Raw genomic sequence first — 57,474 nt, 5'->3', positions numbered from 1 at the left:
TTCCGATGCCGACGAGGAACCCGAGGAGCCGGCAGTGGTCGTGACCAGCCACGAGACGCGCCCCGGCAAGACGGTCTTCACCGAGCGCAACAACAACGACGGCTGGATCGCGACCGACCTCACCGTCGACCTCGAGCGCTGACCGTCGGGACGGGCTCCGACCGCGATCCCACGACCACCGACTCGAGCGCACCGCTCGTCCGTCGCTGACCCGACGGACCGAACCGTCACGCCGACTGACCTCGGCCATGGATCCTCTCTCTTCGGTTTTGACGCCACTAGACGTTGCAGAGTTGCCACCTCTGGGGACCCCCTTGCAAGCGGGCTCGAGAGCGACAGTCGACAGCCCGGCCTTCGGTGGCGCGCGCTGTCGGTCAGCCGAGCAACGCGAGGCTGACCGACGACCATGCGCGAGGGATGAGCGAACGAGCGGTGCGAGGGGTGAACACAGTGAACCCCTCGAAAAGCGAACGGTGACCGCTGGGAACCGTGAGCGACGCGAGTGAACGAATCGGTTGGGGAGGCCGTGGAATTCCTCGCTGCCAGCGGAAGTAGCGGACTACTACGTCGTGTCTTCCGAGCCGTCACTCACCTTCTCGTGACGACCTCGCGCGACTTCGGACCACGGCTCACTGAGCCCACGGGTCGCTTTTCTTCCCGTTCGCAGTACCGAGGCCTCCCGCCGTCGGTCTTACACCGTTCCGCGACACAGCGCGCGCCACCGTCTGCCGGTTTTGCGGTTCGAAATAACACGCGGAAAGATGCGACACTCCGGGTATCGGTATCCACCCTCGAGTGCGAAACGGGCTATTCGCTGGTCTCTCGATGCAGCAGTAAAAACGCGGAATCGATCGGCGACGCGGTTCGGTACCCGGCGTTTCCGTCGTCCGATTACTTCGTCGCTTCTTCGAGGACCAGCGTATCGTCCTCGAGGTAGTGCTCGAAGTGGTGGCCGTCTTCCTCGAGGTGGACGAGGATCTCGCGGAGGATCTCGCCCGTGGCGGGATCGCCGAGGTTCTCGGCGAGTTCGATGCTGCCGCGCATCGACTCGATGATGTCGCCGTACATCTCGAGGTCGTTCTCGAACATGGTGCGGACGTCGTAGACGTCCTCACCCTCGAACTCGACGGTCGCGCGGTCCTCGAGGTTTGTCGGGCCCGAGACGGGAACGCCGCCCAGCGCCTGGGCGCGCTCGGCGATCTCGTCGGCGCCCTCCTCGACGTGCTCGTAGGCCTCTTCGAGGAACTCGTGAAGCGGGAGGAACTCGGCGCCCTCGACGACCCAGTGGTGCTTCTTGAGCTGGTGGTAGAGGACGTACGAGTTCGCGAGCTCCGTGTTCAGCGCGTCGACGATCTGCTCGGCTTTCTCCTGCTCGAGGCGAAGTTCGTTCCCCTCGACGCTGTCAGCCGACTGGCGGACGGTCTCTTGGGTGCTCATTGTATTCGAACAAACGCGCGCGTTCCACTTAAAGATTTCCCATGCGAGAACATTTTTTCTGTAATCGGAAACCACAGTTCTCAATGGACGCTCTAGATTTTGGTCTACCTAACAATCGACCCGTCACCGAACGAGGTCATCAATACTTGCGTTATTTTTTCAAGCGTGAGTAAACTCTTTCAGTGTGGGGCTCTAAGAGACGGGTATGGCAACGAGAGCCGCACAGCGGAGAGAGCGACTGTACGTCGACGGTGAGTGGCTCGAGACCGAGAACGCGATCCCGGTCTCGGATCTCGCCGACGGAGGCACCTTCGCGCAGGTGACCGCTGCGGATCCGGCTGCGGCCCACGCCGCCCTCGAGGCAGCCCACGAGATCAAGCCGCACATGCGCGAGACGACCGTCGTCGAGCGCGCGAAGTGGTGCGAAGCGATCGCCGAGGGGCTGCGCGAGCGCGAGGAGGAACTCGCGGAGGTCATCGTCCGCGAGGCCGGGAAACCGATCTCCTCGGCCCGCGGCGAGGTCGGGCAGGCCGCCGAGCGATTCGACCGCGCGGCCGAGGAGGCTCGCAACGTCGTCAGCCAGGGCGAGTACCGCGAGGGCTCGACCGAGGGCCACGAGGGCTGGCAGGCGATCGTCAAACACGAGCCGATCGGCGCGGTGCTGTGTATCACGCCGTACAACTATCCGTTGGCGACCACGGCATTACAGGTAGCCCCTGCACTCGCCGCCGGTAACAGCGTCCTGCTCAAGCCCGCCAGCAAGACGCCCATCTCGGCGGCGATCCTCGCCGACGTCATCAGCGAGGTCGACGGGATTCCGGACGGCGCCTTCAACTTCGTCCCCGGCGAGGCCAGCGAGATCGGCGACGTGCTCTCCGGCGACGACCGCGTCAACGCCATCGCGATGACCGGCTCCTCGGGCGCCGGCAAACACGTCGCCCGCGAGAGCGGCATGGTCAACCTGCACATGGAACTGGGCGGCAACGCCCCGGCGATCGTCTTCGAGGACGCCGACCTCACCGACGTCGCGGGCAACTGCGCCAAGGGCTCGTTCAAGTACGCCGGCCAGCGCTGCTCGGCCGTCTCGCGCGTGCTCGCCCACGAGTCGGTCCACGACGACCTCGTCGAGCTGATCGACGGCCAGATGGACGCCTGGACCGCCGGCGACCTCTTCGAGGAGGACACCGCCTTCGGCCCGCTCATCAGCGAAGAGCAGGCCGACTGGGTCGCGGAACTGGTCGAGGACGCCGTCGACAAGGGCGCGGAGATCGTCCGCGGCGGGAGTCGCCGCGCCCCCGAGGGCGTGCCGGACGAACTCGCCGACCAGTTCTTCGAACCGACGCTGCTGGCGAACGTTCCCCGCGACGCCCGCATCGTCGACGAAGAGCAGTTCGGCCCCATCGCCGCGGTCACCACCTTCAGCGACGAGGAGGAGGCCATCGAGATCGCCAACAGCTCCGATCTGGCGCTCGACGCGGCCGTCTTCACGAGCGACCACAAGCGCGCGATGAACGTCGCGAACCGCGTCGACGCCGGCGCGGTCCGGATCAACGGCGCGCCGAGCCACGGGCTGGGCGACATCCCCTTCGGCGGCAACAAGGACTCCGGTATCGGCCGCGAGGGGCTCGACGCTTCGATCCACGAGATGATGCGCGAGAAGAGCATCATCCTGTAAGTCGAACACCGATCTCTCTACGCTTTCTCTCGTTTCGACCGGCCGCTCGAGAGCGATAGCGCCGGCACCGCTGCCAGCGTCGCGCCGCCGACGGTCCGCCAGCGCTCGGTATCCATAAACCGCCGGCCGACTGATACGCAGACATGACTCGCGACGTCCTCGTCGCCGGTGAGACGCTGATCGACTTCATCCCTGAGCGCTCCGGGCCGCTCGAGGACGTCCCCGGCTTCGACCGTCGGCCCGGCGGCGCGCCGGCCAACGTCGCCGTCGGCCTCGCACGGCTCGAGGCGCCGCCGCTGTTCTGGACCCGCGTCGGCGCGGACCCGTTCGGGCGGTACCTCGAGACCGTCCTCGACGACGCCGACCTCCCGGACCGATTCGTCGAGCGCGACCCCGACGCGAAGACGACGCTCGCGTTCGTCACCCACGACGAGACCGGCGACCGCGAGTTCACGTTCTACCGCGAGGACACCGCCGATACGCGGCTCGAGCCCGGTCGGATCGGCGACGCGACGCTCGAGGACCTCGAGTGGGTCCACGCGGGCGGAGTCACCCTCGCCAGCGAGCCGGCGCGGACGGCGACGATCGACCTGCTCGAGCGGGCCGCCGACGCGGGCTGTACGACCTCGTTCGATCCGAACTTCCGACCCGAACTGTGGCCCGACCGGGAGGCGTTCGCCCGCGTCGGTCGCGAGGCGTTGGCCCACGTCGACGTCTGCAAGGCGACGGTCGGCGAACTCGAGCGGCTGGGGTACGCGGGCGACGGTGCGGCCGACGCTTCCGATGCCGAATCGAAGCCCGAAGCGATCGCTCGAGCGGTGCTCGAAGACGGCGCTCCCGGTGAGAGCCCGCATACCGTCTTCGTCACGCGGGGCGACGAGGGCGCCGTCGCGGCCGCGTCGGAACGCGCGCCGTGGCCCGCTGAACCCGCGTCGGCCGAGTCGAACGCGCGCGTCGCGAGCCATCCGGGATTCGACGTCGACGTGGTCGATACGACGGGCGCGGGCGACGCGTTCGTCGCCGGCGTCATCGCCGCGCTTCGAGACGGCCGCTCCCTCGAGGCCGCGCTGGGTTTCGCGGGCGCGGTCGCCGCGACGGCGACGACCGACGCGGGGGCGATGGCGGCCCTGCCGACCCGCAGCACGGTCGAGGCGCTGCTCGAGGACGGACCGGAACCGTGACGGAGTCTCCGCGTCCGCCCCCTGCGGGAAACCCACACGGTCGCTGCAAGCCGACGGCATAACGCCGTTGGGAACCCGTATACGTCTATGTCTACGGATCTTCGCGACGGCCTCTCCTTTGGGAAGACGGTCGTCGGAGGTATTCAGGAGAAGAACGTGCCGTTTATGGCCGCGAGCATCGCCTATCAGGCGTTCATCTCGCTGCTGCCGTTGCTCGTCCTCGTCTTCTTCCTCGTCACGATCGCGGGCGGCGACGCGTTCGCCGACCAGGTTTCGGCCGCGACGGAGGGCTTTCTTCCCGATAGCGGCCAGTTGTTAATCGAGAACGCGATCGAGGATTCGCCGGCGTCGGCCGGCTCCACGATCGTCGGCCTCGTCGTGCTCCTGTGGGGGTCACTGAAGATCTTCCGCGGACTCGACACGGCGTTCTCGGAGATCTACGGGACGACCAACGAGAACTCGTTCCTCGACCAGATCCACGACGCGCTGATCGTCTTCGGCGTCATCGGCGGCGCGCTCATCTTCGCGGCCGTCGCGACCGCGATCGTCGCGTTCCTGCCGGAGATCCCCTTCCTCGGCGTCGCGCAGTCGATCCTGCTGTTCGTCATTCTCGCGATCGCGTTCTTCCCGATGTACTACTACTTCCCCGACGTCGGCTCGTCCAAGCGACAGGTGATCCCCGGCGTCGTCGTCGCGGCCCTCGGCTGGACGCTACTCCAGTCGCTGTTCCGGGTGTACGTCTCCTTCGCCTCCAGTTCGGAGTCGGCGGGCCCCCTCGGCGCCATCCTCCTGCTGTTGACCTGGCTCTACTTCGGCGGGATGATTCTGTTAATCGGCGCCGTCGTCAACGCCGTCGGCCTGGGCTACCTCGAGCCCGGAGCCGACGCGGAGGAGACGGACGACGAGACCGTCGATCTCGAGGAAGAGTCGATCGCCGCGACCGACCGCGATCCGTTCGTCGACGACGGCGCTCGAGAACGCGAGGAACTCGCCGCCCGGGTCGAGACCCTCCGGCGCGAACGCGACCAGTTGCGAAACGACCTCGAGGCCCAGCGCGAGCGCCGCTACCGGCTCGAGGACCGCGTCGACGACCTCGAGGCGAACGCGGAGCGACTGGAGACGACGGTCGATGATCTCGAGGCCGAGAACGAACGGCTGCGGCGCGAACTCGAGGAGCGACGGGAGACGGAGCCGGCGTGGCGGCGCGGGGCCCGAACGGTGCTGCGCCACGTCCGGACGCTGAACGTCGGCACGGTCGAACGGCGGAAGTAGCGGCGGACCGCCGTCCCGTCACTCCAGCGTGCGCTCGCTTCGTTCGACGGGAGAGTCGAGACATCTTAGTGATTCCCGCCGCCACTCACATTCGTGTCGCATCCGGTTCGAGACGCGCGCCGTCGGATCCAGACCGAACACGCCCCGGTCATCGAGGCGATCCAGGACTGCGCCGACCGGATCGCCGAACCCTGGGATACGTCGCGGACCACCGATCGGACCACCGTCACCGACGGCCTCCGTTCGGAACTCGAGTCGTCCGGACTGTTCGAGCGACTCCCGCAGGTACTGGCCGACGTCGTCGCGGCGACGGGCCACGAGCTGTCGGCCCGGCCGGTCGCCGGGCCACCGTACGTCGTCGTCACGAGCCGCGGCCCCGTCCTTCGGGCGACGATCGGTCCCGGGCGCCTGGTGATCCGCTTCGACGTGTTCGACGTCGTCCGCGACGCCGAACCGAGCCAGCCGCCGGCGTACCGACGCCACAACGGGGTCAAACTCGGCGTCTCGCTCGAGTGAGCGCGCCGCTTCTCGCGGCTTCAGTCCTCGCCTCTCCTCGCTGCCGAAATTCGCTCGCCGCCCAGTTAGCAACAACTCCCCCTATAACTACCTCGAGTTAATAATGTATCTGGGTTGGATAATAACGCTTTTATCCGGCGGGGCGTATTTTCGGATATGAACCGAACACGGCGGTCGCTGCTGGGGGCAGGTGGGAGCCTCCTCGCTGCGAGCGCGTTTGCCGGCTGTCTCGACGATCTGGACCTCGCCGAACGGGAGTACGACACGGGGTACGCCGCCCTGTTTAGCCTGTGGGACTGGGCCGAGCAGGTCAGCGGCGAGACGATGGCGTTCGAGAACCCGGTGGGAACCGGCGAGTCGGGCCACGGCTGGAGTCCGCCGGGGGACCTCACCCGCGACATCGCCGACGCGGGCGTCTTCGTCTACCTCGACACGCCCGAGTTCGCGTGGGCGCAGGACATCGCGTCGACGCTCGAGGCGGACTACGACGACGTGATCGTCGTCGACGGCTTCGCGGGACTCGACGATCAGTTGCTCGAGTGGGACCACGAGACGGGTTCCGGCGGGCACGATCACGAGAACGACACTGAGACGCACGAAGACGGTGAGCACGAGCACGGAGACGAGAACCACAGCGAGGACGACGGCCACGAGCACGGAGACGACGGTCACGATCACGACCACGATCGCTCCTCGTTCGATCCCCACGCCTGGCTCGATCCCGTCCTCGCACGGGACATCCTCGAGAACATCGTCGACGGCTTAGTCGAGGCCCACCCCGACGAGGAGGAGACGTTCCGGGCCAACGCCGACGAGTACGTCGACGTCCTCGAGGACGTCGACCAGCAGTTCGAGGCGCTCATCGAGGACGCGGACCGCCGCACCGCCGTCTTCGCCGGCCACGATTCCTTCACCTATCTCGAGGACCGGTACGGCTTCGAACTGCACACGCCCGTCGGCGTCTCCCCGAACGAGGAGCCGAGCCAGAGTGAGATTTCGGAGACCATCGATCACATCGACGAGAACGGGATCGATACGATCCTCTACGACGCCTTCGACGCCCCCGAAGGCCAACACCCGCCCCTCGTCGGGACGCTCCTCGACGGCAGCGACGCGACCGACGCGATGCCCCTCGCGACCGCCTCGGGGACCCTCGCCTCGTGGGAGGAACGGGGCTGGGGCTACCGTGAGCAAATGGAAGAGATAAACATCCCCGCGTTCAGAGAAGCACTAGACGCACAGTGACCGTCGTCGATCTCCAGAACGTGACGTTCGCCTACGGCGACCAGCCCGCGGTCCGCGACGTCTCCCTGACCGTCGAGGAAGGCGACTTCCTCGGGCTCATCGGCCCGAACGGCTCCGGGAAGACGACGCTCCTGCACCTCATGCTCGGTCTACACGAGGCCGACAGCGGCCGGGTCGAACTCTTCGGCGAACCGGTCGACGCCTTCGACGAGGGCGAGCGGATCGGCTACGTCTCCCAGCAGGCGACCAGCGGCGGCGGGACGATGCCGGTCACCGTCCGCGAGGCCGTGACCATGGGTCGGTTCGCCCACGTCGGCCACGGCCGGGTTCGGGAGGCAGACCGCGAGATCGTCGCCGACGCCATCGAGACGGTCGGCATCGAGGACCTCGCCGACCGGCAGGTCAACCAGCTCTCGGGCGGCCAGCGACAGCGCGCCTACATCGCGCGGGCGCTGGCCTCCGAGGCGGATCTGCTGGCGCTGGACGAGCCGACCGTCGGGGTCGACGCCGAGTCGCGCGACGCCTTCTACCAACTGCTCGAGTCGCTCAACGACGACGGGATCACGATCATCCTGATCGAGCACGACATCGGCGTCGTCACGGACCGCGCGAACCGAATCGCCTGTATCAACACGGAACTGTACCACCACGGCGACACCGAGTCGTTCGTCGAGAGCGACGCGCTCACCGAGGCCTACGGGGCGACGGGGCAGGTCGTCCACCACCACCACTGAGACGCTGATATCGAGAGACTGAGATACGAGCTATGCACCGCGAGACGAGACTTCGGCTGGAACTGATCGGAATCGGCGCGACGGGACTGCTGGCGGCGGTCATGATCGGCTTTCTCGCCCTCGACTATCTGCAGGACTACGCCGTCGCGGGAGCGATGTACGAACAGTATCGCATCGCCGGCCGGCTGCTGGACTACGTCCTCGGGACGAACGTCTTCAGACACCCGTTCATGTGGCGCTCGATCGCGACGGGGATCCTGATCGGGATCGTCGCGCCGCTGGTCGGCACCTACCTCGTCCACCGCGAGATGGCGCTGATCGGCGAGACGCTCGCCCACACGGCCTTCGCCGGCGTCGCGATCGGGCTGCTGTTCAGCGCCACGACGGATCTGGGCGTCTCGCTGTTGCTCGCGGCGCTGATCGTCGCCATCCTCGGCGCGCTCGGCGTCCAGTGGCTGACCGAGCACACGGACACCTACGGCGACGTGCCGATCGCGATCATGCTGACCGGCAGCTTCGCCGTCGGCACGCTCATCATCAGCTACGGTCGCGGCATGACCGGGATCAACGTCGAGAACTACCTCTTCGGGAGCATCTCCGTCGTCACGCCCGGCGGCGCGCGGCTAATGGCCGCGCTGAGCGTCGCCGTCGTCGCCGTCGTCGTCGCGACCTACAAGCAGCTGCTGTTCATCACGTTCGACGAGCAGGCCGCCCGGGTCGCCCGGCTCAACGTCACCTGGTACAACACCCTGCTGATCGTCATGACGGCCGTGGTCGTCGTCGGCGCGATGCAGATCCTCGGCGTCATCCTCGTGGCCGCGATGCTCGTCATCCCGGTCGCGGCCGCCACGCAGATCGCCCACAGCTTCCGGGAGACGCTGTTCTGCTCGATCCTGTTCGGGCAGGTGTCGATCCTCGGCGGCTTCGCCGTCTCGATCGGCGGCAGTCTGCCGACCGGCGGCTCGATCGTCGTCGTCGCCATCGCCTGCTACCTGGTCGCGATCGTCGCCTCGAGTCGGTCGACGGCGGCGATTTCGACGCACTGATCGACGCCCGCCTCGCGCGTTTCTCCGGCCGACCGACCGGCCGCTCCCACGCGGCGGGACCACGCCACACGTTTAACAGGTCGCTCGGCGAAACCTCGAGCGATGGGACGGTTAGCCGAACTTTTCGATCCCGAGACCGTCGCCGTAGTCGGCGCGACCGACCGCGAGGGCGCCGTCGGCCGCGCGATCACGGCGAACCTGCGAGACCGGTTCGACGGCGAGGTCGTGCCGATCAATCCCGGCCGCGACGAAGTGCTCGGGCTCGAGTGCTATTCGGACGTGTCGAGCGCGCCGCCGATCGATCTGGCGGTGGTCGTCGTACCGCCCGACGCGGTGATCGACGCCTTGCGCGATCTCGGCGAGGCCGGGACGCGAAACGTCGTCGTCATCACCGCCGGCTTCTCGGAGACCGGCGGCGAGGGGGCCGACCGCGAGCGGCGACTGCGCGCGGTCGCCGACGAGTACGACCTCAACGTCGTCGGCCCCAACAGCCTCGGAGTCATGGCCACGCCCAACGGTATGAACGCCACGTTCGGCCCCGAGCACGCCCTCGAGGGGTCGATCTCCTTTATGAGCCAGTCCGGCGCGTTCATCACCGCCGTCTTAGACTGGGCCAACGAGCAGGGGATCGGCTTCCAGGACGTCGTCTCGCTCGGGAACAAGGCCGTGCTCGACGAGACGGACTTCGTCCGCGAGTGGGGCGACGACCCCGACACCGACGTCATCATCGGTTACCTCGAGGACGTCGACGACGGCCAGGGGTTCATCGAGGCCGCCCGCGAGGTGACCGACGACACCCCGATCGTCCTCGTCAAGTCCGGCCGGACCGACGCGGGCGCGCAGGCCGCCTCCTCGCACACGGGCGCGATCGCCGGCAGCGAGCGGGCCTACGAGGCGGGCCTCGAGCAGGCCGGCGTCCTCCGCGCCCGCTCGGTCCAGGAGCTGTTCGACTCCGCGCGGGCCCTCGCGGGACTGCCCGAACCCGAATCCGACGGCGTCGCCGTCGTCACCAACGCGGGCGGTCCCGGGGTCCTGACGACGGACGCCGTCGGCGACTCGACGCTCGAGATGGCCGGCTTCACCGACGGGACGATCGACCGGCTCGCCGAGGCGATGCCCGACGAGGCCAACGTCTACAACCCGATCGACGCCATCGGCGACGCCGACGTCGATCGGTTCGGCGAGGCCTTAGAGATCGCCCTCGAGGATCCCAACGTCGGCAGCGCAGTCGTCGTCGCGGCGCCGACCGCCGTCCTCTCCTACGACGAACTGGCGGAGACGGTCATCGACGAGCTCGAAGCCCACGACACGCCCGTCGTCACCTGCCTGATGGGCGGCGGACGCGCCCGCGAGGCCGAGGAGACGCTGCGCGAGTCGGGGATTCCGAACTACTTCGACCCCTCGCGGGCGGTCTCCGGACTCGACGCCCTCGCCCGGTTTCGGGACATCCGCGAGCGGACCGTCGACGAGCCCGAGCGCTTCGACGTCGACCGCGAGCGGGCCCGCGAGATCCTCGCCCGCGCCGAACGCCGCGACGACAACCGGCTGGGCGTCGAGTCGATGGAACTGCTCGAGGCCTACGGGATTCCGACGCCCGCCGGCGAGATCGTCGACGATCCCGACCGAGCGCGCGAGGTGGCCGAGTCCATCGAGGACGACGTCGTGATGAAGATCGTCAGCCCCGACATTTCCCACAAGTCCGACATCGGCGGCGTCAAGGTCGGCGTCCCCGACGACGAGGTCTACGACGCCTACGAGGACCTCGTCGCTCGCGCGCGCAACTACCAGCCCGACGCGACGATCCTCGGGGTGCAGGTCCAGGAGCAGTTAGACCTCGACGCGGCGACCGAGACCATCGTCGGGATGAACCGCGACCCGCAGTTCGGCCCGCTGTTGCTGTTCGGCCTCGGCGGTATCTTCGTCGAGATCCTAGAGGACACGTCGGTCCGCGTCGCCCCGATCGGCGAGGGCGAAGCCCGGGACATGATCGACGAGATCCAGGCCGCGCCGCTGTTGCGCGGCGCCCGCGGGCGCGAGCCGGCCGACGTCGAGGGCGTCGTCGAGACGATTCAGCGGCTCTCACAGCTGGTGACCGACTTCCCGGCGATCCTCGAACTCGACGTCAACCCGCTCGTGGCGGGCCCCGACGGCGTAGAAGCGATCGATCTCAGACTCACCGTCGATCCGGACGAACTCGCAGACGACACGGAGGAACCATGAGCGACACTGACACTGACACTGATCCCACCGACACCGATACCACTCCCGACGACACCGAAACGACCGACGGTCGGCAGCCCGACGACCGGCAGGACGACCGACAGTCGACAGACGCCGCCGCGAGCGACGCCGACACGATCCTCGTCAGTTCGCTCGCGGAGAGCACCGGCAAGACGGCGATCACGCTGGCGCTGGCCCGGCTCGCGGCCGAGGCGGGCGACAGCGTCGGCTACATGAAACCGAAGGGCACCCGACTCGAGAGCAACGTCGGGAAGACCTTGGACGAGGATCCGCTGCTCGCCCGGGAACTCCTCGACCTCGAGGCCGAGATGCACGATCTAGAGCCCGTCGTCTACTCGCCGACGTTCGTCGAGCAGGCGATCCGCGGCCGCGAGGACGCCGCCGAGATCCGCGAGCGCGTGGTCGAGGCCTTCGAGACGCTCGCCGACGGCCGGGACCGCATGTTCCTCGAGGGCGGCGGCGAGTACGACGTGGGGGGCATCGTCGACCTCACCGACGCCGACGTCGCGGAACTCTTGGACGCCCGCGTCGTCCTCGTCGCTTCCCACGAGGTTCCGGGCGATATCGACGACGTGCTCGCCGCGGCCGACGCCTTCGACGACCGGCTCGCCGGCGTCATCTACAACGACGTCGCGGACGCCGTCTACGATACGCTCGAGACCGACGTCGTCGCCGCGCTCGAGGAGCGGGAGATTCCGGTCTTCGGCGTGCTCCCCAGCGAGCGGACGCTCTCGGGGGTCACCGTCGGCGAACTGGCCGAAGAGCTCGGCGCCTCGACGCTCGTCGAGGACGGACGGGACGCCTACGTCGAGCGGTTCAGCGTCGGCGCGATGGGCGCCGACAGCGCCCTGCGTCACTTCCGCCGGACGAAAGACGCCGCCGTGATCACCGGCGGCGACCGCGCCGAGATTCACACGGCCGCGCTCGAGGCCCCCGGCGTGCGCTGTCTCATCCTGACCGGCGGTCACCGCCCGTCGGGCGCGATCATCGGTCAGGCCGCCGAGAAGGGGATGCCGATCCTCTCGGTACAGACGGACACGTTGACGACAGTCGAGCGCGCCGAGGACGTCGTCCGAAGCGGCCGCACGCGCGACGAGGAAACCGTCGACCGGATGGCGGAACTGCTGACCGACCACGCGGCGGTCGACTCGATCCTCGACGGGGCTCGCTAGGCGCTCGAGTCTCGGTCGGCCGTCGATCATCTTACGCGGGACCGTTCACAGCTGGCGTCGAGTCAGCGAGATTGAACCATCCGAATTAGGTGTGGAGGAGCCGTCTCTGCCGCGGTCTCTTCCTGAACTGATTCGGCGTGAGCCCCGATCGTCCTCGGGACGCGATTCACAGATTCGTACTAACGATTGCGGGTGAAACTCAGTCGAACCAAATCGTATTGGGGAACCGCTTATCGCCCCGTAACGACATTCGTCGAGTACGGAACAACCACCGATATCGCCGACGCAGCGTTTCGGCGTTTCAGTCGTCTGACGCTACGGGAAGCGTTAGCCCGCAACATATCCTACTCCTAGTGTATGTTTTAATTAGATCAATCTATAGTAACATTTTGCACCGGACTCATAAACAGAAGGTTTACATAGAGATAGTTTTCTTCTGAGAACGTACGATATGATGCCCAAAACAGATCGCCGCTCCTCCACGGGCATGCCCTCCGACGACTCCCAGTCCGATGATCCCCCGAGCGACGAGTCCGAAGCGCTCTCGCCGGACGAGATCTTTCACATCCTGCAAACGAACCGCAGACGCGACACGATCGCCTATCTCCTGGATCGGGAGGGACCGATCAAGATGAGCGATATCGCCGAACACGTCGCGGCGAAAGAACACGAGACGACCGTCGAAGAGCTCACGTCGAAACAACGCCAGCGCGTGTATATCCCGCTGTATCAGTCCCACCTCCCGAAGCTCGATACGAAGGGAATCATCGACTACAACAAGCCCCGCGGCATCGTCCGGCCGACCGAACGCATCGAGATCTTCCGACCGTATCTCGAGGCCGTCGAATCGGACGCGTCTCCGACGAAGTCGGACGCCGACGCCAACGCCAATACCGACGCCGGCGACGGTCTCACCAGCCAGTTGGTAGACGGCTCCCGCGCGATGCTCGTCGGGGCGAGCGTCGGCCTGCTCGCGGCCTCCGTGAGCGGATTCCTCGTGATTCCCGAACTGACGCTCGCGGCCATCATCGGGCTCCTGTTCGTCCTGACGACGATCAAGACGAACCTGGCCGACTCCGCCGCGACGAACCGCTCCGACGACAAGCGGCTGTCGCAATGACGAGCGCTCGAGCGAGCCGCGCGAATCGGAGCGCGACCGGGCCTCGACCCCGCACGGGGTCTCGGCCGCGGAGCGTCTGACCAAGAATTAAGAGTCCACCCTGCATGTGCCCAGATATGGACGACACTCCCCAGGAAATCACCTCGCTCGTCGGACGAGAGGTCTACTCGAACAACGGCGTCTTCGTCGGCGAAGTCGAAGACCTGCGGCTGAACGTCGACGGACAGACCATCACCGGCCTCGCGCTCGGCAACCTCAACTCCGAACTGTTCACCGACGCCACCCGCAGCGGGCAGGGCGTCATCGTTCCCTACCGCTGGGTTCGCGCCGTCGGCGACGTGATCCTGATCAACGACGTCGTCGAACGCGTCCGCCAGCCCGACGAGGAAGAGGAAGAACTCATCGCATAACCGGCTCTCGCGCGGGCCAGCTCCGATCTGTTTCGCGCTCGCAGAGCGGTCCGTCTCTCGGTTCGCGCTCGTTTCCTCGGTTCTTCTTATCGAATCGCCGTCCCGCGTCCCACTCGAGTCGAGCAACCGGCGTCGGCGGCTAGTCACGGCGGAACGATATCGTCACAGATCACTGAACGGTGTCGATTCGATCCCACACGGAAACGAAACTCGTCCGCTCGACCTCGAGAGTCGCCCGTCAGTTCCCGTTCGAACCTTCGCTGCTGCCGCCCTCGACGCCCATCGCGTCGAACAGCGTCCGCTTGACCGCTTCCTCGGTCAAGTCGAGCAGCGTGTCGCGGGTGTCGTCGGAGATCTCGATTCCGGTGAAGATGCCCAGCGGGATCTCCGCGCTGGCCTGCGTCGAGTGGCCCGCCGTCTCGCCCATCTCGCCGTAGGCGTCCTCGAGCACCTTGCCGATGTTGATGCGGATGTCCTTCGAGCGGCCGGCGAGGAAGATGGTCTCGTCGGCGATGCCGAAGACGGCGGTGGTGGTGACGCCCTCCAGATTGAGGAGGTGGCTCGCGGCCTGCGTGAGCGCCTCGCGGTCGCGGACGAAGCCGGCGTTGGAGACGAGGTGACTCCCCTGGACGTCGCGGTTAGTGATCGCCTCCGCGAGGACGTCCAGCGTCTCGGGGGACATCGACGGCGACTCCACCTGCTCTAAGGTGTCGTGGTTCGCGAACGGGTAGAGGTAGGCGGCCGCGGTGAGGTCGGCGGGGGTAGTGTCGCGTTTGAAATCCAGGGTCTCCGCGCGGATGCCGTAGAGGAGCGCCGTCGCGACCTCCTCGGAGACGTTCATATCGAACTCCTGGATGTACTTCGTCATGATCGTCGACGTCGAGGACATGTTCGGCCGGATGTCGACGAACTCGGGTTCGAACTCCGCTTCCGGCTCGTGGTGGTCGATGACGACGTCCACGGGCAGATCCATCTCGCCGGAGGTCGCGTGGTCGACCAAGGCGACGGTGTCGTAGACCGCGTGGTCCTCGATCTCGTCCCACTGGACGAGGTCGATCCCCAGCAGGTTGACGAACGCCCTGTTCTCCTGGTGGCCGACGTCACCCAAGTAGATGATGTCCGACTCGATCCCGAGGTGGCTCGCGATCGCTTGCAGGGCCGCCGCCGACGCGATCGAGTCCGGGTCGGGGCTGTCCTGGGTGACGATCGCCAGCCGCGTCGAGGTCTCCTCTAACAGCTGGGCGAGCTTCCCCGCGTTGTACTCGAGTTCGCCCGACTCGAGAGCGCGCAGGGCGGACTCGGCGATCACCGAGGAGGGGTTGATGACGATGTCGGCGCCGAGTTCCTCGAGTTCGTCTCCGGAGACGGGATCGCTCGCACGGGCGACGACGAACTGGGTATCGTCGATCTCGCGGATGTGCTCGACGGCGCGTTTGTTCGATTCGACGTCCGAGGCGAGGATGAGGACGACGTCCCGATCGGCGACGAGGTCGGCGGCTTCCGGCTCGCGAATGTCGGCGGTGCGGGCGTCTAAGTCCTGGTCGCGCAGCGATTCGACGCGGCTCTCGTCGCGGTCGACGATGAGGACGTCCTTCCCCTGCTCGACGAGTTCTTCCGCGACCGCGTAGCCGACGCTCCCACAGCCGAGGATCGCGTAGTCAGAGATCGACGAGATCGTAACCCCCGTACTCATTACATCTGTGGTCGGAGCGACCACACTTAACGCTCCCGAAGATCCTTATTCCACGCGGTCGCGGGATATAGCGGACTCGAGGGCGGTCTCGCGATGTGTGTCCGTCCCTACCACAACGCAATCCAAAGGAAACGTATTTTAACGGCCGACGAAAAGTCGTAGGTACAGGGCCGGTAGCTCAGTCCGGCAGAGCGTCTGACTCTTAATCAGACGGTCGCGTGTTCAAATCGCGCCCGGCCCGCTTTTGCGACGACCAATTTCGCGAGGAGCAAAGCGGCTACAGCGAGTCGGAGCAGCGAAGTCACAGCCCGCGTTGTGTACTCGAGTACTAGCGTAACAGCGAGACACTACCGTATGAGTAGGTCGCCGCCGATTCGTTTCGGACGAGTCGGTTCGTAACGCCGGAGTCCTCGAGACGGAGACATCCCGATTCGACGACGACTGGAAACGAATAGCAGCGGGAGACGCCGGAGGAGAACCGTCTCGGATCCAGCGGGTGACTACACAAAGCATATACACATTAGTAATACGTTTTACATCTGCGACGACGGAAACTGCTGAAAAGTACGCCCGCAGTCGTCGTTCCGTCCCTCGCGGGCTGTATCGGATGGAACGTCAAGCCCTCGGGCTTTCACGGGTACACCGTCGCCGTCGATCCGATGGCCGCTCGTGACCTCGTCCCCTGTGTGGCACGAGACGAGGAGCGATTACTCCCGTCGCCGCTCATCGGTGACTTCATCGCTACCGTACTCGACGGCGAGGAAATCGTGGCTGAAGTGACGAACCTCGAACTCTTCGAGAGCGGGTCGTACGACGGATTGTTCCATTATCGGGATGGCAAAACGTTCTATCGGGTCGAGAAAACGGTCCTCGAGAAGGGGACGGCCGCCGGACGAGAATACGAACTCTCGAGGAGGGGACACAGTGCGGACACCTCGGAAGCGGACGTCGTCCCGCTGTCTTCCCTCCCGTATTACGACCAGTTGCTGCTGCACAATTCGCTTTCTCTCTCGGATACCGGCGGAGTACGTGTGTTTTCGGAGACGTTTGTCGCGGGGTATCTCGATTCGGGCTATCGGGAAGAGTCGCGTCTCGCCGACGGTATCGACTTCGAACGTATCGAGTTCGATGGTCGGTACGTCAGAATCGAGGATCGCGGAGAGAGTTCTGCCCCGCAAGAACGCGTCCGGTATTCCGCCGAAGCCGTTGCGGAGGGCGACGCTGCGTTTCGCGAGTACATCCTCGAGCGATACGCCATCGAGGCGACCGATTTGAGCGAACGGGCGCAGGATTTCCTCGACAGCGTTCTAGAGAACGCCGGTTCGTTGCTGATCTCCACGGACGACGAGAACTTCGAATCGCAAGAACGAGCGCTCGAGGAGATTCGCTCGCTGGCGTCGAAACGGACTCCGCTCGGCGATCTGAATCACCCGCGGTGCAACAGGGCGCTCTATCTCCGGTACGAAGGTGAGGGATACACGTTCGTTTCGAGAGACAGAGTCAGCTGATCGAGGGAGTGAATTGCGTCGGTACGGTCCTCTCAAACTCAGTTACTAAACGCCGCTATTGGTAAGTGTACCTGGGTGTGTGCCCCTCATTTAAGACTCCTCGAGTGAACAGTCCGACACATGTCAGCCATACAAGTGGATGGTCTGACCAAGCGCTTCGGCGACGAGGTCGCCCTCGAGGGACTGGACCTGGTGGTCGAGCGGGGAGAGGTGTTCGGCTTCCTCGGTCCGAACGGCGCGGGGAAGTCGACGACGATCAACGTGCTGCTCGATTTCGTGCGGCCGACCGACGGCAGCGCGTCCGTGTTGGGGATGGACACGCGAGCCGGGAGCGAGGCGATCCGCGCCCGGACCGGCGTCCTCGCGGAGGGAATCGATCTCTACGAGCGGCTGACCGGCCGTCGCCACCTCGAGCTCGCCCTCGGGTGGGCCGACGGCGAGGAGACGCCCGAGGAGCTGCTCGAGCGCGTCGGGCTGGCGGTCGCGGACGCCGACCGGAGCGTCGGCGAGTACTCCACGGGGATGAAACAGCGCCTCGCGCTCGCGATGGCGCTGGCCGGCGATCCGGACCTCCTCGTGCTCGACGAACCCTCGACCGGGCTCGACCCCAACGGTATCCGAACCATGCGCGAACTCGTTCGCTCCGAGGCCGAGCGGGGGACGACCGTCTTCTTCTCGAGTCACGACCTCGACCAGGTCGAGGCCGTCTGCGATCGGGTGGCCATCCTCAACGACGGCGAGCTCATCACGGTCGACACCATCGACGGGCTCCGGGAGGCCATCGGAGCGCGCTCGGAGCTGTACCTCCGGCTCGCCGACGAACCCGACGCGGATCTCTCGACGATCGACGGCGTCGCCGACGCCGAGTACGACGACGACCGGCTCGTGGTGACCTGCGCGGATCCGCGCGCGAAGGCACGCGCTATCGGGCGGCTCCTCGACGCGGACGTCGAGGTGCTCGACGTCGACGCGTCGTCTGTCGCCCTCGAGGACGTGTTCGCGACCTACACCGACGGCGAGGTGGATATCGTCCGCGAGGAAGAGACCGCAACCGACGACCGCCGCGGTCGCCTCTCGGGGGTGTTGGGATGACCGTCACGTGGCGCGACGTCGCGCGCAAGGACTTCGAGGACGTCGTCCGATCGAAGCTGCTGTGGGCGATCACCGGCGGTTTCGTCGGCCTCCTCGCGTTCTTCCTGCTCGTCGGCTACGTCTCGGGGGACGCGGGAGAGGGATCGATGAGCGACCTGCTGGCCGTGATGGGCCAGTTCGTGATCTTCTTCGTCCCCCTGATCGCGCTGATCGCGGGCTACATGGCGATCGTCGGGGAGCGCCGGTCCGGGAGCCTGCGCGTCCTCCTGAGCTACCCGTTCTCGCGGTCGGACGTGGTCACCGGCAAGGTCGTCGGTCGCAGCGTCGTCGTCGCGGCGACGATCCTGGTCGGGTTCCTCGTCGTGACCGTCCTCGGCGTGCCGCTGGTCGGGGAGATCTCGGCCGTGGAACTCGCGCAGGTCACCGGGCTGACGATCGGACTGGGCGTGACGTTCACGGCGCTGGCCGTCGGCATCTCCGCGGCCACGGCCTCGCGGGGGACCGCCCTCGCGTGGGCCGTCGGCATCTTCATCCTGCTGCTAGTGATGTGGGAGGCCCTCGCCGTCGGGATCTACTACCTCGCCGCCGGCGCCCGTCCCGGGGTCGAGGTCGAGGCCTGGTACTTCGCGCTGTACCAGGCGAACCCCCTCGAGGCCTACCGGTTCGCCGTCGATCAGGTGACGAACAGCTACGTCGGCCCGATGGTCCAACTGGGCCTCGAGGACGTGTCGTTCGCCGAGGCCGGCCCGGCGGACCTCCGGATCGAATCGCGCGTCGACGGCGACGTCCCCGTCTACCTCCGGCCGTGGACCGTCGCGCTGGTGTACGTCGGCTGGATCGCGGTCCCGCTGGCGATCGGCTACCGGCGGTTCGACGCGGCCGACCTCGAGTGATCGCCGCCCGCCGCGCGTCCGACTCGATCCCGAACTGTTCGCCGACCGAAACGGCTTAGTTCGGCTCGCCGAACGATCCGTCATGCACGCTGACAGGATGGATCCGCAGGCGGAGGCGGCGATCGAGCGCCAGGGGCGGCTCCCCTTGCCGCACAACCGTTACGGCCTGAAACTCCTCCGGCGTCTCACCGATCCGATAATGGGGCTCCGGAACCGAAACGGTCCGAGCGTCGGGCGGACGATCGACCGAACGATCCCCGGTCCCGCGGGCGATCTCGACGCCCGTCTCTACCTCCCGGCCGCGTCCGGGCCGTACCCGACGATCGTCTTCTTCCACGGGGGCGGGTTCGTCCTCGGAAGTATCGAGACCCACGACTGGCTCTGCCGACACCTGACTCGAGAGAGCGGCTGTGCCGTCCTGTCCGTCGACTACCGGCTCGCCCCCGAACACCCCTTCCCCGCGGCGGTCGAGGACGCCGTCGCCGCCGTCGAGTGGGCGGCCGCGAACCCCGACGCGGTCGCCGGAAACGGTCGGGTCGCGGTCGCGGGCGACTCCGCCGGCGGGACGCTCGCCGCCGTCGCGGCGCTCGTGGCCGTCGAGCGCGACGGTCCGGAAATCGACTATCAGACGCTGCTCTACCCGGCCGTCGGCATCGAAGCCGACCAGCCGTCCGTCAGGGAACACGCCGGCATCGTCCTCGACGAGGACGACATGGAGTGGTTCAACGAGTGCTACTACCGGAGCGACATCCACAGGCGCAACCCCTACGCCGACCCGACGAACGCCTGCGACCTCTCGGGCGTCGCTCCCGCGACGGTCGTCACCGCCGGCTTCGACCCGCTCCGGGACGGCGGGAAGACCTACGCCGAACAGCTCGTCCGCGACGGCGTTCCCACGCGCTACGAGAATTATACGGACATGCCCCACGGCTTCATGACCCTCCGAGACGTCGACCGCGCCCGCGATGCGATCGCGGCCGTCGCCGACGACCTTGCTGATGCACTCGAGGACGACTGACCGCGCGTTACCGGTCGTCGCGCACGCCGTCAGGGAGGTCGTTGTTCGCGAGCGATACGGCTCCGGAGTCGCTCGTGATCCGAAGTGAGTAGGTGTCCTCGATCGAACGGGCGTAACTGTTCTCGATCTGCACTCCGCTCCCGCCGTTGACGACGATCGGCGTGTGCGTCGTCTCGAACTCGCTGTCGGCGACGAGGTAGTCCTCGCCGCGGAGTTCGAGTCCGCGCCGCTTGTCGTCCCCCGGTTGTTCGACCGAGAGGCCGACGAACCGACAGCCGTCGCGCTCGCAGTAGATCGCGTGGCGGTTCCGGGTCCCCGCTGCGTCGCCGGTGATCCGAACGTCCTCGAGATCGGCGCCGCCACCGTCGCCGCCGAGCAGTCGGACCGCGTTGGCGCTACCGTGGATCTTGATATCGGTATTCTCGACGGTCACCGGACCGGCGGCGGGATCGACCCGGATTCCGGCGCTCGGGTGGTACCCGACCTTGATCTCCGAGTCGGAGATTACGGTGTTCTCGACGTCGTTCATAATTCGGATCGCGTCGCCGTTCGGCTGCGGCGTGTCGACGGTGACGCCCTCGAGCTCGAATCGCTCGCCGCCGTCGAGACGAATCGCGTGCTGGCCGTTGGAGTCGTGGGGGTCCTCGGTGACGACGGCGACAGCGTCCTTGATCACGCCGGTCGTTCCGGCGAGGCGGATCGACGCGGTACCGCTGTTCTCGAACCAGCCGCGTTCGATGCCGACCCGTCCGGTTTCGTTGGACGCGTAGAGCCCGTTGTCCGGGAAGCCACCGAGGCTGCAGCTCTCGAAGACGAGCGTGCCGTGGTGGTATTGGTTGACGACGATGCCGGTCGGGCCGCGCCACATGTTCCCCTCGTTGGGCGTCTCGTCGACGTGGAGACCGCCGTCCGACGCGCGGAAGGAGTAGACGTGTCCCTGTCCGTCGGGATCGAGGACGTTGAACAGGGCCGGACCCCACGTCCCGCTGTCGTGGACGCCGTGGATCGTGACTCGCCGCACGGAGAGGCCGTCCTCGACCACGGCATTGATGACTCGAATCCCCGTGTCGTCGGCGGTCTGGTCGACGTCGAAGTTCTCGAACCGGAGGTCGCGACCGGGCCTGTCACTGGTTCCCAACCGGAACAGCCGATACTCCGGCCCGTCGAACTCGTGGTAGTTCGCCGGGACGAGCGTCGCGTCGTAGCCGACGAAACCGACGTTCTCGAAGTCGGTGAGCCGCAGCTGTTCGTCCATGTAGTACCGACCCTCGGGGAACTTCAGGAGCGTGTCGTCGTCGACGAGCTCCTGCAAAACGGGCGTGACGGACTCGTTACCGTCGGTGTCCGCGCCCGCTTCGGCTACGTCGACGACGGTTCCGTAGTGGTTCTCGAGCGGGTGTGCGGACGTGACGCCGGCGATCGAAAGGGCTCCGAGCCCGGCGAGACCGCTCAAATACGACCTGCGACCGATTCCCCGACTGCGTGAATCGTCTGAAGTCACGGCACCCCGTCGGTGCCGAGGGGTCTTACGTATAAGCGGCGTAATCCCACCCGAAACGATCGCGGCGTCCGAACGAGGCTCCGCGATAATTTCACCGACGGAACACCCACCCAGCGACGGGACTGGCGCGCCGATCGGCGAGACTTAGCGGCGGACTAAGCGAGGCGCCGCGGCGTCGGCGACGAGCGCAACAGTTGCACTGACTCGAAGGATACGACTTCGAGACGAATCGCGTCCGAGAGGCGCCGAGAACGCCCCGTCGAGACCGTCCTCTCGAGGCGCGTTCCTCGCCGTCGAACGAGCAAATCGTCTTCGCAACGCCATCGGAGCGGCGACGACGCCGAGCTATAAGAGCGATCTCAACGTAGGCTTCGAAACGACCATGGCAACGACCTACGAGGGGATCACGTTCGAGCGGCTCGGCCACGCGAGCAAGCGTCTCGAAACCGCCGACGGAACGGTTATCTACGTCGATCCGTGGGGCGAGCAACTCGAGGGCGAACCCGGGGACGCGGACGTCGTCTTCGTCACGCACGACGACTTCGACCACTACGATCCCGAGGCGATCGCGGCCGTCGCCGGCGACGACGCGACCGTCGCGATCTACGAGGCCGTCGACACGAGCGACCTGTCGGAGGACGTGATCGACCTGCCCCTCGAGGGCGAGGTGACGGTCGACGGGATCGACGTCGAGACGGTGCCCGCGTACAACGATCCCGCGGGCGGCCACGTCGACGACGACGGCGAGCCGTTCCACGCCGAGGGCGAGGTGATCGGCCTCCTGCTGGACCTCGAGGGGACGACCGTCTTCATCCCGTCGGACACGGACTTCCTCCCGCACCACGAGTCGATCACCGCCGACGTGTTCGTCCCGCCGATCGGCGGCCACTTCACGATGGACCGCCGCGAGGCCGCGGACTTCGCCCGGAGCGTCGAGGCCGACCTCGTGCTGCCCGAACACTACGACACCTTCGACCCGATCGAAACGGACGCCGACGCCTTCGCCGCCGACCTCGAGGCCGACGGGATCCGCGTCGACCTGTTCTGACCGGTCGGGGGCGACATCGGGTTTCGAGGCGGCCTACGGTCGATATCGCCACCTCTTCCCACCCCTTGGGAACTCCCGACGGGTGAAATACCGGCTCGCCGCGTACGATCGGGTATGACCGACGAGACACCGCGGACGGACGAGGAGATCAGGCGAGCGGTCGTCGATCGGGTCCGTGAGGTCGAGATCATGGGCGGCGATCCGATCGGCGAGCAGTTGATCGAGGACGTCGACGTCGCGGACGGAATCGTCACCGTCACCGTCGACTTCGAACCGGTCGGTCGCGTGCTGGCCGACCGGCTGACAGACCAGCTTCGGGGCGCCGGGCTGGCGACCGACGGCGTCGTCCACGTCCGGGTCGAGGCCGCCGGCTCCGACGCGCCCGAGACCGGACTCCCGGTGTCGGGCGTCGACTCGATCATCGCCGTCGGCAGCGCGAAGGGCGGCGTCGGCAAGACGACGATCACCGCCGCGCTCGCGCGGGCGCTCGCCGAGGACGGTCTCGACGTCGGCGTCTTCGACGCGAACGTCTACGCGCCCGACGCGCCGGACCTCCTCGAGGCCGAGGGACCGGTCGCGACGTCGCCGACGGGGAAGCCGATGCCCGTCGAGACCGACGACGGCATTCAGGTCGTCAGCATCGAACTGATCGCCGAGGACGGACCGGTCGCGTGGCGCGGGGCGATGGTCCACGACGTCGTCAAGGACCTGCTGGGCAACGCCGCCTGGGACGACCGGGACGTGCTGCTCGTCGACCTGCCGCCGGGGATCGGCGACGCCGTCTACACGATCGTCCAGCAGGCGCCGCTGGACGGCGGCCTGCTGGTCTCCACGCCGACCGACGAGTGCGTGCGGGCGACCCGGCGGACCGCGGCGCTGTACTCGGCCAACGACGTGCCGTCGATCGGCGTCGTCCCCAACATGGTCGGCGCGGCCGAGGGCGAGTCGACCCCCTTCGACGGCGACGCGCTCGCCGAGGACGTCGCCGAGGCGGCCTACGCCGAGATCGACCCCGTCCCGTTCGATTCGGCGCTGCGGGAGCCGACGGCCCGCTCCTTCGGTGACCCCTCGAGCGCCGGCGAACGCGCGATCGATTCGCTCCGCGAGACCGTCCTCGAGTTCCTCGAGACGGAGGGCGGGCCGGCGGTCCCCGAGGACGCGGTCGACCTGCGCGGGCTGCCGCCCGAGAGCTGCCAGCGGCAGGTGGTCACCGAGTTCGGCGTGGTCGACGAGGAGCCGGTGTCGGTGGTGTTACGTGGCGATCCCGACGACCTCGTCGACGTCGTCGACGAGAGCCTCGCCCGCGACGGGCGCTCGCTCGAGCGGACCGACGTCGACGATCTGGGCTACGACGGCTGGCTGGTCGAACTCGAGGCGGCGGGCGGATCGACGCTCGAGCCGGCGACCTGAGAGCGGCCGGCGGTTGTCGCTCGACGCGGGATCGCCTCACGGCTACGGGAGGAGCCAGAGGAGATCGATGAGACGGTCGAGCCACGATCGGTCGTCGTCCGATCCGTCGTCTCCGTCAGCGGTTGTGGTGGCCATAGTTTAACTTTTGACACGTACGCTAATAGGTTTTTCCCGATCGAAGCGATCGGTAACTGAGGATAGTCCGCGAGGCGACGACGGCGACCGCTCGCGATCGAACTGTATCGCTTCGAAACGTCCCTTTGCGACGAGGGTCCCAGCGCGTTCGGGGCGAGAACGACGCCGTCGCTTTCCCCCTTCGTTCCCGTCGGTTCGAACGGTGATTCGGCCTCTTTCGACCCCGTTTTAAAGACCCACTATTCGGAGGATTTCGGCCGTAGCGTCCCCAACGCGTGGGAACGGGCGGGTCTGGTTAATGAGTGGGTGCACGAGTATCGACCGTGATGGCACACGGACGACCCACGGACGATCCGCGCTATCCGAACCGCTCACTGAGGGGTTCAGTCGGCGACGACCCTCGCACCCGACGTGCGGGGTGGTACGATGAGTGACGAGGCGTCCGACGGGCTCGAGTTGACCCGTCGGGAACTCGGCGCCGCGGCGGCGGGTATCGCCGGCGCGTCCGGCCTCGGCTTCCTCGGCTACCGGCGGCTGACCGGCGAGGAAACCGCCGACGAGGACGGCGAGGGGCCGATGAACCCCCTCGAGGAGTACCCCAACGAGGAGTGGGACCAGAAGTACCGGGACGTCTGGGAGCCCGACGACTCCTACATGCTCACGTGTACGCCCAACGACACCCACAACTGCTACCTCGAGGCCACGATCAAGAACGGCCAGATCACGCGCCTCGGTCCCTCGATGAACTACGGCGAGGCGACCGACCTCGACGGCAACCAGGCCTCCCAGCGGTGGGACCCCCGCGTCTGTAACAAGGGGTTGGCGATGGTCGAGCGCTTCTACAACGAGCGCCGCGTCAAGGCCCCGATGATCCGTCAGGGCTTCAAACAGTGGGTCGACGACGGCTTCCCGCGCGATTCCCACGGCTCGATGCCCGAAGAATATGCCCGGCGCGGGGAGGACGACTTCGTCGAGGTCTCTCACGAGGAAGCCCACGAGTACGCCGCCCGCACCTTCCTCGAGCTCGCCGACCACTACAGCGGCGAGAGCGGGATGCAGTCGCTGCTCGAGCAGGGGTACGACGAGCGCGTCGTCGAGGAAACGCAGGGCGCCGGCGTCCGGACGATGAAGTTCCGCGGCGGGATGCCGCTACTGGGCGTCATCAAGCTGTTCGGCCAGTACCGCAACGCCAACTCGATGGCGCTTTTGGACAACTACGTCCGGGACGTCAGCGAGGACGAAGCCCTGGGTGCGATGGGGCTGGACAACTACTCGTTCCACACGGACCTGCCGCCGGGCCACACGATGGTTACCGGCCAGCAGACGGTCGACTTCGACCTCGCGAGCATCGAGTACGCGGACCACATCGTGCTCGACGGCATCAACTACCTGACCTCGAAGATGGCCGACTGTCACTGGCTGACCGAGGCCAAACTGAAGGGGTCGAAGGTCACCGGGATCTTCACCGACTACAACGCGACGGCCTCGAAGTGTGACGAACTCATCACGGTCCGGCCGGCGTCGGACACGGCGCTGTTCCTCGGCGCCGCGCGCGTACTCATCGAGGAAGAGCTCTACGACGAGGAGTACGTCCGACAGTTCACGGACCTCCCGCTGCTGGTCCGCATGGACGACAACGAACTGCTCCGCGCCAGCGATCTCTCCGCGGACTACGAGCCCGCGGACTTAGAGAAGACCGACGCCGTCGCCGACGACGCGGACCGCCCCGGCGTCGACGTGACGAACATCGACGACCAGGTCATCACGGAGGAGCTCCGCCGCGAGTGGGGCGACTTCGTCGTCCACGACGCCGAGAGCGGCGAGTTCGAGCCGGTCACGCGCGACGACATCGGCGACGACTTCGACGTCCCCGCGACGATCGAGGGCGAGTTCGAGATCGAGCTCGCCGACGGCGAGACCGTCGAAGTACGGACGGTGTTCGACCTGATCAAAGAGCACCTCGTCGGCACCTGGGACCTCGAGTCGACCGCCGAAGTCACGGGGACCGATCCGCAGGCGATCGAGAACCTGGCTCGGGACTTCGCGGACAACCAGCAGAGCACGATGCTGCTGACCGGGATGGGGCCGAACCACTACGCGAACGCCGACCAGCACGGCCGCGCGGTGTTCCTGCTGGCGTCGCTGACGCGAAACGTCGGCTACCAGACGGGGAACGTGGGCTCCTACTCCGGGAACTACCGGATGGCGTACTTCAACGGCGTCGGCCAGTACGCCAACGAGGACCCGTTCGACGTCGAACTCGATCCCGAGGAGCCGGCCAGGACCGAGAAGCGCTGGGACGCCCACTCGGCGCACTTCTACACGAACTTAGACAAGCCGCTGAAGGTCGACGGCGAGTACTTCCAGGGCGACTCGCACATGCACACGCCCACGAAGTCGATCTGGGTGTCGGGGTCGAACTCCATCCTCGGCAACGCGAAGGGGACCTACAAGATCATCGAGAAGGCCCTTCGCACCGGGAAGATCGAGGCGTTCTTCACCAACGAGTGGTGGTGGTCGATGACCTGCGAGTACTCCGACATCGTCTTCCCGGCGGACTCGTGGGCCGAACACCACGTCCACGACATCACCGCCTCCGTCACGAATCCGTTCATCACCACGATGCCGGAGACGGAGATCGACCGCATCTACAACACCCTAAACGACACCCAACACTACAAGGGCGTCGCCGAGAAGCTCGCCGAACTCACCGGCGACGACCGCTTCGAGGACTACTGGGCCTTCATCGACGAAGAGGAATACCAGGCCAAACCCTACATCCAGCGCATCTTCGACCACTCGAACGCCGTCAAGGGCTACGACGTCGAGGACCTGCTCGAGGACGCCCGCGAGGGGACGCCGGCGATCATCATGACCCGGACCTACCCCAAGCACGTCGGCAACGAGCAGACCCGGGACTCCCAGCCCTGGTACACGAAGACCGGGCGCCTCGAGTTCTTCCGCGAAGAGGAGGAGTTCGCCGAGGCCGGCGAACACATCCCCCTCCACCGGGAGCCGATGGACGCGACGCCCTACGAGCCGAACGTCATCGTCGACGACAGCGACAGTCCCGTGGTCGCGCCGGAGACGCCCGAGGACCGCGACTGGGACAGCCAGGAGAAGGCCCGCGACACCAACGACCGACAGGTCCGCAACGTCGTGAAGTCGCCGTCGGAACTGACCGACTCCAGCCACCCGCTGACCGACCTCGACGAGGGCTACGACTACGTCTACATGACGCCGAAGTACCGCCACGGGACCCACACCTTCGGCGCCGACCTCGAGGAGATGGCGGTCTGGTGGAGCAACTACGGCGACCAGGGCCGCAAGACCGAGCGCGATAGCTTCGACACGCGCAAGCCGTACATCGGCGAGGGGTACGTCGAGATGAATCCCAAGGACGCTCGCGAGGAGGGGCTCCAGGACGGCGACTACGTATGGGTCGACGCCGACCCCTCCGACCGGCCGTTCCCGGGCTACGACCCCGACGACGAGGAGACCGAGTACACGCGGGCGCTGATGCGGATCCGCTACCAGCCGAGCATTCCGCGGGGGGTCACCCGCAGCTGGATGAACGTGACCCAGACCTCCCACAAGTCCTACGAGGCCCAGCAAGAGCGCGAGGACGGGAAGGCCCAGTCCGAGGACACCAACTACGTCTCCATGTACCGCAGCGGCGGCCACCAGTCGATGACCTCGACGTGGCTCCGCCGGACCTGGCTGACCGACACGCTGCCCCGGAAGGGCATGTTCGGACAGAACGTCGACGTCGGCTTCGAGCCCGACGTCCACGCCGCCAACGGCGCGCCCAAGGAGTCGTTCGTCAAGATCGAGAAGGCCGAAGACGGCGGCGTGAACGAGGACGGCGAGCCCGAGGGCGACTGGCGACCAGTCGACGAGGGCGTCCGGCCGACCCAGGAGGACGACCGGATGAAACAGTACCTAGAGGGCGGTTTCACGAGCGAATCAGACTGAGGTGACTCACAATGGCAGAAGTTTACAATTGGCAGATCGGCCGCGAGATGGACTACCCCTACACGGAAGCGCGTCCGGAGAAACAGTGGGGGGCAGTGTTCGACCTGAACAAGTGTATCGCGTGCCAGACGTGCTCGCTGTCGTGTAAGACGACCTGGACCAACAACGAGGGCCAGGAGCACATGTTCTGGAACAACGTCGAGACCAAGCCCTACGGCTCCTACCCGCTGCAGTGGGACGTCGAGATCCTCGACCGACTCGGCGTCCACGAGTGGGGCTCGGACGGCGTCTACGAGGGCAAGACGATCTTCGAGGCCCGCGACTTCGACTGGGAGTCGATGGCGATCGACGACGATCCGGAGACCATGCACAGCGAGGGGATCGAGGGCTTCCGTCCCGACGACGAGGACTGGGCCCAGCCGAACCTCGGCGAGGACGAGCCGACCGGCCAGGAGGTCGAATCGGACACCCACATCGACGAGGACCACCACCCGACGTGGTTCTTCTACCTCCCGCGGGTCTGCAACCACTGCACGTTCGCGGCCTGCGCCGGCGGCTGTCCCGTCCAGGCCATCTACAAGCGCCAGGAGGACGGCATCGTCCTGCTCGACGAGGACAGCTGTCAGGCCTTCCAGGAGTGCGTCCGGGCCTGTCCCTACGGGAAGTCGATCTACAACTCGGTCGCGAACAACTCCCAGAAGTGCGTCGGCTGCTACCCGAAGGTCGAGCAGGGACTCGTCCCGCAGTGTTTCGAAAACTGTCTCGGCAAGATCCGAATGCACGGCTGGGTCAACACCCCCGAGAACGCCGACACCGCCGCGCCCGTCGACTACATGGTCCACGACGCCGAGGTCGCGCTCCCGCTGTACCCGCAGCTGGGACTCGAGCCCAACGTCTACTACATCCCGCCGATCAACGTCCCGACGGACTACTTGGAACAGATGTTCGGCCCGCGCGTCGAGCAGGCCCAGGAGACCTACCGGAAGGCCCGCCGCGGCGACGAGGAGTACCGCAAGCTCCGCGGCGCCTTGCACCTGATGGGGTCGACCGAGTGGCGCATCGAGGAGTTCGAAGTGACCGACGAGGAAGCGATCGGCTACGATCAGGACGGCCACACCGTCGCTCGCGTCCCGATGGAGGAACCGAGATACGAGCGCGACCGCTTCGACGGCCAGCACGACGCCTACCGGCTCGACATCGCGTAACGACCACGACCGACCACAGCCACACCAATGTCACGACCAGACCACCACGTTCACCGCGCGCGACTGTACAAGCTCGCGTCGATGGCGTTCGACCGACCGACCGACGACCTCCGCGAGGCGATCCGCTCCGCCGAGTTCGACGACCAGCTCGTCGAGTCCGCCGCGGCGCTGGGAGACGAGGACCTTCGCGAGCGCGCCGAGACGGTCGCCGACCTGAGTCCGGACGGCGCCGACGAGATCGAGGACTGCTACTCGACGTACGCCGCGCTGTTCGGCTTCGAGCAGGGCGGCGAGATCCAGCAGTACGAGGTCGAGTACGGCTCGGGCTCGCTCGTGACGAACACGGACACGCTCGCCGACATCGCCGGCTTCTACGGCGCGTTCGACCTCGACCTCGAGGACGGCAACCGCGAGCGGGTCGACCACCTCTGCATCGAGCTCGAGTTCGTCTCCCACCTGGCCTTACAGACGGCCTACCTCGAGCAGACCGGCGACGAGAAGGGCGTCGAGATCGTCTCGAACGCCCAGGCGGACTTCCTCGAGGACCACCTCGGGCGCTGGGTCCCGCGGTTCCGCGAGACGGTCCACGACGACGCCGACGACCCGTTCTATCGGGCGCTCGCGGATCTCGTGGTGGCGCTGGTCGAGGCCGACGCCGACCGGTTCGAGATCGAACCGGACGTCTTCCCCGAGGTACCGCCGTCCCCGACCGAGGGGCTCACCGGCGGCGGCGACGGGGACTTCCGGTGTGGGACCTGCGGCTCGAACGGATCCCAGACGTCGACCCCTTCGCCCGGCAGCGCCGAGATGCCGATGGGCGACCGCGACGGCCCGTACTGACGGTGACAGCGGCCTCGCGGCGAGCGTTCGTCGAGAAGGGGCGTCAGCCGGCTCGGTCTCGAGTGGCAGCGCCGTCGCGCCGTGACCGTCACCCGTCTCGTGCCACAGTTCGGGTGATCGCTACCGCCACTGCCATCGCCACCGCAGATCGGGACGACAGTACCCGCGGCGGGCGTCCGCGGTCGAACGAGTCTTCCGTTCGTCCCTCGAAGCGGCCGTACCAGCGATGAGTCAGGAGCCACCGTTTCGCGTCGTCTGTCTCGCCGGTCCGAGCGATTCGGGGAAGACCACGCTCGTCGAACGGCTCGTACCGCGACTGGCCGATCACGGCCGCGTCGCGACGGTCAAGTCGATCCACCACGACATCGAGATCGACACACCGGGCGCCGATACCCATCGCCACCGGACCGCGGGCGCCGAGACTGTCGTCGGCGTCACCCCCGAACTCACGTTCGACGTCACTACTCGCGGCAAGCGCGATCCGCCGGACGGGTCCGACGGTGACGCCGTGCTCGAGGCCGACGATCCGGAACTGCGAGCGCTCGCGGACGCGCTCGAGCGCCTCGAGGCGCGGGGCTACGCGTTCGTCGTCGTCGAGGGCTTCTCGGCGGCCTCGCTGCCGACGATCCTCGTCGGCGACCGCGACCCGAGCGCCGTCGGCGGCCCCGTCGTCGGACGCGGCGCGGACGACCTCGAGGCGCTCGTCGAGACGATCCGCGGACTCGATCCGCTCGTCGACCGCGAGTGACCGAGTTTCCGCCCGCCGGCGGCGACGAACGAACTCGAGTCGGCAACCGAACTCGGGCCGACGATCGATCGACCGCTACTGCGGGCCGTAACGCACTGCGGGCCGTAACGCGACCGCGTTACGCGAGGCCGCGGACCGACGACACGTCACCCGCCGGAATAACCTCTTTCGGTTATATTCCCGCAAAATAGGAACGGAAACCAGTTATATTGAGCGGCGGACTCGAGTGAGACGTATGGTGACTCGCGACGACGACGCCCGAACGAAACGCGGCGCCGGACCCTCCGGCGGCGGTCGCCGGGCGTTTCTCGCGGCCGCGAGCGCGACGGCGGCCGGCGTCGTCGGGACGGCCGGCTGTCTCGGCGCGGCCGATCGCGTGCGGGTCCTCTCGGCCGGGAGCCTCGCCGTCGCGCTCGAGGAGACGGTCGGTCCGGCCTTCGAGTCCGAGACGGGGCGCAGCTATCAGGGGGAGTACCACGGGTCGACCGTCGTGATGCGGATGATCGAGGAGAGGACCAAACACCCGGACGTGATCGTCAGCGCCGACGCCGAGCTGTTGCGGGATCGGCTCTACCCCGACCGGACGGACTGGGACGTCGAGTTCGCCGCCAACGAGGTCGGCATCGCCTACGATCCCGACACGGCCCTCGGCGGCCGACTCGCCGCCGGCGAGCCGTGGTACGAGGTCGTCGCCGACGCCGGCGCGGACGACCTCGCGATCAGCGATCCCGATCTGGACCCGCTGGGCTACCGGGCCGTCCAGCTGTTCGAACTCGCCGAGCGCCGACACGATCTCGAGGGGTTTCGCGAGACGATGCTCGACACCGCCTCTCGAGAGCCCGACGAGTCGAAGCTGTTGACCGGCGTCGAGGCCGGGAGCCGCGCCTGTGCGGTCGTCTACCGGAACATGGCCGTCGATCACGAACTGCCGTTCCGCGAGCTGCCCGACGCGTACAACTTCGGGGATCCGGCACACGCCGAGACGTACGCGACGGCGACGTACACGACCGACGAGGGGTACGCGGCCCGCGGTCGGCCGGCGGTCTACAACGCGACGGTCCGGGACGACGCCGACAACCCCGACGCCGGCCGGGAGTTCGTTTCCTTCCTGCTCGAGGAACCCGCGCTCCTGACGGACTGCGGGCTCCGCGTCGGCGATGCGCTCCCGCGCGCCAACGGAAACGTGCCGGAGGCGATCGGCCCGTGACCGATACCGATGCGCGGCGGGACGACGCGAACTCGCGGTTCGGGAGCGGTCTCGAGCGCCTGACCGGCGGGATGGCCGTCCCGGCGCTGCTGGGCGCGGTGTTGCTCGCGTACTTCGTCGTCCCGTTCGCCGCGTTCTTCGCGCAGGTGGGTTCGGTCGACGTGATCGGCGGCCTCGCCGATCCCGCCACGCGGGATGCGATCAGGACGTCGCTGGTGACGGCGCCGATCTCGACGGCCGTCGCGACCGTCTTCGGCGTCCCGCTCGCCTACGTCCTCTCGCGGGCCAGCTTTCGCGGCAAGCGCCTCCTCGAGGCCGCCGTCTTGCTCCCGCTGGTCCTGCCGCCGATCGTCGGCGGCGTGATGCTGCTGACCGTCGTCGGCCGGTACACGCCGATCGGTTCGACCGCAGCGGCCCTCGGCGTGCCGCTGACCGACAGCTACGCCGGCGTGATCCTCGCCCAGACGTTCGTCGCCGCGCCGTTTCTCGTCGTCACCGTCCGCGCCGGCTTCGACGACGTCGATCCGCGCGTCGAGGAGGCCGCCCGGACGCTGGGGTACGGGCGCCTCGAGACGGTCCGCCTGGTCTCGTTGCCGCTGGCGCGAAACGCCATCGCCGCGGGGATCGTCCTGACGTTCGTGCGGGCGCTCGGCGAGTTCGGCGCCACGATGATGGTCGCGTACAACCCGCGGACGATGCCGACGCGCATCGACGTCTTGCGGATCGCCCGCGGTCTCGAGGCGATCGTCCCGATCGCGCTGGCGCTACTGATCAGTACGGTCGTCGTGGTCGCGCTGGTTCAGGCGCTCGTCGGGTCAGTGCGGCGGTATTGACGACGAGCCGATAATAGGGGATGAAAGAGCTGCTTGCAGCACACATCAGATATTCTGTAATTCGGCTTCATCACTGCTAATCTCTTTGGAAATGGGGTTATTGGGATCCCCGTAGTACTCAACGTTGAACTCATGACATCGATCGCAGACATCGAGATTCCGGCCGACGGAACCGGAACCGGCGAGCTGTTCGAGGCGGTCCCCTCACTGACCTGTGAAATGGAGCGCGTGATCGCCTCGAGCGGCCACGGCCTCTGGCTGTCGGGCCCGTCTCAGGAGGACATCGAGACGGCGCTGGACGACGCTTCGGCGATCGGTTCCTACACGCTGATCAACAGCGAGGACGACCGGTGGCTCTACGACATCGAATTCGAACCGGACACCATCGACATCTTCGAGCTGATCCTCGAGGAGAACGGCACGGTGCTGAGCGCCTCAGCCTCGAGCGGCACGTGGCTGCTGAGCATTCGGTTCGCCGACCGCGAGAGCGTGAGTTCGCTCTACGACCGGTTCGACGAGGCCGGCGTCACGCCGACGATCGTTCGCCTGTTCGATCTCGCCGAAGAGACGAAGAGCCAGTGCGGCCTCACCGCCCGGCAGTACGAGACCCTCGTCGCGGCCATCGATCACGGTTACTTCGAGATCCCCCGCGAGGTCTCGATGCAGGAACTGTCGGAAGAGCTCGGCATCTCCCACCAGGCGCTCTCCGAGCGGCTGCGCCGAGCGTATCGCGCGCTCGTCACCTCCGAACTGAACGTCTCCGAGGACGAGACCGTGGCCCCGCCGGTGCCCTCGAACTGAGCAGGTCCGACACCGCTCGACCGACTCGCGGTTCCGCCGGCCGCACCCGGTGGCACTCGATGTTTTCGCATCGGCAGTACACGGTTTTCGCCGTTTGACCGGCAGGACGTCACCGCTCACACGTGACGGAGTACCAACTACTGTTATAGCACCGGCGGCCGATTCTCGAGTATGCACGTCGACAGCGACGACGATATCCTCCGGATCGCGTTCGACCGACCGGCGGCGCTCAACGCCGTGACGAAAGAGATCGCCGCGACGCTGGCCGACACGATCGAGGACGCCTCGCCCGACGAGTACGACGCGATCGTCCTCACCGGCGAGGGCGACGCCTTCAGCGCCGGCGGCGACCTCGAGGCGCTGGCCGAACAGCCGGCGTCGGCCCGCGAGGCCTACACGGAGGTCGAGGAGAGCTTCGGCCGCGTCGTCGAGGCGATGCTCGAGTGTCCTGTGCCGATCGTCGCGAAGGTCAACGGCGACGCCGTCGGCGCCGGACTGTCGATCGTCGCCCTGGCGGATATCGCCTACGCCGCCGCCGACGCGACCTTCTCCTGTGCGTTCGTTCGGATCGGCCTCGTCCCCGACACCGGCGGGACGTTCATGCTCCCCCACATCGTCGGCCTCAGAGCCGCCAAGAAACTCGCGTTCACCGGCGAGTTCTTCGACGCCGAGCGGGCGGCCGACCTCGACCTGATCAACGAGGCGGTTCCATCCGAGGACCTCGACGACCGAGTCGACGAGACCCTCGAGCAACTCCGCGAGCGCCCGACGGAGATCATCGGCCTGATGAAAGGAGCCATGCACGAGAACATGGCTCGCCACTGGTCGGAGGCGTTAGACCACGAGAACCTGCTGCAGGTCCAGGCGCGTACCTCCGACGCCCACGCCGAGGGTGTCGCCGCCTTCCTCGAGGATCGAGAGCCGGAGTTCGACGCCTGAGGGCGGTCGCTCGTCCGTTACCGAAGACCGTCACGACTCGAACCGCAAGCCAGCGCAAGCACCACTGTCATCCTTTTCTTTGGTGTCTAGTTTATTGCAATGTCCCCACAGTTTACCGACGACGACATCGGCAAGACCGTCGTCAACGCGAACGGCGAGGAGGTCGGTCTGATCGCGGACGTCGAACACGGTACCGCACACGTCGAACCGGATCCGGGAATTACGGACACGATCAAGGCCAAACTCGGCTGGGGCGGGTCCGACGAGGACACCTACCCGCTCCAGGAGGGCTCGGTCGCTCGCGTCACCGGCGACTCGGTCCGCCTCGAGAGCGACCTCTCCGGCAGCGCCGGCGGCGGTGCGACCAGCGCCGGCGGAACGACGGATATGGACACGGACCGAACCACGACGAGCGACACGGCGGCCGGCGCGTCCGAGCGGGAGACCGAAACCGGGGCGACCGACACGAGTATGGGCGCCTCCGAAACGGATTCCGGCGCCGGAACGCCCGGCACAGACACGGGCACCGATCGCGGCGACGACGACCTGATCGGTGACGACGATGACGGCCTCATCGGCGACGATAACGATCGGACGTCCGACGATGACGGCCTCATCGGCGACGACGACGATGACGACTCGTTGATCGGTGACGATAACGACCGCAGATCCGACGACGACGGCCTCATCGGTGACGATAACGACGACGATTCGTTGATCGGCGACGACAACGATCGCCGCACCGACGACACTGATCGTCGTACCGACGACGACTCGCTGATCGGTGACGACGACTCGCTGATCGGTGACGACGACGATGACGATCTCATCGGCGACGATAACGACGATGACTCGCTGATCGGCGACGACAACGACCGAGACTCCGACACCGACACTCGCTAGCCGCCCTCGCCCGACCCATCCTCGCTGAGCCCTCGCAGTCGATTCTCCAGTCGTGCCGTTTTTTCGGCCCCTCTCGCCACTGGGGACCCGCTCCGTCGATCGCCCGCCGCGGTGGCATCACCGCGCCGGTGCTCGAGCGAACCGGGACTCGCGACCGCTATCGCTATTCCTCCGCCTCCTCGAGCGATTCGCTCTCGGCGTCCTCGGTGGCCTCGTCGTCGCTTCGCTCAGCCGAGAGTTCCATGTCGTCCTGTGGCATCTCGTCGGAATCGGAACCGCGTTCCGCGTCGGCGGCGGACGATTCGAACTCGTCGGATCCCCGTGTTCCGAACTCCCCGGTCTGTGACCCGCTCTGGTGGCCCTGATCCTGTGCGATCGACTCGCGCCGTCGGCCGCGGTCGCCGCCGCGCCGGTCGGTGTCGATTCGCTGCGAGTACCGCTCTCGAGACCGGCCCTGCCGGGACTGCGGCTGGTCCGACCGTCCGAACTCGCGGCCCCGCTGTCGCTGCTCGTGTCGACCCTGACTCGGCTGGCGAGCGTCCCGTTGGGACGGCTGGGCCTGCGTCCGCTGGTCGGTTCGCTGCGGCGGCTGGTGTCGTCCCTGCTCCTGTCGGGACGGCTGGCTGCCGCGCTCTTGCCGGCCGTACTGGCCCTGCGTCTCGGACGGACTCTGGGTAGGCGTCGCGGATCGCCGACCCTGTTCGGTCTCCGTTTCGACGCGTCCCCCCTGTGAGCGCTGGCTCGGTTGCTCGCCCCCGATCGCCCGCTGGGGCTGATGCTGTCCCATCGTCCCGGTGGCCTCGCCGCCGTAGGTCCGCTCCTGGGAAACCCACTCGCCGGTCTCCGGATACTGCTGCTGCGTCGATCGCTGGCCGCGGTCGCCCGTCTGCTGGCCGCCCATCCGTTGCCCTTCCATCTGCCGACCGCCGGTCTGTCGGCCACCCGTTTGCTGGCCACCCATCTGCCGGCCACCCGTTTGCTGACTACTCATCTGTCGGCCACCCGTTTGCTGGCCGCCCATCTGCCACCCGCTCGTCTGCTGGCCCGACATCCGACCGCCGGTTTCCTGCGCGTTCCACTGGCCGCCCGTCCGACCGCCGGACTGCTGGCCGCCCATCTGCTGCCCACTCATCTGCTGCCCACTCATCTGCTGACCGCCCATTTCCGACGACTGCATGCCGCCGCTCATCCCTTGTTGGCCCACGCCCTGACTCGCGTGCTCCATCTGCTGTCCGGCCCGTTCCATCTGCTGGCCCATCTCCCTCCCCGGCTGGGCGGCGGCCTGCATCCCCTTCTCCATCGCGCGCTCCATCTCCGGCATGACGGCCTCGAGACTCTGCAGATAGCTCTGCATTATCGACTGGGTGAACTGCTGGCCCGGAAACCCCTGCATCATCGACTTCGTCATCTCGAGCCCCTGCTGCTGGGCCGTATCCTGCCACTGCATCGCGCTCAGGGCCATCCGGGCCATGTTCCGCTGGAGATCGATCGCCTGCTCGATGGCCTCCTGGCCCTGATTCATCGTCGTCTGCTGTAGCCGTTCCGTCGACTCCTGGGTGGACTGCTGGTGATCTGTCATCGTGTACTCGAGGAGTTACTCCTCGCCGGCACGGGCGAGGGAAACCGCAATAAAGGGCCTCGTCAGTTCCGCGCAGTAGGCCACGACCAACTCCTGAAACAGCGTCGTACGGTCGATCGAGGCCGAGAAACGAAGCGCAACGAGCGCGGCATATCGCCGGACGCGTCGTTCAATAGTGTTCTTTCAACGTCACTACCGGAGCAGGCGATAATCGGTCACAGTAGTGACCGCCGGCGCGGTAATGCGCGCTTGGACGGCCCGCTCGAGGCCGAGCGAGCGGACTACGATTCGGAACTCGGTTCGCCGTGGGTGACCCCCTCGCGCTCGTCGGCCCGCCGCCGTCGCAGCGCCGCCCGCGCGTTGCTGGCCTCGTAGCCGAAGAAAACGCCGTTTCCGTACGCCTCGGCGACCTCGAGGGCGTGGATCAGGTTGTCGACGTCGACGTTTACCGCGTACAATTCGATATTGAACGGCGTGTCGAGCGCGCTCTCGAACCCCTTCGCGATCGTCTCGAGCCAGTAGGTCGTTTCGTAGGCGGTATCGTACAGCGGGACGACGAACTCGTCGACGTACTCCTCGAGGGCCTCGAGGTCGATGCCGGCCCGCTCGTAGAGGTGGCCGGGGTAGGGATCGGGGTAGAGAGTCATGTAGACGTCGCCGGGGATGCGGTCGACGGCCTCGGCGACGAACTCCGTGATGACGCTCGCGCGCCACTGGCCCCGGTCGTCGTACTCGCTGTCCGCGAAGCGCTGCTCGCAGACGCCGCAGCGACAGTACTCGGCCCGCGGGAAGCCGATGTCGTCGAGTCGGACGTCCGGATTCGCCTCGACGCAATCGTCGATGATCTCGAACAGCCCCTCGCGGTAGTCCTCCCGGCAGGGGCAGATGTAGGCCCAGTCGAAGTACTCCCGCTCGCGGTCGGCCGGTCGACCCATGTCGTCGACGGGGACCAGCGACGGGTCGGCGTCCGCGGCGGCGTTGTCGCCGAAACAGGAGACCATGTTGACGCCGTCCTCGATGGGCTCGGCGGACCGGCCGGTCACGTCTTTGACCTCGTAGAAACCGCGGTCGAACTCCGGCCAGCGGACCTCTTCAGCGTTACGCGTGACGACGCCGTACATAGCTCAGCGTACGGCGCCGTTCCCGTAAGCCGTTCGGATTCGAACGGGAACCGAGCCGACGAATCATCGGCTCGGGGAGGAACCATCGGCGGTCGCCGAGCGACGGTCGCCGACTCGCCCTCGAGCGGTAAACGGGTGTTATTCGGCCGGTTCGTACTCGATTTCCTCGATATCGACGTCAGAAGAGCCGCTGCTGACGACTTTCCAGAGGACGACGATAGCGAACAGGGCAACCAGGAGCTTCACTGTACGGGACATGTACAGTATACCGGTCGCCCGGCTACCACTTAGATATTCTGGATGACTCTCTATAAACGAAGAAACGATTGCCGGTTCTAGCGAATCGTCACCGTTCGCGGAGTCGCCGGAAGCGGGCTCAAGTGTCGATCAGCGCGGCGATCTCGTCCCGGACGATCGTCCCGCAGTAGTCACACCGAACGCCGTCCTCGAGCACCTCGAACCGGGAGTCGACCGGCTCGCCGCTCGTCGTGATACAGCCGGCGTTCGGACAGGACAGCACGCCCGCGACGATCTCCGGCGGCTCGACGCGGTGTTTCTCGATCACCTCGTACTCGCGGACGATGTTGATCGTCGCGTCGGGCGCGATCAGCGAGAGGACGTCGACCTCGTCCTGACTCAACTCGCGACCTTCGACCTTCACGATGTCCTTGCGCGCGAGTCGGTCCGACGGGACGTTCATGCCGACGGAAACCTCCTCGCCCTCGCTGCCGTCGATGCCGAGGATCGCCAGCACGTTCAGCGCCTGCCCCCCGCGGACGTGGTCGATCACGGTTCCGTTCCGGATCTTGCTGACCCGCAGTTCGTGCTCGTCGCCGTCGTGGTGGTCGTGATCGTCACTCATCGGCCTCACCTCCTCGTCGGTCGGCCGCCCCGTCGTCGCTCAAGAGCAGATCCAGCAGCGCCATCCGGACCGGCACGCCGTTGTGGGCCTGCTCGAAGTAGGCCGCGTGGTCGGTCTCGTCGATCTCCGGCGCGATCTCGTCGACGCGGGGCAGCGGGTGCATGATCGTCAGCTCGTCGCCGGCCGCCTCGAGCGTCTCGGTTCCGATCTGGTACTCGCCGGCGACCTTCTGGTACTCCTGCTCGTCTGGGAACCGCTCGCGCTGGATCCGGGTGACGTAGAGGACGTCAAGCGACGGCAGGATCTCCTCGAGCGTCTCGTGTTCGCGGATGCCGGCGCCGCCGTCTTCCTGGTGGAGGTCGTAGACGACCTCGCGGGGAAGTCGGAGGCTCTCCGGGCTGATGAAGTGCTGCTGGGCGTCGAAGTTCGTCAGCGCGTGGGCCAGCGAGTGGACGGTTCGGCCGTACTTCAGATCGCCCATGATCCCGATCGTGAGGTCGTCCAACCCGGCGTTCTCCCGGATCGTATAGAGGTCGAGCAGCGTCTGGCTGGGGTGGTGGCCCGCTCCGTCGCCCGCGTTGACCAGCGGGACGTCGACGAACTCGCTGGCCATCGTCGCCGATCCCTGCTTGGGATGGCGCAAGACGAGCGCGTCGGTGTACCCCTCGATGACCCGGACGGTGTCGGCGAGCGTCTCTCCCTTCTTGACGCTCGAGGACTCGACCGACCCCATGTCGACGACGTCGCCGCCGAGCCGTTTCATCGCGGTCTCGAAGCTCATCTTCGTTCGCGTGCTCGGTTCGAAAAAGAGGAGGCCGAGCAACGTGTTCGTGTGCCGGTCGGCGACGGCCGACGGGTCGGCGTCGATCTCGGCCGCGCGGTCGAGGATGGTCTCGATATCCTCCCGCGTGAGTTGTTTGCTCGTGATGAGGTGATCGTGGCGCATTCGTTCGTGTTGGGACCTGCCTCCACCTTGAATCTCTCCCTTCGGCGACGACGCCGCGAACCGAACCGATCGTGCGACAGTCTCTCGATCGCGAACTAAACGGAAGCCAAAGAGTTATGCGGGCGCTGCGGTAATTGGTCTCAATTGTATGGTCGGTCGGCTGGACACCGGGATCGACGTGCTGGATCGAAAGCTCGACGGCGGGCTCCCACCGGGGTGTATCGTCGCGTACACCGCCGATCCGGCCAGCCAGTCGGAGCTGCTCCTCTACGAGCTCACCGCTGCCCGGGGCACCCTCTATCTGACGACCGAACGCTCCGACGACGCCGTCCGCCACGCGATCGAGAGCTCCCCCTCGGAGGTCGGCAGCCCGACCGTCCGCCACGTCACTGGCGACGCCCCCCTCGAGGAGGCGACTCGGCTCATCGGCGCGCTCCCGGACGGCGCGAACCTCATCATCGACACGATGGATCTCCTCGAGCGGACCGACACCGACGACTACATCGCGTTTTGCAACGACCTCAAATCCCAGATGCTCGAGACCGGCTCGATCGCCGTCCTCCACTGTCTGAAGGGCGACGAGCCGGCGAACCGATCGCGGACGTACCACGCCGCCGACGCCGTCTTCGACCTCCGGACCGAAATCGCCGGCACGGACCTCGAGAACCACCTCACGGTCCCCAAGTTCCGCGGCGGCAGCCAGCCGACCGAGGCGATCAAGCTCGAGTTGACCGAGGAAGTGGCGATCGACACGAGCCGCGACATCGCCTGAGCGTCTACGCGACGGACCGCTAGCCGCCCACTCCGGGTTAGACCTCCTGCTCGGGCGTCGTAAACGGCGTGATCGCCGCCGTCCGTTCGGTCACCGTCGCCGTCCGCAGAATGTACGCGAACAGCAGTGCGAGCGGAAACACGCCGATCGTGACGGCCAGCGGGAAGAAGACCGCCTGCACTCGCGCCGCGAAGGGCGGATCCGACACCGTCGTCAGCACGAACAGGGTGGCGACGGCGACGCCGACGGCCGGAATCCCCGTGTAAAAGAGGTACCGAGAGAGCCTGGAGAGTTCGACCTGTAGGTACAGCGATTTGAAGTACTGGCGGGCGATGTCGATCTCGCGGAGCCGATCGAGGAGGTCCTCGGTCTCGTCGTGGATCTGCGGAGAGAGATCGTCCGCGTATTCGCCCCGCCACTCCTCGAGGCGTTGAATCTCGTGGGCGAAGTTCGTCTCGAGCGTCGTCGAGAGCGTGTTGAAGATCCCCTCGTCGGACTCCTCGACCAGTCCGTCGATGTGATCGAACTCGTCGGTGAGATCCGTCACGATTTCGTCGAGTTCGCCGCGGCCGCCGTCGGGTACCGCGTCGACGGTCGCGCCGCCGAGTCGCTGGGCGTCTCGGCGCGCGCTCTCGACGACGAGACGGAGAAATCCCGACGGCTCGGCCGGTGCGGTCCGGTTCGTGACCGATTCGATCTCCTCGCGGTAGTTGGCGGTCTGCTCGATCTCGTCCTCGAGTTGCCCGGGCGACTCCAGTTCCTGCGAGAGCAGGAGCTGATTGATCGAAACGACGACGGTGATCAGCGTGAAGTTGCCCGTTAGCAACGCGCTGAACGCGTAGATGAGCGGCGTGGAGTCCGCGAGTGGCGCGAGACCGCTGGCCGCGAGCGCCAGGTACGTCAGTCCGAACGCGACGGCGAGGATCACGGCGATCGCAAACCGGTTGCCGTCGAGCAGGAACCACTGCTCGATATCGCTGAACTCCGCGTTCGAAACCGGTTTCGCCTCGTCCTCGCTCGTCGAAGCGACCATCGTAGCCGCTCGAGGCTACGGTCTGTCGACCGAAAAAGTCGATCCGCGCGTGTTCGTGGTCCGTGTTCGGGAAGCGGGACGGGGCGACGAGAACGGGTCGTTACTCCTCGGCGCCTTCGAGCTCTTCGACGATCTCGTCGGCGTCGACGTCGGCGTCCTCGAGGGCCTCCTCGATGTCGCCGCCGCCCATGCCGCCCATACCGCCCATCATGCCGCCCATTCCGCCCATGCCCATGCCGTCGATGACTTCCTGGACGATGACGCGGTCGACGCCGATCTGGTCGATGATCTGCTGACCGATCTGCTGTTTGCCCATCATCCACTGCTGGTTCATCGTCATCTGGGGCGTGGCCTCGAGATAGAGCGTCTCCTTCTCGACGGTTTCGGTCTCGAACTCGGGTTCGGCGTCCTCGTCGTCCTCGTCGGGCTCGACGGGGACCTCTTCCTCGACCTCGTCCGTCTCGATCCAGAGCTCGGGCTCCATCCCGAGGAACATCTCGAACAGGCCGGCGGCCTGCTTCTCGCGGTCGTCGACCTCGCCGAGAATCTCGTAGTCGTACTCGACGTCCTCACCAGCGAGCGGGTGGTTGAAGTCGACGCGGGCGCGGCCGCCGATGATCGTGCTGATGTAGCCCTGCTGGCCGTCGATCTGCACGTTGGCACCGGGGTAGCGGTCGTCCTCGTCGATCTTCTCGGCGCTGACGGTCTGGACGTCGTCGGGGTCGTACTCGCCGAAGGCCTCCTCGGCGGGCACAGTTACGGTCCCCTCGTCACCGGGCTCGGAGCCGATGATGTCGTCTTCGACGGCCCCGAAGATGTGGCCCTCGCCGAGGACGATCGTCCGCGGCTTGAACTCCTGGCCCTGGTCGTCGACACCCTCTTCCTCGGCGACCTCGGGATCGGTCGTGTCGACCAACTGGTCGCCGTCGGCGGTGTACGCGGTATACTCTAGCTCGACGAAGTCGCCCTCCTGAAGCCCCTCGGCCTCGTCGGCGCCTTCGTCTGTTGCTTCTGCTTCGACGTCATCGGCCTGCTCCTCGAGCTCGGCCTCCTGTTCCTCGGTCATACGTTGTACGTCCCGCCGTCTACATTTAAGGACGACGCTTTTGCGCGAGGAGGAGAACGACCGATACTTACGGCCGGTCCGCGTGCGCTCACCCATGTACGAGGTCGAAGTGAAGGTCCCCGCGGATCTCGAGGCCGTCCGGGACCGCCTCGAGGCGCTCGGCGCGACCCGAAAGCGGACCGTCGTGCAGGCGGATACGTACTACGACGCGCCCCACCGGTCGTTCCCCGAGACCGACGAGGCGCTGCGCATCCGGCGGGAGTCGTCCGACGGCGGCGACGAGAGCCGGATCACCTACAAGGGGCCGCTGCTGGACGACGAGTCCAAGAGCCGCGAGGAGTTCGAGACCGGCGTCGACGACGGCGAGACGATGGACGCCGTCCTGACGGGCCTCGGCTTCGAGGCGGCCGCGACGGTCCGCAAGGAACGCGAGCGCTACGGGCTCGAGGGGTACACCGTCACCCTCGACGCGGTCGACGACGTCGGCGAGTACGTCGAGGTCGAGACCGAGGTCTCGGCGGCGGACGAGGTCGAGTCGGCCCGCGAGGGCGCGTACGATGTCCTCGAGCGGCTCGACCTCGATCCGGACGACCAGCTCAGGACCTCGTATCTGGGACTGCTACTCGAGTCCTGAGTCGACCGTTTGTGACGGCAGGACGCACGATAACTCCTGACAGTTATGAGCGGACTGGAGAATCATATCCGCAAGTTATAGAACGGCGCTCCGCCAATCCCCGGTAATGAGCGAGCGGAACATTCGAATCGAATCTATCGATCGTCAGGCAGTGGAAGATCAGGAAGTGGAAGTCGTCGAGCGAAAGGGGATCGGCCACCCCGACTCGATCTGCGACGGGGTCGCCGAGGCCGTCGCCGGCGCGCTGGCACGCGAGTACATCGACCGCGTTGGCGAAGTGCTGCACTTCAACACCGACGAGACGCAACTGGTCGCCGGCGAGGCCGCTCCCGCGTTCGGCGGCGGCGAGGTCGTCGACCCCATCTATCTCCTGATCGTCGGCCGCGCGACCAAACACTACGACGGCGAGACCATCCCCGCCGAGACGGTGGCCCTGCGGGCCGCGCGCGACTACCTCTCGGAGACGATCCCGCAACTCGAGCTCGGCGAGGACATCGTCGTCGACGTCAAACTCGGCGAGGGCAGCGGCGACCTCCAGGAGGTCTTCGGGGAGGACGAGGTCTCCGTGCCGATGGCAAACGACACGAGCTACGGCGTCGGCCACGCGCCGCTGACCGAAACGGAGGAGATCGTCCTCGAGGCCGAGCGACGACTCAACGGGGAGTTCGCCGACGAAAATCCGTACCTGGGGCCCGACGTGAAGATCATGGGCAAACGCGAGGGCGACCGGATCGACGTCACCGTCGCGGCGGCGATGGTCGACGAGTACGTCCCGGACATGGACGCCTACAGCGACGCCGTCGACGAGGTTCAGGCGTACGTCGAGGAGATCGCCGGGGAGTACACCGACCGCGAGGTCGCCGTCCACGTCAACAACGCCGACGACTACGACGAGGGTTCGATCTACCTCACCGTGACGGGCACCTCCGCCGAACAGGGCGACGACGGCTCCGTCGGTCGGGGGAACCGCGCCAACGGCCTGATCACGCCCAACCGCTCGATGTCGATGGAGGCGACCAGCGGCAAGAACCCCGTCAACCACATCGGGAAGATCTACAACCTGCTCTCGACGGAGATCGCCGAGTCGGTCGTCGACGACGTCGACGAGATCCGCGACCTGCGCGTGCGCCTGCTCTCCCAGATCGGCCGCCCGATCGACCGGCCCCACGTCGCCGACGTCGAACTGGTCACCGAGGAGGGCGTCGCGGTCGGCGACGTCGAAGACGACGTCGAGGCGATCGTCGACGAGGAACTCGCCGACGTCACCGAGATCACGCGCCGCGTGATCGACGGCGAACTCTCGACGTTCTGAGCGGTCGAGTACCCGTACCCCTTCTCGAACCGAGCGACGAGCCCGTGAGTCGGACCCCGTCGCCGGTTCCGACAGACCCTTCAGACCCAACGCTGTGCGGTTTACGTAGCGTCTTCCGAACGGACAACTCGAGAGCGATCGCCAGTGAAACTGCCCTCCATCGCCGGTTCGAACCGCGTCGTCTTCGCCGTCGTCGCCAGCACCTTCTTCGTCGGCTTCGGCGGCGGCGTGGTCTTTCCCATCCTGCCGAACCTGGGCGCGGTGCTGGGCATCTCGCCGTTTCTGGTCGGCCTGATCCTGAGCGCCAACCGGATCACGCGGCTCGTGGCCAACGCGCCGGCGGGCGTGCTCATCGACCGCGTCGGCACCCGGACGCCGTTCGTCGCGGGACTGGCGATCGAGGGGCTGGCGACGTTCGGCTACGTCGTCGCCATCGTCTCGTCGTTCCCGGAGGGCTGGTTCATGCTCGCCCGCGTCTGCTGGGGGATCGGCAGCGCGCTCGTCTTCGCGACCGCCTACACGATCACGGCGGACGTCAGCGAGGCCGACTCGAGGGGGACCAGCATGGGGATCGTCCGCGCGGGCATCACCTTCGGGTTCCCCGCGGGGCTGGTCATGGGCGGCGTCGTCAGCGACGTCTGGGGCAACGTCACGGCGTTCGTCCTCGCGGCCGCCTTCGCCGGCCTCGCGAGCGTCATCGCCTACCTGATCGTCCCAGAGACCCACGTCGAGGGCGAGCAGCGCGCGGTCAAACCCTGGGACGTCGAGCGGAGCCTCCCGGCGCTGACGATCGGCCTCGTCAACTTCGGGCTCTACTTCGCGTACATCGGCGTCCTCTTCTCGACGCTGGTGCTCCTGATCGACGCGCGCGCCATCTCCATCTTCGGGCTCGACGCGCAGGGCTCCTCGGGGATGCTGATGGCCGTCACCGTGCTGTCGGGGTCGGTATTCACCCTCGGCGGCGGCGCGCTCTCCGACTCGGTCGGCGCGCGCGTCCCCGTCATGCTCGGCTTCCTCGTCACCTCCTGTGTCGGCTTCGCCGTCCTCGCGTTCGGCTCGAGCTTCGAGGTGCTGGTGCTGGCCTGCGTCCTGATCGGCGCCGGGCAGGGCGGGGTCGGCGGCCCGCTGACGGCGCTGCTGGCCGACCTCACGCCCGAGGAGCGTGTCGGCCGCGCGATGGGGACGAACAACGTCTTCGGCGACGTCGGCGGCGCGCTCGGGCCGCTCGTCTCGCTGCCGCTGATACAGGACCTCGGGTTCGGATTCGACGGCCTCTACGCCGCCAGCGCCGTCATCCCGATGCTCGCGGGGGTCATCCTCGTCGCCGGCATCTACGTCCACACCGGCCGCGTGAGTCCGACCGTCAGCGAGTCGGCGAGTTGAACCGGGCTCGTCTCCCGCGTCCGCCCTCGAGTCCGCGCCTCGTAACCCCCTTATAGGCGCGACCCGCTATCCACGTTCATGTACCCCCCGGGAGCCGATACTGTCCTCGTTCGTCACGGGGACCTCAACACCAAGAGTAACACCGTCAAGCGGTACATGGTGGACGTCCTCTGCGAGAACCTCGAGGCCCTCCTCGAGGACCGCTCGATCCCAGGCGACGTCGAGCGCAAGTGGAACCGACCGCTGATCCACACGACCGAGGACGCCGTCGAAGAAGCCACTGACGCGGCGACCGACGCCTTCGGCGTCGTCTCGGCCAGCCCCGCCCTGACCGTCAGCACCGAGAAGGAACGCATCCTCGAGGCGCTGACCGAGGCCGCCCGCGAGTGTTACGACGGCGGCGCGTTCGCGGTCGACGCCCGCCGGGCGAACAAGGACGTCCCCTACAGCAGCGAGGACCTGGCCCGCGAGGGCGGCGACGCCGTCTGGGCCGCCGTCGAGGACGAGTTCGAGCCCGAAGTCGACCTCGACGATCCCGACGTCACCTTCGGCGTCGAAGTCCGCGATAAGTGCACCTACGTCTACCTCGAGAAGCGCTCCGGGCCGGGAGGGCTGCCGCTCGGCTCCCAGGAGCCCGCGGTCGCGCTGGTCAGCGGCGGGATCGACTCGCCGGTCGCGGCCTACGAGATCATGAAGCGGGGGAGCCCGATCGTGCCGGCCTACGTCGACCTCGGCGACTACGGCGGGATCGACCACGAGGCGCGTGCGATGGAGACCGTCCGGCTCCTCTCCGAGTACGCGCCCAATTTCGACATGGACGTCTACCGGATCCCCGGGGGCGAGACGGTCGACCTGCTGGTCCGAGAGATGGACAAGGGGCGGATGCTCTCCCTGCGCCGGTTCTTCTACCGAGCCGCCGAGACGCTGGCCGAGCGCGTCGACGCCCACGGGATCGTCACCGGGGAGGCCGTCGGCCAGAAGTCGAGCCAGACCCTCCAGAACCTCGGCGTCACCAGCCGCGCCGCCGACCTCCCGATCCACCGCCCGCTGCTGACCCGCGACAAGCAGGACATCGTCGCCCAGGCCCGCGAGATCGGCACGTTCACCGACTCGACGATCGACGCCGGCTGCAACCGCGTCACCCCCGACCGCGTCGAGACCAACGCCCGCCTCGAGCCGCTGCTCGAACACGAGCCAGACGACCTCCTCGAGCGCGCCGAGGAGGCGGCGAAGAACGCGGACCTGGTCGAACCGTAACTCGTCGGCCGCCCGGCGACGACCGCTTCTCGGGGGACCGATCGAGCGCCGAGGGGAACGGCTTTCTCGATGGCCCCGGTTCGACCCGTATGAGCGTCATCCTGGAGTTCTCGATCGAGCCCGACGCGTTCGTCCTCGGGCGCGCGCTCTCGGGCGGGCCAGACGTCGAACTCGAACTCGAGCGGATCGTCCCGACGGAGAGCGCCGTGATGCCGTTCGTCTGGGCGACGGGGGACGATCTGCAGTCGTACGAGGAGACGGTCCGCGAGAGCCCCTCCGTCAGGGAGTTGATCGCTCTCGACAGGGTCGGCTCGAGCGGCCTCTACCGCGTCGAGTGGGGCGAGTACGACGAGGACCTCATGACCGGGATCGCGGAGACCGAGGCGACGGTCCTCGAGGGACGGGCCGACGGGAACTGGGTGTTCAGGCTCCGGTTCAACAACCACGACAAGCTCACCCACCTCTACAACTACCTGACGGACCACGACATCGAGGTCCACGTCGAGCGGACGTACACGCTGACCGAGGAGTCCGAGCGCGGCCGCCGGTTCGGTCTCACGGCCGAACAGCGCGAGGCGCTGGTGCTGGCGCTCCAGCGGGGCTACTTCGCGACGCCGAGCGAGGCGGACCTCGACGAGTTGGCGGCCGAACTCGACATCTCGCGCCAGGCGGTCTCGGACCGGATTCGACGGGGCAACGAGAAGGTCCTCCGGCGGGTGTTGCTCTCGTCGGTCACCGACCTCAACTGACCGCCGGTGACGACAAAAACGGATTGACCAGTCAACGGACGCATTCTCCCCCGTCGACAGTGGAAATACGACGGCAAAGCAATGTGCGGAGATGTCGACTATCAGTTTCAGGAGTGGCTGTCGTGTCCATCGTGTGACGGATCGGGCGAGGTCAGTATCCTCGCCCACGACGCGGACGTCGTCCTCGAGTGTTACGACTGCGGTGCCGTTTCCGAGTACGAGATCGGACAGGACGTCCCGGTCAGCGACGTCGATTCGACCGAGTTCGATTGGACCACGCCGGAGAACTGACGGCCGGACGGCGGGCGACGCGGACGGACCGTCAGTTCGCCCGGGCGGGCGGAGACGAAACCCACATTACGCAGACGCACCGACCACAGACTAGTGACTCGCGTCTGTCTCATCGGGGATTCCGACTGCAACCTCCAGTACGAACTCCTCTCCCGGGAGACCTCCCGCGAGGCCCTCGCGACGTACGATCTGCGCCGCCCGTTCGAGAACTCGATCTCCCTGCGGACGGTCAGCGTCGGCGCGGCCGTCTCCCTGCTGAACGACCTGAACTGGTATCTCACCCGGTTCGTCGACGAGGCGCTCGTCCAGGAGCCGAGCATCAGCGAGGACGAGTGGCTCTCGCGAGCGCTCGCCACGGAGCTTCGCAACGGCGACGTCGAACCCGCCGACACCGCCGAATTCTGCAAGATCTACGGCCTCGAGCGAGTCGGCACGGATCCCGACGCCGAAGCTGAATCTGCGGACGAGAGCGAGGGTGACGCCACCGAATCGACCGCGAACGACGCCGAGTCGGACGCATCGGCGGACGCGGGCGAGACGCGACCCGAGACGACGAGCTGGCGGCTCGTCGAACCGCTGTACGTGCGCCGGACCGGCGGCGAACTCCCGGCCTACGACCTCCGGGACGTCGACGAGACGCTCGTCGTTCGCCTCACGGAAGCGGAACACTCGCCGTAGCGACGCTGCAGCCGAGAGCTGAACGCATCGGGAGCGTGCGCTACGCGTCGTCGGCGTCGGTCGCTTCGGTCGATTCGCTCGCGCTATCGACGGCGAGCGTTTTCTGAATGGACTCGCCGTCGCTGTCGACGATCGTCACGGACGCGTCCGTCGCGGGCTCGCCGTCGAACGTCGCGCGGACGAGCTGTCCGACGCCGATCAGCTGCTGGCCGCTCAAACGGCCCGATTCTTCGTCCGACTCCCCGCGAACCGCCGCTTCGACGACGAGCGTCGGGTCGCCGTCGTCCTCGACGGTCACCGTCTCGAGTACCAGCTCGTAATCGAGGGACCGCCCCGTCGCCTCGAGGCCGAGCAGGACCGAGTCGTCGAACGTCGTCTCGTCGACGAACGCGGTGTATCGCTCTCCGTCGAGTCCGCGGTCCGCGAGCCAATCGCGGGCTCGATCGGCGTCGGTAAGCAACGTCGCGTCCGCTTCTCGGGGCCGGTTGCGGTCGAACGAGACGGCGTCGGACGCCTCGAGGCCGTCGTCTTCGCCGGGCGCGTCGCTCGCGGCCGCTTCGGGGTCGCTCTCGTCGGGATCGGCGTCGTCGGTGCCGTCGGTTCCGTTGGGGGTACCCGAGACGTCCATCTCGTCGAGACAGCCGGCAGTGAGGGCGAACAGTCCAGCGGCCCCGTAGAGGATCGTTCGTCGCGACCGATCGATCATTACTCGAGGAGAGACGGGGCTCGGTAAAAGGAATTCGCCAAGGTGAAAGAACGATTTTCGCGTCTCGAGAGGGTGGTCGCCCTACGGCGATTCGAGCGGACAGCAAACGGCCGTTAGTCGAACAGGCCCGTCGAGAGGTAGCGCTCGCCGCTGTCCCAGAAGACCGTGACCACGAGCGGGCAGTCGTCGACTTGCTGGCCGCCGTCGGGCTCGGGCGTTGCGGCGGAGTCGTCGAACGCGCCCGACACGGTCGGACAGTCGAGGTCGGGCTCGGCGATCTCGCGGGCGATCCGCTGGGAGACCAGGCTCGTCGCGCCGCTGGACTGGCCGACGAGGACGCCCTCGTCGCGAGCGAGGCGCCGACACTCGTCCTCGGCGTCCTCGAGTTTCACCGTCTCGACGCGGTCGATCAGGTCGAGATCGAGGTTGTCGCTGACGAAGCCGGGGCCCATTCCCTGAAAGTCGTCGCTGCCGGACTCGCCGGTCGAGAGGACGGCGTTGCGCGCCGGTTCGACGGCGATGATGTCCATGTCGGGGAACTCCTCGCGGAGCCGCCGGCCGGTGCCGGAGATCGTGCCGCCGGTGCCGACGCCCGCGACGAAGGCGTCGATCTCGCGGTCGCCGACCTGTTCGACGATCTCCTCGCCGGTCGTCTTGTAGTGGGCCTCGGGGTTGGCGGGGTTCTCGAACTGGCCGAGCTGGATCGCGCCCTCGGCCTCGAGTTCGTTCGCTCGAGCGCGGGCGTCCTCCATGTCGCCCTCGACCAACTCGAGTTCGGCGCCGTAGGCGGCCATGATCCGGCGCCGCTCTTCGGACTTGTCCGCCGGCATGACGATCGTCAGATCGTAGTCGCGGGCGGCCGCGACCAGCGCGAGCCCGATGCCGGTGTTGCCGCTGGTCGGTTCGACGAGCCAGTCGCCGGGTTCGATCCGCCCCTCGCGTTCGGCCGCCCGGATCATCTCGCGGGCCGGCCGGTCCTTCGCCGAGCCGCCGGGGTTGAACGATTCGATCTTGGTGGCGATCGTCGCTCCCTCCGGCGAGTCGACCTGGACGAGCGGCGAGCCGATGGTGTCCAGGATACTGCCTTTCATTGGCAACCCCTAGGAAGTCGATACGTAAACCGGTGCTGGACTCAGGCAGGACGTGCCGGCTGTTCGTTCCCGTGACGGAAACACCGTCGTTAAGCCCCCGGACGCGCTATCGGGAAGTATGAGTCTCGAGACCATGGAGCCCAACCCCGCGTGGGACGAGGCCTCCTACGAGGACGCGATCGACACGCTCGAAGCGCACAACGACGAACTGGTGTACAAGGTCTGGGGCGGCGACTGGTGTAAGGACTGCCGGAAACTCCTGCCGGATTTCGGCGCCGCGCTCGACGCCGCGGGCGTCCCCGAGGACCGCATCGACGAGATCGCCGTCGACGAGGACAAGCAGGGCCCCGGCGTCGAGGAGTACGGCATCGAGTACATCCCGACGGTCGTCGTCGAGCGCGCGCCCGCTGGCGCGGACGGAGACGACGGCGAGGAAGTGACCCGATTCGTCGAGGAGGAGGATCGGCCGCCGGCGATCTGGCTGGCCGACCGCCTCGAGGACGAACTGGCGTAGTCGCTCCTGACCGGCACGGTTCCGGCCGTTTCGACCCCGTTTCGTCGCGTTCGGACTCGCCCCGCCAGCGGCGCGTCTCGTCTCTAAGGGGACCAACACTATCCCTTCCGGCGTCGGACGTGAAACGCCATGGCAGCCGACGCCGACGATCCGGTCTACTACGTGATCAGCGATCTCCACATCGGCGGCGACGAACAGCTGGGCGAGGTCGACTTCCTCGAGGAGTTGCTCGACTTTCTCGAGCGACTCGCGACGACCGACGAGGACGCGGAACTCGTCATCAACGGCGACGCGTTCGGGCTGTGGGAGTTCACCGAAGTCGATGGATTGGCGAAGTTCGACGTCCTGACCGAGCGGTACCCCGAACTGTTCGAACAGCTGCGCGAAACCGGCGAATCGATCCCAATTACGCTGTTGCCGGGCAACCACGACAACGAGCTCGCGGCCTACGACGAGTACGTCGAGCGGTTGAGCGAGTACAACGTCGACCTCGTCCGGGCCGAGTCGATCACCAGACCGGTCGGCGAGCGGACGATCTACTTCGAACACGGCCATCAGCGCGATCCCAACAATCGATTCGAGGACTTCGGCAATCCCTACGAGACGCCGCTCGGCTACTACTACAACACCAACGTCACGAGCAGGGCCGGCCGGCTGTCCGAGCGGGGGCGGTTCAACTGGTTGAAGGACGTGCAGGCGGTGACGCCGACCGAACGAGTCCCCCGTTGGCTCCTCTCGAAGTACTTCTACCGCGAGATGAACCCCCTCCTGCGGTACGCCGCGATTCCGATCCTCCTGTTGCTCAATCTCAGCGTCCTGCTCGCGGTGCTCGCCGGACTGGACGTGGCCGGCGTCTGGACGATGCCCGTCGAGACGGCGGACGCGGTGCTCGCCCGGCTGGGTCTCGTCGGGGAGGCGGTCCACTTCCTCCTCGTCGTCAACGCGGCGATCGCGGGCGTGTTGGTGCTCGCGGGCGTTCCGCTCTACTTCGTCCTCCGCGACGTCGGGAAGACGGTCGATCGGTTCGGCGTGTTCGAGACGGATCTCACCGTCGATCCCGACGAGCCGTACGCGGTGGCCGCCCGCGAGCTGTTCGCCGAGCGCCCCGAGACGGCGGTCTTCTGCTACGGACACACCCATCGCCCGCTGCTGAAGGAGGTCGGCGACGGAGTGCTCGTCAACACCGGGACGTGGCTGAAGCGCCTCCACCGTCGGAACGTCGTCGCCGGAGTGCTTCCGCCGGTGTTCTACCCGTCCTATCAGCTGTGCGCCGTTCGGATCGCCGCCGAATCCGACGGCGTGGCGGTCGAGTTCGAAGAGATCGAGAAGGCCGATCCGAGCGCGGACGAGATCACCCGCACCGAGCGCCTGCTCACGCTCGGGCGAGCGCCGGCGCCGACCCTGCCCGACCGAACGATCGTCGGCGACGCGAATCTCGAGTCTCCCTCTGAGTCGGACAAATAAGGGGCGGGCGAGTTCGCCTCCCGATCGCACCGTCAGAACGGACTCTCGTCTCCCTCGAGCGATTCCGCTCCCGAGGTCTCGACCGCCGCGTCGTCACCTAACCACTCGAGGGCGTCCTCGACGTCGTGGGTCGGCGGCGAGCACGTCCGATCGCGGCAGACGTACAGCGTCGGCTCGCCGTCGCGGGCCTCGCGGCCGGCCCAGATCGGCGGCGCCTCGTCGAGCCCTAACTGGTCGAGCCAGTCCTCGAGTCCCTCCTCTGTCGGCGGTCGGAGCGCGAACAGCCGATCGGGGTGGTACTCGTCGGCGAACCGATCGCGCCACTCGTCGGGCAGTTCGTCGGCCGCGACGGTGACCTCGAGCGCCCCCGCTTCGAGGCGATCGGCGGCCAGACACAGCGAGGCGTGCTCGAGGGAGTTGGCTTCGATCTTGTTCGCGTGGGTCTCGAGGACCGTCGCGGCGATGCGCTCGAAATCGTCTTCCGCAAACTCGTCGAGCGCGAGCAGCGTCTCGACCGCGACCCCGGCCGCCGACGGCGTCGACTGGTCGGTGAGTTCCTGCGGGCGCGTCACGAGCGACTCGCCGCTCTCGGGAGTGAAGTAGATGGTCCCCTGCTCTTCGTCCCAGAACTCGGCTTCGATGGTTCGGGCGAGCTCCAGCGCGAACGCGAGGTGGTCGACGTCGCCGGTGGCCTGATAGCAGCCGAGGGCCCCGCGAGCGAGGAAGGCGTAGTCCTCGAGGTAGCCGTCGACCTTGACGTCGCCATCCTTAAATCGTCGAGAGAGCCGCTGTTCCTCCGCGTCCCAGAGCCGGTCCCGAACGAACTCGAGGGCGTCGACGGCCTGTTCTGCGTAGCGGTCCTCGCCGAGGACGAGCGCGGCCTCCGCGCACGCGTTGATCATGAGGCCGTTCCAGCCGGCCAGCACCTTCTCGTCGCGGTTCGGGCGCGGGCGTTCCTCGCGGGCCTCGAACAACTTCTCGCGGGCGTCCTCGAGTCGGTCTGCGATCTCCTCGACTTCGAGGTCGTACTCTTCAGCCAGCGACTCGAGCGAGCGCACGCGGTTGGGCTGGTTTCGCCCCTCGAAGTTGCCCGACTCGGTGATGTCGTAGCGGGCACAGAAGAGGTCGACTGTCGTTTCGTCCTCGAGGACCTCGCTGACCTCGTCGGGCGTCCAGACGTAGAACGCCCCCTCCTCGCGTTCGCCGGTTTCGGGGTCCTCGCTCTGGGCGTCCAAGGTGCTGAAGAAGCCGCCCTCGTCGTGGGTGAGCTCGCGCTCGAGGAATTCGAGCGTTTCCGCGACGACCTCGGCGTAGCGCTCGTCGCCGGTCAGCTGGTAGCCGGCGAGGAACGCCCGCGGGATCTCGGCGTTGTCGTACAGCATCTTCTCGAAGTGAGGGACCGTCCAGTCCTCGTCGACGCAGTACCGGTGGAAGCCGCCGCCGACGTGGTCGTAGAGCCCGCCCGTGGCCATCGCGTCGAGGGTTTCCTCGATCACCTCGAGGTACTCCTCGCGGCCGGTCCGATCGTACGCGCGGGCGAGGACGTGGAGCCGCGAGGGCTGGGGGAACTTCGGGCCGCCGGAGCCGAAGCCGCCGTACTGGCGGTCGGCGCTCCGGAGTACGGCGTTCGCCGCCGTCTCGAGAACCTCGCTCGACGGCGGTTCGGCGGCGCCGCCCGCGGCGCCCGCGCCGTCGGGGGTCTCCTCGAGGCGGTCCTTGGCGGCCTCGGTCCACTGGTCGGCGCGGTGTTCCATCTCCTCGCGGTCCTCGCTCTCCCAGGAGTCGCTGATCCGCTGGCAGAGGTCGAGGAAGCCGGGCTGGTTGCGCTGGCTCTCCTTCGGGAAGTAGGTCCCGACGAAGAACGGTTTCCCCTCCGGCGTGAGCCACGCCGACAGCGGCCAGCCGCCCCGGCCGGAGACGAGCTGGGCGACGGTCATGTAGATGCTGTCGATGTCCGGGCGCTCCTCGCGGTCGACCTTGATCGGGACGAAGTTCTCGTTGAGCACTGCCGCGACCTCCTCGTCCTCGAAGCTCTCGTCTTCCATGACGTGACACCAGTGGCACGCCGAGTAGCCGATCGAGAGGAAGATCGGCACGTCGCGTTCCTCGGCGGCCTCGAGGGCCCGCTCGTCCCAGGGCTGCCAGTTGACGGGGTTGTCCGCGTGCTGGCGCAGGTACGGGCTCTCCTCCTCGTCGAGCCGATTGCGCGCGGTCGGATCGGTCATGGGTCTCACTACGGCCGGACGTTGTAAAAGGCCGGCGTGCGACGGTCGGAGTCGTCCGTCGACGGTGGAACGAACCCGTCCGGGGCCGTCAGCCGTACGCGCCGGTATCGGACTCCGCTCCGGAATCACCGGTCGGCTCGCCGGTTTCGGAATCGTCGAAGGGAGCGCCGCGGTGCATTCCGTCCGACGGATCGAACGGGACGAGTTGGCCGGAAATTTCGCCGCTGGGGTACGCCTCCGTGTGGACGTTCACGTACGCCTCGCCGGCCTCCATCTTCCCGAGCAGGTCGTCGACGGTCTCCGATTCGGCCTCCTGTACGCGTCCCTCCGCGACGACCTCGTCGGTGATCGTTCCGACGTCCAAGAGTCCGGAGAACCGCCCGTCCTCGAGTCGTTCGTCCTGCGTCCCGAAGTCGTACAGCCAGACGGCGATCGGTCCGAGGGCCTCGTCCTCGTGAACGTGCGCCATGAACGCGTTCTCGAGGTTCGCGACTTCGACGACGAACTTCAGTCCGTCCCGGCGCGCCTGGACGACCGCCATTCCGCGCGCGCTCGTTTCGACGCCCTCCTGGGGCCCCAGATGGGCGACGAAGAGGCTCGAGGTAGCTGGCTGCCCGCCACCTTCTGGGGCGTCAGCGCGGTGTTCGTCGGCCGCCGCGGCGCCGATACCGGTCGTCCCGACGCCGAGCAGGGCGAGTCCTTTGAGCGCCGTCCGCCGAGTGTGATCGAGATCTTGCATTCTTGCACCTCGCGCTCAGAAACGAGGGACGCCCCCATAGTTCTCTCACGCCTAGCGGGGGCGATAATACGGCGTTCATCGCGATGAATTCGAGGGTTCCCGTCGCCGGCCCTTCGTAACCCGATTTTTCTTCGGTCGGTTCGCTCGCGACCCCACTCGTCTGCCGGCTGCCGCGCGTCCACTGCGGGACGCGTCGAGACGCGATTGAACGAGGACCCGAAGACCGAAAATCGATCTAGCGTCCGTTACTCGGCTTGCTCCTGCAGCAGCCGCCGGAGCACGAGGTGGAGGACGCCGCCGTTCTCGACGTACTCGACCGCCATCGGGGTATCGACCTGCGCGGTCACGTCGAACTCGGTCGTGTTGCCCTCCTCGTCCTCCGCGGTAACGGTCAGTTCGGCTTTGGGCTCGAGGCCGTCCTCTAAGCCCTCGATCTCGAAGTACTCGTCGCCCTCGAGGCCGAGTTCTTCCCAGCCCTCGCCCTCGGCGAACTGGAGGGGCAGGACGCCCATGCCGATGAGGTTGTCGCGGTAGATGCGCTCGTAGCTCTTCCCGATGGTCGCGCGGATGCCCAGCAGGTCGGTCCCCTTGGCGGCCCAGTCGCGACTCGAGCCGGTGCCCAGTTCCTCGCCGGCCATGACGATCAGCGGCGTGTCCTCGGCGCGGTAGCGCTCGGAGGCCTCGAACACCGTGGTCTCTTCACCGGTGGGGTGGTGGATCGTGTAGCCGCCCTCCCTGCCGTCGAGCAGCTCGTTCTTGATGCGGACGTTGGCGAACGTGCCGCGCATCATGACCTCGTGGTTGCCGCGTCGCGAGCCGTAGGTGTTGAACTCGTGGGGTTCGACGCCGCGTTCTTTGAGCCACTGGCCGGCGGGCAAGTCCTCGCCGAAGAGGCCGGCGGGACTGATGTGGTCGGTCGTAACCGTGTCACCGAGGGCGAGCAGCGCGCGGGCACCCTCGACGTTCTCGACGCCGGGGGCCTCGAGCGGGAAGTCCGTGAAGAACGGCGGCTCGCGGATGTACGTCGACGCGGGATCCCAGTCGTAGACGTCGCCGGTGGGCGCGTCCAACGCCTCCCAGCGCTCGTCGCCCTCGTAGACGCTGGCGTACTTCTCCGCGAACATCTCGGGGGAGACGCTCTCGTGGATCGTCTCGCGGATCTCCTCGTTGTCGGGCCAGACGTCCTCGAGGTAGACCGCCTCGCCGTCGTCGTCGGTGCCGATCGGCTCCTCCTCGAGGTCGATGTCCATCCGG

At 67.0% G+C, this 57,474-nt stretch carries 51 protein-coding genes and 1 tRNA gene (2 of these 52 cut by a window edge); 38 read left to right on the top strand and 14 right to left on the bottom strand.

Going from position 1 to position 57,474, the window contains the following annotated elements; genetic code table 11:
* Window positions 1-142, top strand: partial view of a hypothetical protein gene (locus tag HTZ84_RS08120; RefSeq protein ID WP_174680214.1) — the 3' portion only. It extends 26 nt beyond the left edge of the window; 142 of the gene's 168 nt are visible here — the last part of the coding sequence; its start codon lies beyond the left edge, outside the window; its stop codon occupies window positions 140-142.
* A gap of 749 nt (window positions 143-891) precedes the next feature.
* On the opposite strand, the gene dpsA is transcribed toward HTZ84_RS08120, so the two are convergent.
* A complete protein-coding gene (gene dpsA, locus HTZ84_RS08115; protein ID WP_174680213.1) occupies window positions 892-1,437 on the bottom strand; it encodes a DNA starvation/stationary phase protection protein DpsA in 546 nt (181 codons plus the stop codon).
* A gap of 205 nt (window positions 1,438-1,642) precedes the next feature.
* Between dpsA and HTZ84_RS08110 the strand changes: the two genes are divergently transcribed.
* The 11 genes from HTZ84_RS08110 to HTZ84_RS08060 all read left to right on the top strand — a co-directional run bounded on the left by HTZ84_RS08110 (window position 1,643) and on the right by HTZ84_RS08060 (window position 14,049).
* Window positions 1,643-3,112, top strand: a complete 1,470-nt coding sequence (locus HTZ84_RS08110) for an aldehyde dehydrogenase family protein (RefSeq protein ID WP_174680212.1) — start codon at window positions 1,643-1,645, stop codon at window positions 3,110-3,112.
* Window positions 3,113-3,255: 143 nt separating this feature from the next.
* Complete coding sequence (locus HTZ84_RS08105) at window positions 3,256-4,293, top strand: carbohydrate kinase family protein (protein ID WP_174680211.1); 1,038 nt, start codon at window positions 3,256-3,258, stop codon at window positions 4,291-4,293.
* A gap of 87 nt (window positions 4,294-4,380) precedes the next feature.
* On the top strand, window positions 4,381-5,565 hold the full coding sequence (locus HTZ84_RS08100; RefSeq protein ID WP_174680210.1) for a YihY/virulence factor BrkB family protein: 1,185 nt from the start codon (window positions 4,381-4,383) through the stop codon (window positions 5,563-5,565).
* A 93-nt stretch (window positions 5,566-5,658) separates the two neighbouring features.
* On the top strand, window positions 5,659-6,081 hold the full coding sequence (locus HTZ84_RS08095) for a hypothetical protein (protein ID WP_174680209.1): 423 nt from the start codon (window positions 5,659-5,661) through the stop codon (window positions 6,079-6,081).
* A 156-nt stretch (window positions 6,082-6,237) separates the two neighbouring features.
* Window positions 6,238-7,326, top strand: a complete 1,089-nt coding sequence (locus HTZ84_RS08090) for a metal ABC transporter substrate-binding protein (protein ID WP_174680208.1) — start codon at window positions 6,238-6,240, stop codon at window positions 7,324-7,326.
* A complete protein-coding gene (locus HTZ84_RS08085; RefSeq protein ID WP_174680207.1) occupies window positions 7,323-8,060 on the top strand; it encodes a metal ABC transporter ATP-binding protein in 738 nt (245 codons plus the stop codon). Before HTZ84_RS08090 ends, HTZ84_RS08085 begins: the two co-directional genes overlap by 4 nt.
* A gap of 32 nt (window positions 8,061-8,092) precedes the next feature.
* Complete coding sequence (locus tag HTZ84_RS08080) at window positions 8,093-9,106, top strand: metal ABC transporter permease (protein WP_174680206.1); 1,014 nt, start codon at window positions 8,093-8,095, stop codon at window positions 9,104-9,106.
* Between the two features lie 102 nt (window positions 9,107-9,208).
* On the top strand, window positions 9,209-11,326 hold the full coding sequence (locus tag HTZ84_RS08075; RefSeq protein ID WP_174680205.1) for an acetate--CoA ligase family protein: 2,118 nt from the start codon (window positions 9,209-9,211) through the stop codon (window positions 11,324-11,326).
* A complete protein-coding gene (locus tag HTZ84_RS08070) occupies window positions 11,323-12,519 on the top strand; it encodes a phosphotransacetylase family protein (protein ID WP_174680204.1) in 1,197 nt (398 codons plus the stop codon). The genes HTZ84_RS08075 and HTZ84_RS08070 overlap by 4 nt, the downstream gene beginning before the upstream one ends.
* Before the next feature lie 454 nt (window positions 12,520-12,973).
* Complete coding sequence (locus HTZ84_RS08065; protein ID WP_254611820.1) at window positions 12,974-13,639, top strand: DUF7344 domain-containing protein; 666 nt, start codon at window positions 12,974-12,976, stop codon at window positions 13,637-13,639.
* A gap of 116 nt (window positions 13,640-13,755) precedes the next feature.
* The gene (locus tag HTZ84_RS08060; RefSeq protein WP_008896901.1) at window positions 13,756-14,049 is read left to right on the top strand and encodes a PRC-barrel domain-containing protein; all 294 of its coding nucleotides are present in this window, start codon (window positions 13,756-13,758) and stop codon (window positions 14,047-14,049) included.
* A gap of 238 nt (window positions 14,050-14,287) precedes the next feature.
* Here the strand turns inward: HTZ84_RS08060 and HTZ84_RS08055 are convergent, their stop codons facing one another.
* On the bottom strand, window positions 14,288-15,742 hold the full coding sequence (locus HTZ84_RS08055; RefSeq protein ID WP_174680203.1) for a DHH family phosphoesterase: 1,455 nt from the start codon (window positions 15,740-15,742) through the stop codon (window positions 14,288-14,290).
* Window positions 15,743-15,909: 167 nt separating this feature from the next.
* On the opposite strand from HTZ84_RS08055, the gene HTZ84_RS08050 reads away from it, so the two are divergent.
* The 5 genes from HTZ84_RS08050 to HTZ84_RS08030 all read left to right on the top strand — a co-directional run bounded on the left by HTZ84_RS08050 (window position 15,910) and on the right by HTZ84_RS08030 (window position 20,253).
* Window positions 15,910-15,983 (top strand) — tRNA-Lys (locus HTZ84_RS08050).
* Window positions 15,984-16,428: 445 nt separating this feature from the next.
* Complete coding sequence (locus HTZ84_RS08045; RefSeq protein ID WP_174680202.1) at window positions 16,429-17,250, top strand: hypothetical protein; 822 nt, start codon at window positions 16,429-16,431, stop codon at window positions 17,248-17,250.
* A gap of 120 nt (window positions 17,251-17,370) precedes the next feature.
* A complete protein-coding gene (locus HTZ84_RS08040; protein WP_174680201.1) occupies window positions 17,371-18,342 on the top strand; it encodes an ABC transporter ATP-binding protein in 972 nt (323 codons plus the stop codon).
* The gene (locus HTZ84_RS08035; RefSeq protein WP_174680200.1) at window positions 18,339-19,235 is read left to right on the top strand and encodes an ABC transporter permease subunit; all 897 of its coding nucleotides are present in this window, start codon (window positions 18,339-18,341) and stop codon (window positions 19,233-19,235) included. The genes HTZ84_RS08040 and HTZ84_RS08035 overlap by 4 nt, the downstream gene beginning before the upstream one ends.
* A gap of 82 nt (window positions 19,236-19,317) precedes the next feature.
* A complete protein-coding gene (locus HTZ84_RS08030; RefSeq protein ID WP_174680199.1) occupies window positions 19,318-20,253 on the top strand; it encodes an alpha/beta hydrolase in 936 nt (311 codons plus the stop codon).
* A 7-nt stretch (window positions 20,254-20,260) separates the two neighbouring features.
* Here the strand turns inward: HTZ84_RS08030 and HTZ84_RS08025 are convergent, their stop codons facing one another.
* Entirely contained in the window at window positions 20,261-21,706 is a 1,446-nt protein-coding gene (locus HTZ84_RS08025; RefSeq protein ID WP_174680198.1) for a hypothetical protein, read from the bottom strand.
* A gap of 430 nt (window positions 21,707-22,136) precedes the next feature.
* On the opposite strand from HTZ84_RS08025, the gene HTZ84_RS08020 reads away from it, so the two are divergent.
* The 11 genes from HTZ84_RS08020 (at window position 22,137) to HTZ84_RS07970 (ending at window position 35,798) form a co-directional block, all read left to right on the top strand.
* Window positions 22,137-22,802, top strand: a complete 666-nt coding sequence (locus HTZ84_RS08020) for an MBL fold metallo-hydrolase (RefSeq protein WP_174680197.1) — start codon at window positions 22,137-22,139, stop codon at window positions 22,800-22,802.
* A 114-nt stretch (window positions 22,803-22,916) separates the two neighbouring features.
* Complete coding sequence (locus HTZ84_RS08015; protein WP_174680196.1) at window positions 22,917-24,212, top strand: P-loop NTPase; 1,296 nt, start codon at window positions 22,917-22,919, stop codon at window positions 24,210-24,212.
* 561 nt (window positions 24,213-24,773) lie between these two features.
* Window positions 24,774-28,322: a molybdopterin-dependent oxidoreductase gene (locus HTZ84_RS08010; protein WP_174680195.1), complete on the top strand. Its 3,549-nt coding sequence runs from the start codon at window positions 24,774-24,776 to the stop codon at window positions 28,320-28,322.
* Between the two features lie 11 nt (window positions 28,323-28,333).
* Window positions 28,334-29,527: a 4Fe-4S dicluster domain-containing protein gene (locus HTZ84_RS08005; protein ID WP_174680194.1), complete on the top strand. Its 1,194-nt coding sequence runs from the start codon at window positions 28,334-28,336 to the stop codon at window positions 29,525-29,527.
* A 27-nt stretch (window positions 29,528-29,554) separates the two neighbouring features.
* Window positions 29,555-30,367 (top strand): TorD/DmsD family molecular chaperone, encoded by an 813-nt coding sequence (locus HTZ84_RS08000; RefSeq protein WP_174680193.1) that lies wholly within the window; start codon window positions 29,555-29,557, stop codon window positions 30,365-30,367.
* A gap of 226 nt (window positions 30,368-30,593) precedes the next feature.
* Window positions 30,594-31,115 carry a molybdopterin-guanine dinucleotide biosynthesis protein B gene (gene mobB / locus HTZ84_RS07995; protein WP_174680192.1) on the top strand — a complete coding sequence of 174 codons (522 nt, stop codon included), beginning with the start codon at window positions 30,594-30,596 and terminating at the stop codon, window positions 31,113-31,115.
* A 235-nt stretch (window positions 31,116-31,350) separates the two neighbouring features.
* A complete protein-coding gene (locus tag HTZ84_RS07990) occupies window positions 31,351-32,322 on the top strand; it encodes an extracellular solute-binding protein (protein ID WP_174680191.1) in 972 nt (323 codons plus the stop codon).
* Window positions 32,319-33,155 carry an ABC transporter permease gene (locus tag HTZ84_RS07985; RefSeq protein ID WP_174680190.1) on the top strand — a complete coding sequence of 279 codons (837 nt, stop codon included), beginning with the start codon at window positions 32,319-32,321 and terminating at the stop codon, window positions 33,153-33,155. The genes HTZ84_RS07990 and HTZ84_RS07985 overlap by 4 nt, the downstream gene beginning before the upstream one ends.
* Before the next feature lie 132 nt (window positions 33,156-33,287).
* On the top strand, window positions 33,288-33,956 hold the full coding sequence (locus HTZ84_RS07980; protein WP_174680189.1) for a helix-turn-helix domain-containing protein: 669 nt from the start codon (window positions 33,288-33,290) through the stop codon (window positions 33,954-33,956).
* A 171-nt stretch (window positions 33,957-34,127) separates the two neighbouring features.
* Window positions 34,128-34,895, top strand: coding sequence for an enoyl-CoA hydratase/isomerase family protein (locus HTZ84_RS07975; RefSeq protein WP_174680188.1), 768 nt, complete (start codon window positions 34,128-34,130; stop codon window positions 34,893-34,895).
* Between the two features lie 99 nt (window positions 34,896-34,994).
* Window positions 34,995-35,798 carry a hypothetical protein gene (locus HTZ84_RS07970; RefSeq protein WP_174680187.1) on the top strand — a complete coding sequence of 268 codons (804 nt, stop codon included), beginning with the start codon at window positions 34,995-34,997 and terminating at the stop codon, window positions 35,796-35,798.
* A 163-nt stretch (window positions 35,799-35,961) separates the two neighbouring features.
* Here HTZ84_RS07970 and HTZ84_RS07965 read toward each other — a convergent pair whose 3' ends face one another.
* From HTZ84_RS07965 to pyrB, 4 genes are all read right to left on the bottom strand, one after another.
* On the bottom strand, window positions 35,962-37,377 hold the full coding sequence (locus tag HTZ84_RS07965) for a hypothetical protein (RefSeq protein ID WP_174680186.1): 1,416 nt from the start codon (window positions 37,375-37,377) through the stop codon (window positions 35,962-35,964).
* Between the two features lie 281 nt (window positions 37,378-37,658).
* Entirely contained in the window at window positions 37,659-38,498 is an 840-nt protein-coding gene (locus HTZ84_RS07960; protein ID WP_174680185.1) for a hypothetical protein, read from the bottom strand.
* Window positions 38,499-38,874: 376 nt separating this feature from the next.
* Entirely contained in the window at window positions 38,875-39,360 is a 486-nt protein-coding gene (gene pyrI, locus HTZ84_RS07955) for an aspartate carbamoyltransferase regulatory subunit (RefSeq protein ID WP_174680184.1), read from the bottom strand.
* A complete protein-coding gene (gene pyrB, locus HTZ84_RS07950) occupies window positions 39,353-40,306 on the bottom strand; it encodes an aspartate carbamoyltransferase (RefSeq protein WP_174680183.1) in 954 nt (317 codons plus the stop codon). The genes pyrI and pyrB overlap by 8 nt, the downstream gene beginning before the upstream one ends.
* Before the next feature lie 148 nt (window positions 40,307-40,454).
* On the opposite strand from pyrB, the gene HTZ84_RS07945 reads away from it, so the two are divergent.
* Entirely contained in the window at window positions 40,455-41,078 is a 624-nt protein-coding gene (locus HTZ84_RS07945; RefSeq protein ID WP_174680182.1) for an RAD55 family ATPase, read from the top strand.
* A gap of 37 nt (window positions 41,079-41,115) precedes the next feature.
* Here HTZ84_RS07945 and HTZ84_RS07940 read toward each other — a convergent pair whose 3' ends face one another.
* Both HTZ84_RS07940 and HTZ84_RS07935 read right to left on the bottom strand, forming a co-directional pair.
* Window positions 41,116-42,111, bottom strand: a complete 996-nt coding sequence (locus tag HTZ84_RS07940; RefSeq protein WP_174680181.1) for a hypothetical protein — start codon at window positions 42,109-42,111, stop codon at window positions 41,116-41,118.
* A gap of 100 nt (window positions 42,112-42,211) precedes the next feature.
* Entirely contained in the window at window positions 42,212-43,177 is a 966-nt protein-coding gene (locus HTZ84_RS07935; protein WP_174680180.1) for an FKBP-type peptidyl-prolyl cis-trans isomerase, read from the bottom strand.
* Window positions 43,178-43,271: 94 nt separating this feature from the next.
* On the opposite strand from HTZ84_RS07935, the gene cyaB reads away from it, so the two are divergent.
* From cyaB to HTZ84_RS07900, 7 genes are all read left to right on the top strand, one after another.
* Complete coding sequence (cyaB, locus tag HTZ84_RS07930) at window positions 43,272-43,811, top strand: class IV adenylate cyclase (protein WP_174680179.1); 540 nt, start codon at window positions 43,272-43,274, stop codon at window positions 43,809-43,811.
* 106 nt (window positions 43,812-43,917) lie between these two features.
* A complete protein-coding gene (locus tag HTZ84_RS07925; RefSeq protein ID WP_174680178.1) occupies window positions 43,918-45,123 on the top strand; it encodes a methionine adenosyltransferase in 1,206 nt (401 codons plus the stop codon).
* Between the two features lie 144 nt (window positions 45,124-45,267).
* Window positions 45,268-46,506: an MFS transporter gene (locus HTZ84_RS07920; protein WP_174680177.1), complete on the top strand. Its 1,239-nt coding sequence runs from the start codon at window positions 45,268-45,270 to the stop codon at window positions 46,504-46,506.
* A gap of 78 nt (window positions 46,507-46,584) precedes the next feature.
* The gene (locus HTZ84_RS07915; RefSeq protein ID WP_174680176.1) at window positions 46,585-47,763 is read left to right on the top strand and encodes a tRNA sulfurtransferase; all 1,179 of its coding nucleotides are present in this window, start codon (window positions 46,585-46,587) and stop codon (window positions 47,761-47,763) included.
* 89 nt (window positions 47,764-47,852) lie between these two features.
* On the top strand, window positions 47,853-48,512 hold the full coding sequence (locus HTZ84_RS07910; RefSeq protein WP_174680175.1) for a helix-turn-helix domain-containing protein: 660 nt from the start codon (window positions 47,853-47,855) through the stop codon (window positions 48,510-48,512).
* 81 nt (window positions 48,513-48,593) lie between these two features.
* The gene (locus HTZ84_RS07905; RefSeq protein WP_174678789.1) at window positions 48,594-48,803 is read left to right on the top strand and encodes a hypothetical protein; all 210 of its coding nucleotides are present in this window, start codon (window positions 48,594-48,596) and stop codon (window positions 48,801-48,803) included.
* 93 nt (window positions 48,804-48,896) lie between these two features.
* On the top strand, window positions 48,897-49,481 hold the full coding sequence (locus HTZ84_RS07900; protein ID WP_174680174.1) for a DUF5804 family protein: 585 nt from the start codon (window positions 48,897-48,899) through the stop codon (window positions 49,479-49,481).
* 40 nt (window positions 49,482-49,521) lie between these two features.
* On the opposite strand, the gene HTZ84_RS07895 is transcribed toward HTZ84_RS07900, so the two are convergent.
* Window positions 49,522-50,187 carry a hypothetical protein gene (locus HTZ84_RS07895; protein ID WP_174680173.1) on the bottom strand — a complete coding sequence of 222 codons (666 nt, stop codon included), beginning with the start codon at window positions 50,185-50,187 and terminating at the stop codon, window positions 49,522-49,524.
* Window positions 50,188-50,300: 113 nt separating this feature from the next.
* Window positions 50,301-51,278, bottom strand: a complete 978-nt coding sequence (locus HTZ84_RS07890; RefSeq protein ID WP_174680172.1) for a PLP-dependent cysteine synthase family protein — start codon at window positions 51,276-51,278, stop codon at window positions 50,301-50,303.
* A gap of 118 nt (window positions 51,279-51,396) precedes the next feature.
* Here HTZ84_RS07890 and HTZ84_RS07885 point away from each other — a divergent pair, with 118 nt between their 5' ends.
* Both HTZ84_RS07885 and HTZ84_RS07880 read left to right on the top strand, forming a co-directional pair.
* The gene (locus tag HTZ84_RS07885) at window positions 51,397-51,792 is read left to right on the top strand and encodes a thioredoxin domain-containing protein (RefSeq protein ID WP_174680171.1); all 396 of its coding nucleotides are present in this window, start codon (window positions 51,397-51,399) and stop codon (window positions 51,790-51,792) included.
* A 129-nt stretch (window positions 51,793-51,921) separates the two neighbouring features.
* Window positions 51,922-53,256, top strand: coding sequence for a metallophosphoesterase (locus HTZ84_RS07880; protein ID WP_174680170.1), 1,335 nt, complete (start codon window positions 51,922-51,924; stop codon window positions 53,254-53,256).
* A gap of 32 nt (window positions 53,257-53,288) precedes the next feature.
* On the opposite strand, the gene HTZ84_RS07875 is transcribed toward HTZ84_RS07880, so the two are convergent.
* From HTZ84_RS07875 to acnA, 3 genes are all read right to left on the bottom strand, one after another.
* Window positions 53,289-55,481, bottom strand: a complete 2,193-nt coding sequence (locus tag HTZ84_RS07875; RefSeq protein ID WP_174680169.1) for a thioredoxin domain-containing protein — start codon at window positions 55,479-55,481, stop codon at window positions 53,289-53,291.
* 88 nt (window positions 55,482-55,569) lie between these two features.
* Window positions 55,570-56,220: a CHRD domain-containing protein gene (locus HTZ84_RS07870; RefSeq protein WP_174680168.1), complete on the bottom strand. Its 651-nt coding sequence runs from the start codon at window positions 56,218-56,220 to the stop codon at window positions 55,570-55,572.
* Between the two features lie 245 nt (window positions 56,221-56,465).
* Window positions 56,466-57,474: the end of an aconitate hydratase AcnA gene (gene acnA / locus HTZ84_RS07865; RefSeq protein ID WP_174680167.1), read on the bottom strand. It continues 1,760 nt past the right edge of the window; 1,009 of the gene's 2,769 nt are visible here — the last part of the coding sequence; its start codon lies off the right edge, out of view; its stop codon occupies window positions 56,466-56,468.

Source organism: Haloterrigena gelatinilytica, assembly GCF_013342145.1.
GTDB classification, from domain to species: Archaea; Halobacteriota; Halobacteria; order Halobacteriales; family Natrialbaceae; genus Haloterrigena; species Haloterrigena gelatinilytica.
The sequence above is the reverse complement of the archived record's forward strand: the minus strand, read 5'-3'. Positions and strand labels throughout refer to the sequence as shown.

What these genes read in the sequence shown, in the direction of transcription:
- HTZ84_RS08065 (WP_254611820.1), top strand. Translation starts at nt 12,974, where the DNA reads ATGCCCAAAACAGATCGCCGCTCCTCCACGGGCATGCCCTCCGACGAC.
- HTZ84_RS07890 (WP_174680172.1), bottom strand. Translation starts at nt 51,278, where the DNA reads ATGAAAGGCAGTATCCTGGACACCATCGGCTCGCCGCTCGTCCAGGTC.
- HTZ84_RS08070 (WP_174680204.1), top strand. Translation starts at nt 11,323, where the DNA reads ATGAGCGACACTGACACTGACACTGATCCCACCGACACCGATACCACT.
- HTZ84_RS07980 (WP_174680189.1), top strand. Translation starts at nt 33,288, where the DNA reads ATGACATCGATCGCAGACATCGAGATTCCGGCCGACGGAACCGGAACC.
- pyrI (WP_174680184.1), bottom strand. Translation starts at nt 39,360, where the DNA reads ATGAGTGACGATCACGACCACCACGACGGCGACGAGCACGAACTGCGG.
- HTZ84_RS08040 (WP_174680201.1), top strand. Translation starts at nt 17,371, where the DNA reads ATGTCAGCCATACAAGTGGATGGTCTGACCAAGCGCTTCGGCGACGAG.
- pyrB (WP_174680183.1), bottom strand. Translation starts at nt 40,306, where the DNA reads ATGCGCCACGATCACCTCATCACGAGCAAACAACTCACGCGGGAGGAT.
- HTZ84_RS08055 (WP_174680203.1), bottom strand. Translation starts at nt 15,742, where the DNA reads ATGAGTACGGGGGTTACGATCTCGTCGATCTCTGACTACGCGATCCTC.
- HTZ84_RS07875 (WP_174680169.1), bottom strand. Translation starts at nt 55,481, where the DNA reads ATGACCGATCCGACCGCGCGCAATCGGCTCGACGAGGAGGAGAGCCCG.
- HTZ84_RS07870 (WP_174680168.1), bottom strand. Translation starts at nt 56,220, where the DNA reads ATGCAAGATCTCGATCACACTCGGCGGACGGCGCTCAAAGGACTCGCC.
- HTZ84_RS08020 (WP_174680197.1), top strand. Translation starts at nt 22,137, where the DNA reads ATGGCAACGACCTACGAGGGGATCACGTTCGAGCGGCTCGGCCACGCG.
- HTZ84_RS08010 (WP_174680195.1), top strand. Translation starts at nt 24,774, where the DNA reads ATGAGTGACGAGGCGTCCGACGGGCTCGAGTTGACCCGTCGGGAACTC.
- HTZ84_RS07945 (WP_174680182.1), top strand. Translation starts at nt 40,455, where the DNA reads ATGGTCGGTCGGCTGGACACCGGGATCGACGTGCTGGATCGAAAGCTC.
- HTZ84_RS08100 (WP_174680210.1), top strand. Translation starts at nt 4,381, where the DNA reads ATGTCTACGGATCTTCGCGACGGCCTCTCCTTTGGGAAGACGGTCGTC.
- HTZ84_RS08090 (WP_174680208.1), top strand. Translation starts at nt 6,238, where the DNA reads ATGAACCGAACACGGCGGTCGCTGCTGGGGGCAGGTGGGAGCCTCCTC.
- cyaB (WP_174680179.1), top strand. Translation starts at nt 43,272, where the DNA reads ATGTACGAGGTCGAAGTGAAGGTCCCCGCGGATCTCGAGGCCGTCCGG.
- mobB (WP_174680192.1), top strand. Translation starts at nt 30,594, where the DNA reads ATGAGTCAGGAGCCACCGTTTCGCGTCGTCTGTCTCGCCGGTCCGAGC.
- HTZ84_RS07880 (WP_174680170.1), top strand. Translation starts at nt 51,922, where the DNA reads ATGGCAGCCGACGCCGACGATCCGGTCTACTACGTGATCAGCGATCTC.
- HTZ84_RS08035 (WP_174680200.1), top strand. Translation starts at nt 18,339, where the DNA reads ATGACCGTCACGTGGCGCGACGTCGCGCGCAAGGACTTCGAGGACGTC.
- HTZ84_RS07990 (WP_174680191.1), top strand. Translation starts at nt 31,351, where the DNA reads ATGGTGACTCGCGACGACGACGCCCGAACGAAACGCGGCGCCGGACCC.
- dpsA (WP_174680213.1), bottom strand. Translation starts at nt 1,437, where the DNA reads ATGAGCACCCAAGAGACCGTCCGCCAGTCGGCTGACAGCGTCGAGGGG.
- HTZ84_RS07975 (WP_174680188.1), top strand. Translation starts at nt 34,128, where the DNA reads ATGCACGTCGACAGCGACGACGATATCCTCCGGATCGCGTTCGACCGA.
- HTZ84_RS07910 (WP_174680175.1), top strand. Translation starts at nt 47,853, where the DNA reads ATGAGCGTCATCCTGGAGTTCTCGATCGAGCCCGACGCGTTCGTCCTC.
- HTZ84_RS08075 (WP_174680205.1), top strand. Translation starts at nt 9,209, where the DNA reads ATGGGACGGTTAGCCGAACTTTTCGATCCCGAGACCGTCGCCGTAGTC.
- HTZ84_RS08080 (WP_174680206.1), top strand. Translation starts at nt 8,093, where the DNA reads ATGCACCGCGAGACGAGACTTCGGCTGGAACTGATCGGAATCGGCGCG.
- HTZ84_RS07925 (WP_174680178.1), top strand. Translation starts at nt 43,918, where the DNA reads ATGAGCGAGCGGAACATTCGAATCGAATCTATCGATCGTCAGGCAGTG.
- HTZ84_RS08005 (WP_174680194.1), top strand. Translation starts at nt 28,334, where the DNA reads ATGGCAGAAGTTTACAATTGGCAGATCGGCCGCGAGATGGACTACCCC.
- HTZ84_RS07895 (WP_174680173.1), bottom strand. Translation starts at nt 50,187, where the DNA reads ATGATCGATCGGTCGCGACGAACGATCCTCTACGGGGCCGCTGGACTG.
- HTZ84_RS07965 (WP_174680186.1), bottom strand. Translation starts at nt 37,377, where the DNA reads ATGACAGATCACCAGCAGTCCACCCAGGAGTCGACGGAACGGCTACAG.
- HTZ84_RS07940 (WP_174680181.1), bottom strand. Translation starts at nt 42,111, where the DNA reads ATGGTCGCTTCGACGAGCGAGGACGAGGCGAAACCGGTTTCGAACGCG.
- HTZ84_RS07935 (WP_174680180.1), bottom strand. Translation starts at nt 43,177, where the DNA reads ATGACCGAGGAACAGGAGGCCGAGCTCGAGGAGCAGGCCGATGACGTC.
- HTZ84_RS07970 (WP_174680187.1), top strand. Translation starts at nt 34,995, where the DNA reads ATGTCCCCACAGTTTACCGACGACGACATCGGCAAGACCGTCGTCAAC.
- HTZ84_RS08110 (WP_174680212.1), top strand. Translation starts at nt 1,643, where the DNA reads ATGGCAACGAGAGCCGCACAGCGGAGAGAGCGACTGTACGTCGACGGT.
- HTZ84_RS07915 (WP_174680176.1), top strand. Translation starts at nt 46,585, where the DNA reads ATGTACCCCCCGGGAGCCGATACTGTCCTCGTTCGTCACGGGGACCTC.
- HTZ84_RS07885 (WP_174680171.1), top strand. Translation starts at nt 51,397, where the DNA reads ATGAGTCTCGAGACCATGGAGCCCAACCCCGCGTGGGACGAGGCCTCC.
- HTZ84_RS08015 (WP_174680196.1), top strand. Translation starts at nt 22,917, where the DNA reads ATGACCGACGAGACACCGCGGACGGACGAGGAGATCAGGCGAGCGGTC.
- HTZ84_RS08060 (WP_008896901.1), top strand. Translation starts at nt 13,756, where the DNA reads ATGGACGACACTCCCCAGGAAATCACCTCGCTCGTCGGACGAGAGGTC.
- HTZ84_RS07960 (WP_174680185.1), bottom strand. Translation starts at nt 38,498, where the DNA reads ATGTACGGCGTCGTCACGCGTAACGCTGAAGAGGTCCGCTGGCCGGAG.
- HTZ84_RS07905 (WP_174678789.1), top strand. Translation starts at nt 48,594, where the DNA reads ATGTGCGGAGATGTCGACTATCAGTTTCAGGAGTGGCTGTCGTGTCCA.
- HTZ84_RS08030 (WP_174680199.1), top strand. Translation starts at nt 19,318, where the DNA reads ATGCACGCTGACAGGATGGATCCGCAGGCGGAGGCGGCGATCGAGCGC.
- HTZ84_RS08000 (WP_174680193.1), top strand. Translation starts at nt 29,555, where the DNA reads ATGTCACGACCAGACCACCACGTTCACCGCGCGCGACTGTACAAGCTC.
- HTZ84_RS08105 (WP_174680211.1), top strand. Translation starts at nt 3,256, where the DNA reads ATGACTCGCGACGTCCTCGTCGCCGGTGAGACGCTGATCGACTTCATC.